Here is a 57,671-nt window from a genome sequence, read left to right on the forward strand (position 1 = left end):
AGCAAGGGTGGTATGTCATCACGAGATTTGAAATCAATTTTGACTTCAGCGATAGGAGTTTCACCTATTCTTAATTGAGGATGTTTTGTTTGTCTCATGCTATGATTCAGATTGAAGATTTTGGTACACAGCCTGCTTTTTGGCGCAGACAATCGAAATGAATTCCACACAAATTCCATATTTTCGGCATGTTAACGTAGTCCGTCGGCATTTGTCAAAATGAATATAGCTTGTAATACAAAAATCTTCGCCTACTCACATATGAGTTATTTGGCTGTATTTACTGTGTAAATTGGTTTTCGGTCAGGCACTACTTAAGAGTTCAAAAAGGCCAAGCTCAAAAGCGGCTTTAAAGGCTTGATGTGCTCTGAAGCCATTCAGGATATTTTCAAGTTGTGCTGCTTTTTTTGGCAGACTAAGGTTGTGAAGAAGTGGGTGAAGGGGCATCATAATAGGGTCTTCCTCTCTCTGTATAGAGTTAAAATATCATTGATATATCGGCTAAACGTATCAGCATCATTTTTTCACGTTGATGAATGCATTGTATTCAGTGTCACTCAATTCATAATCAAAGAATGTCTTAAAGAAATATTTGGTTTCCTTTTTCATATCAATGTCAACCATGAGCTTGGGGTAGAGTGTTTTTGTCAGCCAGAGAAAACCCAAGGGCGCTTCTGGCGACGGCCTGTTCCACCAGAAGGCCCCGATGGGAAATTCATAGACACGTTTATTTTTTACAGCTTTAATGTCAGTAAGTTGCGGGTTGTTCAGGATATCTTGCACTCTGTTCTTTTTGCCTCTGAGCCGACTGACGACAATGACATCAGGGTCCCATTGCAAGACTTTTTCCAGGGTAGTCTCACGCGCCTGGTCAAGTTCTTCCGCAACATTTACAGCCCCGGTCAGATTCAACAGGTCCTGGGTCCACCAGGTTCTTCCTTCAGTATGTAAAAAGTCAGACCCTGCATAGTAGACTCTGAGTCGTTTATCGGGATGGATTACCTGAACGCGTTTGTGTATCAGTGCAAGTTTTTCATCCCAATAGTCTACAAGAGCTTTGGCTCTGTCCTGTTTGCCGAGAATTTTTCCTGTCCGGAGAAATTCTTCTTTCATGACATCAATCCGCGCTTTGCCTATGAACATCGTGACCAGTGGGAACCTCATGTCCTCAATGTGTTTATTGCCCTTCCTGGATATGATGCCTGCAAAAACTACTTCAGGTTCAAGGGCGAAAATTTTTTCTATATTAATATTGTCGAAGGAGCCTGCATCAGGAATTGTAGCGAGTTGTGGCCGCATTTTTAAAAGTTGGGGGAATCGTTTCATGGAGGGTTGTCCGACGATTTTACCCTCAGCTCCAAGAACCACCATTTGGTGGGTAACGCCTCCGTAACAGGTGATTAGGATCTTATTTACCTTTCCTGGGACGCTTACCGACCTGTTGGCGGCATCCCGAACAGTAAGGGGACCAGATGCCAATGCAAATACAGGTACAAGAAAAAGCAATGCTGATACCAGGCATATGAAAATGTTTTGTTGGCTTGTCTTATGATACATAGGATACTCCGTGCTGCATGCGTGCATATGATGATAAGGGGACTTTAGCGGCTGGAACGCATACTTTGACTGCATTTTTGCTGTCTTTTATATATGCGGTCGCTATGTGGATTGGTATATCGTAGAGGTTGTTCAATACCGTCTCCGTAGCAGTATGTTCGGGAGTTCCTGAACCTATAATTTTTCCTTTTTTTATAAGAATAACCTTGGTGGCATATTGAAAAGCATGGTCAGGATAATGAGAGGCCATAATTACTCCGAGACCACCTTCAGCCAAGGCTTTGATCTGTTGCAGGACAAGGACCTGGTTCCCGAAGTCCAGGTTGTTGGTTGGTTCATCCATAATGAGAAATTTAGGATTCTGCGCCAGGGACCTGGCAATCAATATGAGTTGCCGTTGCCCACCACTCAGCTCCTGATACAATGCATCTTTCAAGTGAGAGATACAGAGCTTTTCCATAGCTTGTTCCGCCAGGTAAATGTCTTTTGCAGAAGGGGTTGCATATCGACGAAGATGCGCTGTCCTTCCCATGACAACCATGCTGATGGCTGTGAATTGAAAAGTAGGTATATGACTCTGCGGGATATAGCCGATGGTTTGCGCAATTTTGGTACGTGGCCACGAGGAAATATTTTGGCCGTTGCATAGAACTTGCCCTTTGGTCAGTGGGAGTAATCCAAGAATACTTTTGAATAATGTTGATTTCCCGCTACCGTTTGGGCCGAGAAGACACACAATTTCTCCACTTCCAAGGGAGAGAGACGCACCGTGTAATGCCTTTGTATTTCCATAACGGATCTGCGCCTCCTTGACTTCGAGGATCATCATCAGCCTCCTTTTTGACGGCAGAGAAGTAAAAGAAAAAATGGAGCCCCAATTATCGAGGTCAAGACTCCTAGAGGAATTTCAACAGAAGCCGCGCATCGTGCAATATCGTCGACCAATACCAGATACGATGCTCCGAGAAGAGCGGAAATAGGAAGTAGCGTGGGAAAATCCGGTCCTGCAAGCATTCTTGCGAGATGTGGAATAAGGAGCCCAACCCAGCCTACCATTCCGCTGATTGAAACCGAGGCGGATGTCACCAAGGTCGAACTCACAATGGCTACAAAACGGAGTTTCCCCGTCTCTACCCCAAGAGACTTGGCTTCGTCTTCACTGAGAGACATCACATTGATCTGCCATCTGGAAATGGACAACATGATCGTGCCAACCAGAATTGGAAACAAGACGATAAAGACATCGTGGGATGATGTCGTCGACAGGCTTCCCATAAGCCAGAAAGTAATGGTTGGCAGTTCATCATAAGGATCAGAGAGATATTTCAGTAATGAAGTGCCTGAAGAAAAAAGGGTCCCAACGATTATCCCCGTTAAAACAAGCGCTAATGCCCTGTCTTTTGGGATTTTTATACTAATTCCATAGGCGAGCATAACAGCCGCAAGCCCCAATGTGAAGGACATGACCTGAATTCCCACAATGCCAAAAGAAAGAAAAATAGCAAGAGCTGCCCCCGTGCCGGCACCTGAGGATGCGCCAAGGATATCCGGAGAGACTAGGGGGTTTTTAAACATGGCCTGGTAGGCTGTCCCTGCCATTGCTAGAGCTGATCCAACAAGTGACGCTCCGAGTATGCGAGGCATTCGGACCTTGAAAATGACGGTTTCCATAGAATTGGGCCAATCTTGTTGAATAGGGAAGATTTTTGCTGCGAATATTTTTACTACCTGGGTGATTGAAATGTCATAATTTCCAATGCAAAAGGAAGACGTAAAGATTACGAAAAAGATGCTCAAAAAAACAAAAAATACAAAATTTCCTGTAACCCCTTGAATCATCCATTGAGGGATATGGATATGTTGCATTTTTAAATCCATATCGTTCTTCCGGAAGGCCACTGTAAGATGCTGCTGAGATGATACATATAGATAACTGTAAAAAGATCGTTGTTCAAATTGCGAATAACGCTGGGCGATACCCACGTACTTCTTGGTAGATTACTTGTTGCAAAGCGTTATTCGTGAAAGGGATAACGAGAGGCAAAAAATAATCAGCGCATATACAAATTTTTTATGGCTGATTTTACTATTCAAAACTGACAATTTGATTCTCTTTATTGAAAAATATCGAAATTTGCAAGGCCAAATTTTTTAATTTGGCCAGTATGTGATGGGGGGTAAAGCCCAATGGAACAGGTATGCAAAACTTTACATAATCGTTCTATTAGACTTCCCCCCTGTTTCTGTTCAAATGTCCCCGCTACATCAATTAATTTCAGTTTAATTATTTGTCGCAATAAACGACCGTTTTTCGAGACATGTCAAATTTTATCGAAAAATGTATCAAAAACCCGTCTCGTTTATTTAATCCTAGATTTGTTCCATAAAATACGTTTAATGAGACAAGGAGGAAATTTTATGGGAACAGTCTTTGGATATGCTCGTGTGAGCACGAAAGATCAAAATTCTGATTCACAGGAAGAAGCTCTCAGACGAGCCGGTTGTGCACGGATATATAGAGACATTGCAAGTGGAGCTTTATCAGAACGGTCAGGTTTGAAACAGTGCCTCGATGATCTCTCAGAAGGTGATACTCTTATAGTGTGGAAGTTGGATCGTTTAGGACGATCCCTGCCACACCTTGTTCAAGTCGTGACTTTATTGGCAGAGAAAGGAGTTGGCTTCAAGTCCCTGACAGAGGGGGTAGTTGACACTACTAATCCTGCTTGTGAACTAATTTTTTCGATTTTTGCAGTATTGGCTCAATTTGAGCGAGGGTTGATTCTGGAAAGAACTCATGCTGGTCTTGCTGCAGCCAGAGAGAAAGGGAGAATTGGGGGCCGCCCATCTTTATCCAAATATGATCGAAAAGTTCAACTCTCTCATGAGATGACAGAAAAGGGGATGAAGATTAAAGATATTTGCCTAGCCTTGGGGATCAGCCGATCCACCTATTATCGATATTTGAAGCTGAACGAGCCAATTTAAAAAAGTTGGCACTTATCGCAGCTACCCGGTCACTGGGCCAAGCAGCATATTTTCCATAGATGCGGAGCAATCCTGAGGCCAGTAGCCATTAAATTTTTCCTTTGTTAAATCGCCGCAGACCAAAATTGCCAGCGGTGCAGTTCTCACCATGTTCACATAGGGATGTGCTGTTGCCATCTTCTCTTTTTGGCTCTCATCAGTTATGACGATAAACTGCCAAGGTTGTTGATTACCGGCACTTGGTGCCATCATTGCTGCAGCGAGTATTTTCTCAACAAGCTCATCAGGCACATCCTGGTTCTTGTATTTTCGGATACTCCTTCTTGTATGCAGTGCTTCAAAGATATCCATAACAGTCTCTATTCCCTCCAACGGAGCTAAATAGTACATGAAACCATCCAGGCTCGATGGCCTGTTTGATCATAAAAGTGATGCAATCAGCAGGTCACCCTGTGCTATCTGGTCATTTTTTGCCAACTGAAAAAGCATCTCCGGCAACGTTGCCCACACTGTAATATTTTCGATTATCAGGCGCAAATGCCAGTGGACTGAGCTTTTTCATATCCGGCTGCCCGTTTTCACCGAGGATCTGCTCCTCAGCTTTTACATCCACCACTTCACCGATAAACATGGTGTGCAGTCCGAGCTCAATGGTTTCTATCAGCTTGCATTCCACCACAAAAGGAATCTCTGCCGCATAAGGTGCGTCCACCAGATCGCTTTTAACAGCTGTCCAACCTACCTCGACAAATTTGTCTACTTTGCTTCCGGTGGCAATACCCATGTAATCTGCCTCTTTCACCTGTGAGTCAGATGGTACGCCTAAGGTAAAAGCCTTACGGGCAACGATGGCCCTGTGTGAGTAGGTTGCCGCCCGTAGTGAAACATTGACGCAGACCGGTTTAGAGCAACAGATCCCTCCCCAGGCTGCGCACATCAAATTCGCTTTATCGTGCTCATCGTAGGTGCCAACCAAAAGTACGGGGGTGGGATAAAGCAGAGTCTTTGACCCGAGTGAAATTTTCATCAATTCCTCCATTTTAAGTGATATGGGTATTTTCTGCCCTTTACAGGGTATAGCGTTCAAGCCAGTGTGCATAAGGTGCTGGCAGTACCCATGATGGCTTATTTACATCTAAAGTTTTAGCTGCATGGTAAGTCCAATGGGGATTTTCCAGATGTGCACGACCAATCATGACCAAATCGAGCTGCCCGTTGTGGATGGCTTCTTCAGCTAAATCCGGCCTTCCAAAGCCCCATGCTGAAGCGACAGGTAGTCCAGCTTCTTCGCGAACGCGTTTTGCGATGGGAGCCAAAAAGGCCGGTCCCCATGGAATGACGGCTTCAGGAGTTGTAAATCCCATGCTCACGCTCATGAAATCGAGTCCACCTTGTTTAAATTGCTTGCTTAAGTCTATGGCTTCTGCAAGGGTCTCTTCATCACGCCCATCAAATTCGAGCACCCCGAATCGCATAGTAAATGGTAATTTTTCCGGCCATACCTTTCGTACCGCAGCCATTGTTTCGAGCAAAAATCGACCACGTCTGTCTGCATCTCCACCGTAAGCGTCAGTTCGTTTATTGGAGTGAACACTGAAAAAACTTTGTGCCAGGTAACCATGGGCAAAATGTAACTCAAGCCACTCATACCCTGCGTCCAGTGCCCGTTTAGCTGCAGCAACAAAATCTCCTTTCACCCGCTCTATATCTTGGAGACTCATTTCTTTGGGGATTTTCGGCAGGTTCGTTCCAAAAGCGATTGAGGAGGGAGAAATCGTCTCCCAACCTCGCGGATCTTCCTCTGGAATATGATCATCCCCTTCCCATGGAATATTTGCACTTGCTTTACGTCCTGCATGAGCGATCTGGATTCCAGGGACAGCTCCAGCCTGTTTTATGGCTTTGGCAATACGGGCATGTTCAACAGCCTGTTTGACATTCCATAAACCAAGACAGGCAGGAGTAATTCGACCTTCAGGACTGATTGCAGTAGCCTCAACAATAACCAGTCCCGCTCCACCTCGTGCAAGCTCTGTGTAATGGGCGATATGCCAATCATTGGGCACACCGTCGTTGGCTGAATACTGGCACATGGGGGGAACCGCGATTCGATTTCGTAATTTTACACCCTTCAATGTATATGGCGTGAATAGTTGTGACATAATAGATACTCCAGATGACTGTAATTAGTCTTCGCCCGGCCCTGTTGAAAAATTCAAATATAATTTTCGACTTTAGTCCTCAGTAGACCGGTCAACTAATAATTCTAAAAAAAAGACTACACGGTTCGCAAAATAGTTACAAACAATGTGTCTACGAAGTTTCGTATCGGTTCCGGTGACTTATTAACCTTTGACCGTAAAATCGCTCCCTCCCAACCAGCAAGTATGAAATCCGCAACCACATCTGGTTCCAGAGTGACAGGAAACTCTCCGCGTTCTTGAGCTTCCTGCAGGCAGGAGCCAAAACGCTTTTTCCAGGAAGAAAAAATGGTTGCCAGTCTCTCACGAAAACGCTCGTTCTGATCGGCCAGTTCCTGGCCTAAATTGCCAATAAGGCATCCCTTTGTGAATTGTTTCTCACTCATATGAGCGAGACTATGCTCGAAATAATTACGAATACGCTCCAGTGGTGGAACTGTGTGATCATTAAAAAATGAATCCAGTTTTTCGTCATACTGTGCAGCAAAATTATCAATTACCGCCATCCCGAACTCTTCTTTGTTTCTAAAATAATGATAAAATGAGCCTTTGGGGACACCGGCCTGGCGCAGTACAGCTTCTATTCCAGTTGCATTAAAACCGTTCACAGATATAAGGTCGGTCCCTACAGCTATAATTTCAGATTTTTTATCACTTTTTTTCATGCGTATAAAATTAGACCGGTCGTCTCTTGTGTCAATGACAAATTATTGTATTTCATTTTCAAACCCACCTGATGTGGAAGGAGGCTTTCCTGCGGCTATGACTTTTTACATGTAATTTCAAGAAGTAAAACTAGTAAACCTACAATTTCAAAAAATTGCTCACTCCGTTGAGCTCCTGGAAGAAAAACAATATTGCCATATAATTTACTCACAATGACATCCCTGTTTCAGCCCACGTTCCTGCAGATATGTACGCAGTGTAACGCTAAGTTCAGCTGTTCGAATATTCCAGCGTGGAGCCACGAGAATGCGGGGATGGGCTGTGGCCCAGAGGCGGTGAATGGTAATGTGGGGGGGAATATGTGGAATGAGCGTACACAGGAGTTCCATGAAAGACTCCAGGGAATATACAGAAACTTTGCCCGCTTCATACAGGGGGTGAAGGGGGGTGTTACGGATGACCTGCAGGTGGTGCAGTTTCAGGGCAGAAACACCTGCGCCAACAGCCACATCAATACTGGCTCGCATGTGTTGTCTATCTTCCCCTGGGATTCCCAGGATAAGGTGGGCTCCAGAGGCAAGATGAGAAAATTGCCCGATCAGCTCAGTAGCCTGGAGAAAATCATCCAGGGTATGATTACGCTGGAGAAACTGTAACGACCGATCGTGGGCTGTTTGTAATCCCAGTTCCAACAGACATTGTTTCCCTTTACGGGCAACAAGATCATTCAACCGTTCAAGCAATGGTCTTCTGACATAATCAGGACGTGTGGAAATAATGAGGCCCAGGCAGTCGGGCTGCTGCAGCACCAAATCAGCATGTTGCATGAACAGGTCTGGTTTCAGAGCGGTAGGCGTTTCCTGTTGAAAATAGCCGTAAAAAAACCTGTGCCGTCCCTGCAGGTGCACGGTTCTGCCACGATGCAGCTGTTCTTCCAGGGACGTGGATTGCTCCAGGCTGGCCGGTGTGTAGCTCTCAGCTGAACAAAAAATACAGCCTCCAAGCCTGCGATTGGGGCACGGAACGCCTAAATCCAGGGGAATTTTTCCCACTGCGCAACCATGTAACTCCCGACAATGCTGGCTGAAGGTTCGAATGAGAGGAGAAGCAGAAGTCACAACCTTCTCCGACATACTTCCAGGCGGTTGTTCAACGTAGACAGAGCAACTGATTAAGGCTGATCGATAATTTCTACAATATCTTCTTCATTGGGGATAAGACAGAGAAAAACAAAAGGTTCACTGCCGTTGTTGGTATAACAATGGGGAACTCCTTTGGGGATCAACACCGCATCATCCTTACTAACCTGGAATTTTTCCTCTCCAACAACAACATCAGCGGTCCCACCGAGAATAAACTGTTCATGCTCCACGCTGTTGGTATGCATAGGCATGAAACCACCTGGAGCTATTGTGAAACAGCGCATTGCAAAATTTGGTGCTTCCTGGTCACTGAGCAGCACCTTACGGCTGACGCCCTCCCCTACCGGTACAGCATCGGTATCCACAGCCTCTAATTTTCGAACAATCATGCTCAATCCTTTAATTCCTTATAATATCTTTTCCCATCACAGGCCCGACAGATGGGTCTGCCATTGCGAATAATATCCCGGCAATCCTGGACCCAGTCACCACACTTAGAACACTGAACCCTTCGCGTTGGCCTGCCCGGCATATCGCAGGCCTCAAGATCTACAGCCACCTCCTGGAATGTAAACAACTCGTCCAAGGGCATGATACGATATGCCTCCAGCTGACGTTTGTATTTATCATCCATCTCCGGACAATAGCGTTCAGAAAGTTGCCTTGACTCCTCCCGGGCGGTAATGCGAACAGCCTTATTGGTTTCCAGGTTAACAAAAGTGGCAGCCATTATGCCAAAATCCATCCAGCGCAAAGAGCGTTTTCCCAGACTGCAACCGGTAACCGACTGAATAGCATCGGTGGCACAACGGTCTATTTCTACCAGAACATACAGCTTTTTTCTGTCTTTTCCTTTTGGGTCATCTATGCCGATACGCTCCAGCCCAGCCATGGCCATACGAACGCCAATAACCTGGCCGGCGCATATATGACCATGTATTCTGGTTGAAACTTCAAGAAGTTGCTCAAATGATTCCATGATCTCCCCTGGTTACCGAACCTCTGTGGTCTCTTTCCCTGCCCATAACTCACTCAACAGGATAAGATAGTAACCCTCAAGGGATACCCTGTCAATCCGCTGCTGCTCGCCGATCCTGAATTGCCAGAGGTAATGGTTGAGCGATGGCCTCAAAAAGCTCTTTGCAAAAACCACATTTCTCGCAATGCCCGTCACACATTGAAAGCATGTTGGCAAAATCAAATGATAACGAAGAATTATCTACAAAAAGCTTTTCTGTCAACCAGTTGGTGGAATCAAGCAGGTCTAACAAATTACCATCGTATTTGCGTTCCCGGTATGCCGTAATCACTCGTTTGAGAAACTGAGACCCCAATGTGCGACCACATAATTTGATGGTATCGATGTGGTAAAAATACAGATCAATATCTTCGGGACGAACAAAAGGTGAAAATAAAATTCGGTGTGGCTGCTCATCGAACAAACGAACACAACCAAGGTTACAATTGAGATCAAAGGTATTATCGCAGCCATGAATGTTGGCAAGTGCAATATACGAATCATGTGACAATTTAAACGGACAATAGGGAAGACACCCCTCATTAGCCAGCACTTCCACATGGATCTGCGGAAATTGGGTATGCAGATTCAGGGCTACTTTTGACAACCTGTCCAGGTCACGATTCAGAGATCTGTCCAGAATAATTTTGCTTGGACACTTAAATTTGGTTTCCCTGATGTAGGAAAGCTGAGCCTCGACTTTTTTAAACGAATCAAGCATGGTATTGACACCAGGCACAGCCTCCAGAGATGAGGCGATTTCCGGTGATTCATCTGAAAGTCGCTGCAACAGATAGTGATCACAGTATACGATGCCATCAATCTGACCGTGTTCGAGATACTCGGCAAGTGTCTCAAGTATTGGTCGCATATTCCCTGTATTGGTAAGCAGGGCCGGCATGTAAAAACGACTGTTCATCAAGGCATACTTACGCGGAGTTTTCAGTCTTTTTAACTGACTGATCATCGCTTCGGTATTTTCTTCTACGTGCAATTGGATGCGGCTATCCAGCTTCTGACTCTTCATGAGGCTGAAGTGCACACTATCAAGTTCCTCTTCACAATCTACCAGATAATCCACATAGGATTTCTCTACTAAAAATGGTACGTCGAATTGCGGTTTCATTGTTCTGCCATCTTTTTCCGAAAAATACTATTTACTTCAACGAAGTCAAGCATAGGTTCGGTTTCAATTTGTACTCCTGTCCCCGGATGCGCTAACGCAACCTCTTCCCCACCCTGTACATACATTTTTGTAACTCGCGCAGATACAGGTTCTATCCCACGACCAAGATATTCAATCTGATCACCACATTGAAGCCTGTTTCGGGTTTCAATGAATAGCGGTTCAGTGTTTCGTACGATGCCAACTGGCGCGTACTCTTGATCTACACGCATTGTAGCATAAAGCATATCAACAGATGAAGGGGGAGACGTAAAAAAATTTTCAGATCTTCCACGTGTGCCGATTTTCTCTAATTCTTTAAAGAACATATCAGGAATAATTATTTCACTGATAGGTGTTGTTAATATCTTAGCAGCGATATAATCCAATGCACATCGATATAAACGCACCACGCTGCCCACATACCCGACCGATTTCATCCTTCCTTCTATTTTCAGGGAGTCAGCCCCTATCTCCACCAGTTGAGGAAGCTTCCCTAAAAGACATAAGTCCTGGGAATTAAAAATATAAGTTCCCCTTTCGTCCTCTTCAACCGGAAAATATTCATTGGGTCGTTTTTCCTCAACCAGCTTATAGGAGTATCTACACGGATGTGCACAATCGCCCTTATTCGCATCCCGGCCGGTCATATAATTGCTCAGCATGCAGCGCCCTGAATAGGATATGCACAATGCCCCATGGATAAAAATTTCCAATTCAGCATCTGTAGCCTGCCTGATCTGCTGGATTTCTTCGTGCCCCAGTTCGCGTGCAAGGTTCAAACGCCGGACATGTTGTGATTTCCAGAAACGAGCACTGGCACTGTTGGTTACATTGGCTTGGGTGGATAAATGCAGCGGCATTTCCGGAACAACCTCACGGGCAATGCTCAAGACTCCAGGATCAGCGACAATAATGGCATCTACCCCGCAATTATGCAGTTCAAGCAGATAGTTATCCAGGCCTTCGAGATCACGATTGTGTGCAAAAATATTTACCGTTACATACACCTTCACGCCGCGTTGATGTGCATATTCAACAGCCTGGGCAATGGTTGGCATATCAAAGTTGGTTGCCCTGGCACGTAAGCTGAATTGCTTTCCTCCCAGGTAAACGGCGTCAGCTCCATAGTGGATGGCTGTTATCAGCTTGTCCATGCTTCCGGCAGGCGCAAGTAACTCTGGTTTTTTCGGTGTATTGTTCTGCATATGGTACACGTTGGAAGGGTTATATTTTATGGTATTTCAAACTGGATGGTGCAACGCATTTGGGTGAGGTGTTAGCTGCGGCGATAAATGCACGGTTAACTACTTTAAATGCTTTTTTTTCATTCTCCAATTGACCTGACCGGGAACTTATTCTACAGTTTTAATGATGTTGTTTACAGATGGTAGCAGTCTCTTCCAACCACATCATAATCAAGGAGAATGGTATGCTGAAGAAAAGCTATTCAAAAACAGGTAAAATTTGCCGGGTAACCTTTAAGTATGTTAATGAAGAAGGTGCTGAATCAGTTGCATTAGCCGGCGATTTCAATGCCTGGTCAACTGATTCAACGCCCATGAAAAAGCTCAAGGACAGCAGCTTTTCAGTCACACTTTCGCTGGATGCCGGATCTTCCTATGCGTTCCGATATGTTATTGATGGTCAAAGTTGGGTCAATGATGACATGGCTGACAGCTACAACCCCAATGAATTTGGAGAGAACAACAGCATAGTTACAGTCTAGACGCTCTACAGCAAAGACGAAACACCTCCGACGTGATTCCGGCTAAAGGTACGGGATTCAGGGTATCACCTACTGAACATCGCAGGATTGTTGCAATTAAAAACAATCTCCGACCTGTGCCTGATAGTACTCATTTTTCAAGGCAACATATCTTTTCCAGGACTCCCGTAGTCCGATTACCTGATTATCACTGATTTCACGCACAACCTTTGCCGGAGAACCAAGTATCAATGAACGGGGCGGAAACACCTTTCCACCTGTGACCACTGCTCCTGCGCCCACAATGGATTCTCGTCCGATTACGGCTCCATCCAGTATGATGGCTCCCATGCCTATCAAACATAAATCCTCCACTGTGCAGCCATGCAGGATGACGTTGTGCCCTACAGTCACCTCAGAACCGATGATGGCAGGATGCCCATCATCCAGACTTCGTTCCGGGTTTTCATGATGGGTGGTATGCACCATGCAATTATCCTGGATGTTGGTTCTTGCGCCGATTTTAATACTGTGCACATCTCCACGAACCACCGTACCAAACCAAAGTGACACATCCTCCCCAAGCTCTGCATCGCCTATCAATGTTGCAGTGGGTGCTACCCATCCCCCTTTACCCACAACTGGAAAATAGTCTCTATACTGTAATATCATACTGATTCCCCCTCGCTCTTGAATAAAAACACCTTACATGTCAGATATCCACAGACATACCGGCCATCATTTCCGGTATTTTTGCTACCTGCTCAGCATCACCGGCATCGACAATGCCTAGAATTTTTCCGGCAAACATAACCCCTATACGGTCGGAAAGTGCCAATGCCTCACCAAGATCGCCGGTGACGAGCAAAACACCAGCCTGTTCACGGGCATGCATGAGTAATCGCCAAACATCCTCGGCAGCTGCAATATCAAGCCCCTGTGTGGGTTGTTCTGCAACAATAAGGTGCGGACGGCGATAAAATTCCCTGGCCAGCACCATTTTCTGAAGGTTTCCTCCGGACAACTGCCAGGCCAGAGCGTGCGCATCAGGAGGGCGGATATCAAATTTTTCAATAAGAGATTCAACCTTGAATTTTGCCTGTTGGCGCTGAATCCACGGCCCTCTGCAAAATCCTCCCCTGGTTGTTAAAAGAAAATTATCTACCAGGTCTAATCCCCTGCAGGTTGCCAGCCCCAGGCGATCCTCCGGTATATAACTCAGACTTTGCTCCCAGTTGTTTCGGCTGTAAAATTTTCTCCAGTCCTGGCCGAGAATACGGACAGCTCCCTGCTCCGGAATTCGCAGGCCGCAGATAGTCTCCACCAGCGCCCGTTGGCCATTGCCGGCAACACCGACCAGCCCGAGGACTTCTCCCTGCTGGAGTTCAAAGGAAACATCTTCCAGCCCCATACCATTCAATTGTGCCACCTTTAACACGGTCTGACGCAACTCAACAGGCTCTTTATCCACCTCGAGCAACACTGTCCTTCCCACCATGCGCCTCGCCAGTTCAGCAGCACCGCTGACTGCAGACCGAGGCATGGAATCCACCACGCGCCCGCGTTTCAGTATGGCGATATAATCAGCAACTGCCAGCACTTCTTCAAGCTTGTGACTGATAAACACCACAGCCTTTCCCAGGCCGATCATCTGCTGCATGGTGGCAAACAGACGTTCTGCCTCTGTTGGCGTCAGGACGGCGGTGGGCTCATCAAAAATCAGTATCGAACTGTTGCGATACAACAACTTGAGAATTTCAACCTGTTGTTTTTCACCCATGGAAAGGTCGTGAACAACAGCATCTGGATCCACACTCATGCCATACTGTTCGACCAGTTCCCGGACCTCCCTGTTCATGGCTTTTTTACGAATAAAAAGCGTATCCGGTATGCCCAGAAAAACATTTTCAGCAACCGTCATTGCCTCTACCAGCTTAAAATGCTGGTAGACCATGCCAATACCGCTTTTAATCGCCCGGTCCGTACCTGTAAAAGCTACAGGATCTCCATCCAGATATATGGTGCCGCTGTCCGGTTGCAGTTGACCGGCTAAAATGGACATCAGGGTGGACTTGCCGGCACCGTTTTCGCCTAACAGTGCCAGAATCTGTCCGGAATGGATTTCCAGGTTGATATCGGCATTTGCCTGTACCTTACCAAAATTCTTTGAAATGTTTTCCAGCCGTATGCGTGGCGTCTGCGTACTCAAAGGATACCTCTACCTGGTCACCGGTGTGTGGCCATGGGTTGAACAAACTGCGACTCTGAATCCCAGGGAAAGAGAATCCAGGTATCCTGACTGACCTCAGTGATGTAGGTTTCCACCAGCGGTCTGCCAGCAGGCTTGGCATACACCGTGGCAAAATGGGCTTTTGGTATCATTTTTTTCACGATCTGCGCAGTTCGACCGGTATCAACCAGGTCGTCAATCAACAGATACCCCTCACCGTCACCAACAAAGGGCTTCAGGATATCAGGCTCACCTTTTTTATCTTTCCAGTCATAGCTCGATATACAGACAGTGTCCACAAGATGAATGTCCAGTTCCCTGGCAACGATGGCAGCCGGAACCAGTCCTCCCCTGGTGATGGCGATAATACCTTTGAAATAGTCAAGGCTCAAAAGTCTCCAGGCAAGGGCTTTGGAATCTCTATGAAGTTGTTCCCAGGATATGGGATATGTTTTTTTATACCCGCTTTTTTCTGCCATAATATAACACTCCTCTCGTACAAATCTTAACAGACGCTAACAACTCACGGGGAAGCACTTGATCATACATTCTCCCTTGTATTTTAACTGATTACAGAGAATACACCACAGGCATATTCCCTCTCTCAAACTCTATACGTATCTTCCATCAAAGGCCTTAGTCAACCGGTTCAATGTTTACCCCAAGGGCTGCAGGCGCGCCTGTCCGTTCGCGTTTCAGGGAAGACAACACCAGCACGATAATTGTCAGCCCATAGGGCAACATGAGCAGAAGAGATGAAGGCAAATGCGTACCGGTTGCCTGCATCCTGAGTTGCAGAGCCATAATTCCACCAAAGAGGTAAGCGCCGAAAACAGCCCTGCCTGGACGCCAGAAAGCAAAGATAACCAGGGCCACGGCGATCCACCCCCTGCCTCCGGTCAGGGAATTGGTCCACAGGTGTGTATAGGCTAACGAAAGATACGCCCCACCAAGACCAATGCAGAACCCACCAGCAAGTATGCCCAGCCACCGGTAGTTCTGCACATTCACCCCTGCGGCAGATGCAGCTTCAGGATATTCGCCAACAGCCCGCATTCCCAGACCAAAACGGGTGTTATGAAAAAAAATCCACAGGCAGACAGGCAGCAGATAACTGACATATACCAGAGGATCATGCTGAAAAAAAATCGGTCCAATCACAGGAATTTCAGCTAAACCGGGAATTGGTACAGCAGAAAAACCCGGTGCGGAAATGCCCACAAATGAGGTCCCCAGATAGTTGGCAAGGCCTGTCCCGAAAATAGTCAAAGCCAGGCCTGAGACGACCTGATTTCCCTGGAAAAAAAGACAGACAACGCCATGCAGTGAAGCGATGCAGAGCCCGGCCAAACCGGCTGCAACAAAACCCAATACCGGGCTCCCTGTGAATTTTGCCACCAGAAAGGCCGCCAGACTCCCCACTATCATTATACCTTCCACGCCAAGATTAAGAACCCCGGATTTCTCGGTTATCATCTCTCCAAGGGTGGCATAAAGTATGGGGGTTCCAGAGACGATTGCCGCTGCCAGCAGTGGTATAATCATTTCCTGGTTCATGCTGATTTCACCATCACAATTCTGTAGTGTATGAAAAAGCCGCCAGCAAGCACTGTCAACAGAATCAACCCTTCCATGATATTCCCGTATGCTGCTGGCACCTGCAAATCGAGCTGCATGTTTTCCACCCCGACCCTGAGTCCGGCCAGCAGAAAAGAAGTAATGCCGATCTGCAGAGGGTTGAGCCGGGCAAGCCATGCCACGACAATGGCCGTATAACCGTAGCCGACCATGATGGAAGGTTGCAGGCGATTGATGGTAGCTGAAGCTTCGAGAAAGCCTGCCCACCCTGCCAGAGCTCCACTGAGCACCATAACCAGGATAACCAGTCTGTCATAGGGTATCCCCGCGTAACGCGAAGCCCGAACACTATCGCCACAGGCCTTCAACTCAAAGCCTGTTCGGGTGAAGGTGAAAAAAATCCAGAACAATATTCCCAGCACCAGGCAGTGGACAATGCCCCAATGGATAGATGAAGTTCCCATGCGGCCAAGTATTGCCTGGTCAGAAAAAGTCTGAGTCATGGGAAACCCGAAGCTGGTAGGATCTTTCCACACCCCGTAGACCAGATAATCCAGTAACTGTATGGCAATATAATTCATCATCAGGGTTACAATAATTTCATTGGTCCCCAATTTTTGCCGCAACAGTGCGGGGATAAATCCCCAGGCTCCTCCAGCTGCGCATGCCATGGCAATCATCAACGGCAATAGTATAAAGGCTGGAAGATCGGGAAAACTTAACGCCATCCAGGTTGCGCCCACGGCACCCAGGGCAAATTGCCCCTCTGCCCCTATGTTCCATATCTGCAAACGGAATGCAATGGAGACGCCCAGGGAGCAGAGAAAAAGAGGAATAGCTTTGAGCAGGCAGTCCTCCAGTGCCCAACGGGTACCAAAGCCGCCTTTGAACAATACCAGGATACCCTCCAGGGGAGAAGTTCCCCGAAGCGCAAGAAGTAAGGCGCTCAGCAACAGTGATAATCCAATTGCCACTAAAAATACAAAACAGGAGCGCCAACCAAGACGCTCCTGCCTTTTTACAACACGGTAACGTTGCATCAAATCAACATATATAGCTGTTTTTTTATTTTGTCGTCCCTACCACACCTTGAATAAACCAGGTCATACCGAGCATTTCCTCATCTGTGGCAGTGACGCCTTCAGCCAGTTTTACGGTTCCTGCCTGATCTTTAATGGGACCGGTAAATACTTTTTCCGTTCCTGCAATAATTTCAGCTTTTTTAGCCGCAACTTTCTGTTTCACGTCTTCAGGGACCATGGGACCAAACGGTGACAGCCCAACAATATCTTCATCCATACCAGGCCAAGCGGATTCCGCTTTCCAGGTACCGTTCTTTACAGCATTAACCACCTTGGTGTAATACGGCCCCCAGTTCCATACAGCCGATGTCAGGTGCGCTTTAGGCGCAAAGGTACTCATGTCCGAATTATACCCGATGGAATACACGCCTTTTTCCTCGGCAGCTTCCTGGGGACCGGGAGAGTCCTGATGCTGGGCAATGACATCTGCTCCGGCATCGAGCAGTGATTTTGCAGCCTCTTTTTCCGTAGCCGGATCATACCAGGTTTTTGTCCATACCACCCGGACAGAGACATCGGGGTTGACCTCCTGGGCACCCAGCGTGAATGCATTGATACCACGTATTACTTCTGGAATAGGGAAAGCTGCCACGTACCCAAGAATCTTGGATTTGCTCATGGAACCGGCAACCATACCGGCAAGATATCTGGCCTGGTACATGCGGCCAAAGTAGTTGCCCATATTGTCGGATTGCTTAAAACCTGAACAATGCATGAACACTGTTTTGGGAAACTGTTTAGATACCTTGAGCATGGGATCCATATAACCGAAGCTGGTTCCAAAAATGACATCATACCCTTTACGTGCCATATTCAGGATAACCCGCTCGGAATCAGGCCCTTCCTTGACAGCCTCCACGTAAGATGTCTTTACCCCATCCATTGCATCGACAACCAGGCGGCCCTGTTCATGGGCGTATGAGTAACCGGCATCTCCTATGGGAGAAACATATATAAAACCGACATTCAGTTCTTTGTCCGCTGCGTGGGCAGTTGTCACTGCCATGGCAGCCAGAAACAGAGCAAACATCTTCATAAATCGCATGAATAACCTCCTGTTATGGAACGTCTGGGGCAATGGGTTTTCTTTATAGTAAATACTTCTTGCAGAAGATATGTACGTACCATGTTTTTTTGTCATGAGAAATGCGTATTAAACGCTCACAGCCTCAGTTTATACGTAATCGACATACTGCTGTCAAACGAAAACAGGGTGCTGCTTCTCCAGGGTTGGCTGCCGCAACCTCATCTTACAACCATTCATTTTTCTGAAAATAATACCAAACTGGAAAAAAACATTTTCGGCCACACTCCCAGGCTGCATGCGGTTTATCCGCCTTTCTCGGAGCAGTTGCCAGAGCCTTATATTTTTTTGGCGATAATTATACTGTCATCTCGATGACATACTCCATGGGGTCAGCTCACCAGCAACCCATTTTTCCAGGTGTATCAATTCCAGTTACCAACGTGCCAGTGGTCACGCCTAGACATTCTGACAATTCTATGATACGCAAATCATCGTTTTACCCAATCACGTCTATGGTATGCAGCTTTATGGGCAGAACAGACATTATTCTAGCTTGAAAGCCAATCATTTTGACAATCAAATATTTTTTGTGGCTTCAACGTCCGGAAACTGGAGAGAGGGAATAGTCAGCACGACCCTAGCCTCCGCCTGCTTGACAGCGTATTCTGCCTGCAGCAGGGAAAGGGGAAGTTGCAGGATGTCAGGTATAGAAAGTTCGGGAATGCTCTTGCACTCAAGTTCAAAGGAAATCTCAGCTCCCTGCTCCGTTACAGAGGTATGTATTACTATTGTGTCATCTGCGTTCATTAGATGTAAACAGTGCATGAAAAGGCGATATACAACATGTTGCAGAAGAGACGGGTCATTATAGACGGAACAAGGCTGCTCTGATTGACTAATAACCAATGTCACCTGACTCAGGCGGGCAAAACGTTCCAGAAAAAGCCCCACCTCTTCAATTACTGTGTGCGGGGAAAAGGATGAAAGAGGTTGATCTGAACGATGTGCGAAACCACTCAACAGGTGCAGTGTACCGGCTGCGACAACGATTCTCTGCTCTATCATTGCCACGGCCTTCTGCATGCGTGCCTGCACCTGCTCATCCAGGGAATGTCCATGCATGGCGAGTAAGTCTGCTATCAATCCACCCGATTCTCTGATTATGCCAAAGTGATTTTTCATTTCATGGGAAAAACCGGCCATCAGCCGACCCAAAGATTCCACCTGCTCTCCTCGAAGGGTATTCACTGCTTGGGCATCCATATTCAGCCTCATTCTTTTTTTCGTTGTTCGTGAGCCTGCTCAATTTTTTTCAGCAACTCCCCAAGGTCAACAGGCTTCATAATATAATCAAATGCTCCTTTTTCCATGGCCTCGATGCCGGCAGCTACCGAACCATGGCCTGTAAGCATGATTACGCCAATATCAGGTCGACTCTGTTTAATCCTTGATAAGATATCCAGCCCACTCATATCAGGCATTTTCAGATCAAGAATGACAATGTCAGGAGTAAATTCTTCTATCTGCTCCAGACCTTCCGTTCCGCTATGCGCATCCCGTACATCAATGCCTCTCAGTGCCAGTCTCTGACAGAGAGTGGACGCAAATTCGACTTCATCGTCGATAATCAAAATTTTTCCATCAATCATACTGCACACCTCACTCCAGCTTATTTCGAATGGGCAAAATAATTTCAAATGCGGTTCCTTTGCCTGGTTCAGAATCCACAGCAATACGTCCCCCAAGTTTTCTTAAAATGCCATAGGTAATGGACAAGCCCAGCCCTGTTCCCTTTCCAGTTTCCTTTGTGGTGAAAAAGGGATCAAAAATACGGCGGACAACTTCCCGGGACATTCCCGGGCCATTGTCCTCCACCTTAATCCAAATCTCCTTCTCCTGGATCATTCCGGTTTTCAAAACAATTTTCCCTCCGGAACCAATGGCGTCAATGGCATTGTTCACAATATTAAGAAATACCTGCTGTAACTGACCGCGATCACTGTGGATATGTTCTACACTCTCATCGAGCTCAAAAACAATATCAATCTGATTATATGTCGCCTCTTTGGCCAGAAAGGCGACCACCTCCTGAAGGAGAAGATTCATATCAAGTTCTTCAATGACGACATCGGTGTGACGTGCAAAACCAAGCAGCCTGTGGGTGATGGCTTTACACCGGTCAACACTTTGCTGTACACCTTTCAGTGCCTGCTGCATATCCTGTTTATGTTCAAAATCTCCTGTCAGGGAAAAATAATCCATAACCAGACCGGTCTTTTGATTAATAATTGACAACGGATTATTTATTTCATGGGCGACACCTGCTGCCAGACGCCCGATTGAAGCCAGTTTATTGGCATTTTCAGCCTCAACAAAAAAATGCTGCCGCCGCTTGTCAGATATTCTGATGTGCTCGGTAATACCATTGCTGATATTTAAAATAACAAACACCATGAGCACAACACATATCAGGATAATGCCGAACAAACGCAACTGAAAAAACAGCCAGTCATCACCATGGAGATAAAGGTCTTTCACCAGAACCAGACGCCATGGCGTTGACTGGAGATCAATAGCTGCATGCAGTAACTCCTGCCCATCCGGGGCTTTTACCACAGAGACATCTGTATTTTTCGCCAGCAGTTCCTGATAATCAACCAGGTTCTCGCTGATATTGTATCTGGTAGCTGCAGCATGCGATGCAAAGATATTTTTCTCACCAATATGACCGTACTTTCTCGGCTGGGTCTGTATAACTCCTTCTGCATCAATCAGATACACGTCACTCAGGAAACTGGCTGCACCTGTTTCCACATATCGCTGGAGGGTTTTGCCGTCAATTGTTACCCGCAAGACCCATAATCCCTTATCTCCAGGAAGATTACGGCTTACAGCAAGAACAAAATGGGGTACCTGGCGGAACCCGGAAAAAACATTGCTGATATATACGCCACGTTGCAGCACCTCCTGGTACCAGGTCTGCCCGGTGTAATCGTTGTTACTCAATTCATAGGGGCCTATATATGATTTTTGACGACCACTTGCATCAATCACCTCAATATCTGCAAAATCAGGATATTCGCGCTGCAATCTACTGAACAGGGTTTCCAGATTTTCAGGATCTAACAGTTCCTGATAGCGATCGTCCGGAGCCACAAATTTAATAACAGACTGAAGTTTGGATACAAAACGTTCTATGGTATTTTGGGACTGCTCAAGATTAAGAATAAGCTGGGTGAGTTCATTTTTCTGTAACAGATTCTGGTACTGATAATGGGACAGGACAGAGATAATGATCAACGGAATCATCGCCACCCCAAGCAAAATAATGAACAATCCCTTTGAAAAATACCTGTAGCTCGTTTCAAGATCAGCGCTATTTTCTATTTGTTCGTTTGTTGAAGGCAATAATTTGGAAATCCACCGGGATTGTTTCATGTCGTCTCCCTCCGGCTCTGTCCTTCTTCAAAAACCGTATGCGAGGACAATGTTCCATCAACAGCCTCCTGCAACACCTTATCATGGGGCCCTATTATACCGTCAATGACCAGGATTCCCTTCCAGGTCAGGAATTGGTAATGCTGCTCTTCGATCCCTCCACAAACAAGAATGGATACATTTTCCTTTAAAGCCAGGTCACAGATTACCTCGGCAGACATGTGGTCAAGGATAATCGAGCGCGGTTCATCGAGCAGTTGCCGATCATAACACGTGGCAATGATTGCTTCTGCACACAGGTCAAACCTTGGAGACACATAATCTCCACGTATGGTTATCAGAATCTTCATAGCAGACTGTATCCTGTCAGATCAGATTGTATTTTTTCATTTTTCTCCACAGGGTCGTTCTTCCCCAGCCAAGAGCACTTGCAGCTTTGCTCCGATTTCCGCTGGTTTCCTGCATAACCTCGAGAATACGATTTCGTTCCATTTCCGCCCACCCTTTATGAGCCTGAGTTTCGGTGACATCAACGGGTTGTGCAGATTGCTTAACGCCCTCAGATGCAGAACGCATCGTTTCAACAGGATGAAGTACATAGGGAGGTAGGTCCTTCACGCTGACCTTTTCTTTGCGACAGACATTCACTGCATACTCTGTAATATTGCGCAGTTCCCGCACATTTCCGGGAAAAGGATATGTCCCCAGAACATCCAGAGTTTTTTTCGTAAACCCATTAATTTGTTTGCCCAACCCGGAAGCAAACAATCTCAGGAAATAATCAAATAACAGCCCGACATCACCTTCCCTTTCTCTGAGTGGCGGGATATGCAGATGCAGCACGTTGAGTCGGTAAAAAAGGTCTTCACGAAACCTTCCAACCCGTACTTCTTCGCGCAACGATCTGTGAGTAGCAGCTATGACGCGCACATCTACCCGTACTTTCTTACCGCTCCCCACCGGATAAAACTCATGATCATCCAGCACGGAGAGCAGTTTTACCTGCAGAGGCAACGACAGATCGCCAATTTCCGTCAAAAAGATCGTCCCCCGATCGGCCAGTCGAAACATGCCAAGATTATCTTTTACTGCGCCGGTAAATGCCCCTTTCACATGTCCAAAAAGTTCTGATTCCAACAAAGCCTCTGGCAAGGCTCCGCAATTCACCTTGATAAATGCCTGCCGAGCCCGGGGAGACGACTTGTGTAACTGTTCTGCAATCTTATCCTTACCGGTTCCTGTTTCTCCGGTAATCAATACCGAAGCATCTGTTCTGGCCAGCACGGACATCATCTGGAAAACCTCATCCATCTGCGGACTATGTCCAAGGATCTCCCCCCTGTAATCATCACCATCATAGGCAGCTCTCGCCTCATGCAGGGCAGACATATCCTCTACAACAAATACAAGCCCCATGACAGATCCACTTTCATCATGAAGACGGGATATCGTGCAATGGATTGGAATTTTAGACCTGTTGTTGTTGATCAGGTTGCCATCCATGGAAACCGATTCACCGGTCTCCAGAACAGAGCGGCAAACCTGGTCATTGGCTGCAAGATTGGTCCGGAGAACGAAATCAGCTAATACCCCACGGACCTCATGGGTTGAATAGCCTGTCATGGCCTCAAGAAATCGATTCATTCCAACAATACGCAGATTTATGTCAAGCAGAGCAATACCGTGCGGAATCGCGCTAAGCAGTTCCGCTACGATAGCATGATTATGAAGCAGGGAAGCTTGTTTCATGGGAAGAATCTCCTGATGGTCTACTGGGGATGCTTTTTTAAAGTGAATAGAAACACTTCCTTATTTGTAACGACTCATAAAGGAAAAGGATAAAATTGAAACTTCCCTGTATTTATAACTGGTTACAGGGTGCCTGAAATTTTTGCAATCAGGCTGGAGCAGCGTATTGGATCATACGTAAGCCAGGCTGATCGCGGAAAGATCAGGTGCACTGTGAGCAGTTACCCTTATTTCTCCATATCCGTTCCGCAGGTTTCCGGCAAGCACTCTTTCCCCTGAGCACCTTGAAAAATCAGTATGTTGTCCATCTTCATTCATATCGAAAGTACGGATTGGATAGTTTATTTTTTCCGTGACCCTCAGTAATGATACCGGACATAGAGAACCGCTTATGCCCGGTATCATGAAGCTGCAGCTGGATATGGTCGAGACAATCCCTTACAGGGCAACGCCATCAAAAAAATGACGGTTAACCAGCAGATGCACTCCAATACTTGCAGCATACCCCAACGCAATGGCAGGCAACCAGCGAAGATGACCAAAAAAAGTATACATGCCCCTGGCCTGTCCCATAAGCGCCACACCAGCCGCGGAACCAATAGATAACAGGCTCCCGCCAACCCCCGCTGTCAGGGTAACCAGCAGCCAGTGTCCCATGGACATATCCGGATTCATGGTCAAGACAGCAAACATAACCGGTATATTGTCCACCAGGGCCGAAAGTATTCCCACCATGACATTGGCAGCCGTTGGACCCCAATCCACATACATTACCTGGGAAACTATGGCCAGGTAGCCGATGAAGCCCAAACCACCGACACAAAGAATAACACCATAAAAGAACATCAGGGTGTCCCATTCAGCCCGGGCAACTTTTTTAAATACGTCAAATGCGACTGTATCGCCGATACGCTCATCTGCTTTTTCCGGATCATAATCCGGAGCACTGGGAGAATTCTTGTGGGTTTTTTTCAGGTAAAAACCATAAAATTTAAGATAGGCAAGCCCTGTCATCATTCCCATCATTGGCGGCAAATGTAAAAAATTATGGAAACTTACAGCTGTCGCAATGGTCAGAAGAAAGAGGATCATTATCGCCACTGCACCCCGTTTCATAGCCTGCGCAGTCTCACAGGCTGCAGGCTTGAGATTCGGGATGGCAAAATGCATGATTGCAGCCGGCACAATCCAGTTTACCAAAGAAGGAATAAACAGGTGAAAAAACGTCCAGAAATCAACAACACCCTTTTGCCAGACCATCAGGGTTGTGATATCTCCGAATGGACTGAAAGCTCCACCGGCGTTAGCCGCAACAACGATATTGATACAAGAGAGGCTGACGAACCGGGCATTATCACGACCTATGGCCATCACGACCGCACACATGAGCAGAGCGGTTGTCAGATTATCTGCTATTGGAGAAATACAAAAGGCAAGTCCGCCAGTCACCCAGAACAATTTTCGAAATGAAAATCCTGCGCACACGAGCCTGTCTCTGAGGGCAGAAAATACCTGTCGCTCTTCCATGGCATTGATATAGGTCATCGCTACAAGCAAAAAGAGAAACAACTCTGCATACTCTAAAATGTTATGCCTGACCGCCGTTTCCGCCGCATGGGAAAACCCGTTGCTTGCGTATACCCAGGCAATTATCCCCCATATCAGGCCTGCGGCGAGCAATACGGGCTTTGATTTTCGCATATGGGTATATTCTTCTGCGATAACAAAGCCATAGGCTGCTATAAAAATAAACAAACAGGTGTAACCAACCCACCCGGAAGTAAGATTAATATGGGCTTCCGTTGATGCGGCCCAGAGATTTGAACATCCGAAAATCAGCACGTTAACTAACAACAAGGGCATTGCCCTAAAAACAGCAGTCACAGGAAAACCTCCTTTTATCATCAGGTTATATCTTAAATTCAGGCCATTGCAGTAGATATGAGGCACCGGACATGCTACTTGTTCCAGGTAATCTCAAAAAACAGGTTCCACACTCCAGTGCATTCAACAAGAGGACAGGTTAGCACCTGTCCTCTTGTCCACGAGCAATCACATTATTTTGGGTACATACACTTCCATGCCCATTAAAGGCCAGATGACCGTGACAGCCAGCCAGGTAATAGCAATGAGCATTATGCTTGCAGGTACACCCCACAAAAAGAACTCACCTGGAGTGAACTGTTTGGAACTGTAGGCGATGGCATTAGGTGCAGCGCCGACCAGTAAAAGGAACGGCATACCGGCTACGATGAGTGATGAAAAGAGAATTACTTCACCGGCAACCCCAAGATAAGGCGCGATGACAAGGGCTACAGGTAAGGAAATGGCTATGGCTGCCACATTCATGATGAAGTTGGTCATTATCATTACAAAGAAAGCCATACCCAGGATAAACACGATGGGGGGTGAATTCTGAAACAGAACCAGCCAATTCACAGCCAGCCATTTTGCTGCCCCGGTTTCCCAGAGACAAAAACCAATGGACATGGCACCGGCAAAAAGCAGGATAATATTCCAGGGGATTTCCTCCAAGTCATCCAGGCTGAGAATATTGAAGACAAAGAAGGCGATGGTGGACAGCAAAAGAACCCCTGTCTTGTCCAGGCCACCTAGTGCAGGGATAAAGTTTTTCAGTGCAATAACCAGAATGGTTAGCACAACAATAGTTGCCGTTAGAATTTCCTGTCTACTCCAGGCACCAAGCTCTTTGTACATCCGTTTTGATTTTTCTTTTAACCCCGGAATACTGGCTTGTTCAGGCTTGAGAAACACCATCATGAATCCCCACAGTAAAAAGGTCATCAGCCAACCAATGGGGAACATATAGGCAGTGAGTTGAAAAAAGCTTATATCCACATGCATAATGTCTTTGTAAAAGCCGAGTGCAACTGCACCACGGGCAGCACCAAGCAAGGTGATAATGGAGCCTGCACCTGCTACATAGGCCATACCTATAAACAATGCCTTGCCAAATTTGGTGGGCTGATCTTCATCACTATACAGGGCGTGGATCGCCATGAGCAGGGGAAACATGGTGGCAGCCACGGCAGTATGCGCCATGACATGTGTCAGGGCCGCGGTCATGACAAAACAGCCCAAAAGAATCATGCTGGTTTTTTCACCGACAATGGAAAGCATTTTATAGGCAATGCGTTTAGTCAGGCCGGTTTTTGTAAACACCATACCTATGACAATGGATCCAAAAATAAACAGAACAGAGGGATCCATGAAATCCTTGAATGCCACCTTGGGAGACCTGATCAGAAAAAGTGCCTGCAGGGCTCCTATGGTCAGACTGGTTATGCCGATTGGAACCACCTCAAATACCCACCAGACTGCTGCAAGGCAGAAGACTGCAAGGGCTCCCTTGGCCTCTTTACTCAGGACAAAATGTTCTCCCATGGGATCCACTGCATCGGGCCAGGGGGGACAATAATAGACAAAGAAAAAAGCTCCTATTCCAAGTAACAAAAAGAAGAGTCGCTTCCAATCAAACTTCTTTTTCGCCTCCGGGAGGCTGATGGTTTCTGATGCTGTCATTTCTCTCACCTTCCTTATTCAACACCTGGCAATTTGCAGTATGTGTTGCACATTGCCAGGAATATTTCTTCACATCGTAGGACACCGAGAACAGTGCCGTTTTCCTTTACCGGAACGATAGACTCCTTGTGCTTGGACATCAGCACCAGCGCATTAAGTAGATGTGTATCAGGAGTCAGGACAAGATCAATTGGGTGCAGCAATGGTTTGACGATTCTGTTTCTATTTTTACCGCACTCTAAAAAAGTGGATTCTTCTAGCAGGAAAGCCAGATCTGTGAAATCAGCCGTTTTCCCGTCAAATTTTTCCACCTTGGTTTCACTGAGAAGATGAGGGGCAAGGCCCTTCATAATATCCACAATGGATAATTTGCCGACCAGCTGGTCAGCATCATTGACCACCAGTAACACCTTCTGGCGCACTTTTTCGCTACCGTCAGCCTGGATCTCTTTACAAGATGCAATTGCCTCATCCAATGTTGCGTTTTCATTGATATGGGGATACTTCTCCAGGGCGATTACAAGCTCCCTTATTGTTGCGGGTTCCTGATCCATACGTTTCTCCTCCTAACCTTGTTATGCACCCTTTCATGAGCAAACAGTTCACCTGTCCGGGTTCTGGAAACAGACCCGTTTACGTATTTTCAATATGTTAGAGACAGGGAATTGTCAGTAAAAGGGTATGTTTTTTACCAGCTTTTACTTTTAAGAATGTGCTTTACCTCTTCAGCGGATTTCTCTTCCAAAGCTGTCATTCTGTCTTGCTTTGCTTTGCGAATTTTTTCCATGAGCACATTGAGATCAACAGGTTTCTCCAGATAATCACTTGCCCCATGCTTCATGGCCTCAATGCCACTGTGCACAGTGGCATGGCCGGTCAGCATAATGACCTCTATATCTGGACGGATCTTTTTCATCTGGATAAGGGTTTGTAAGCCATCTATACCGGGCATGGCCAGATCAACAACCGCAACATCGATGTTTTTATCATCAATCGATGCCAGGGCCTCTTCGCCGCTGGTCACTGCAGTAACCTTCAACCCTCTTGTTTCAAGCCTCTGGGACATGAGTTCGATAAAATCAGTTTCATCATCCACCAGCATGACCTTCGTTGCTAATTGACACTCCATTGTATGTCTTCTCCATGTAAGGGTTAGCCCGTGTTTCCCACGTCTGTTTTTACTGCAGCAGCGAGACACCGGAATACAAACAGCATGAGGCTACTGTTAAAGTCCGGCGCAAAGCTGATGGAGTAAACTCCGTCCGACATTACCATAACCAGTCACAGGGGTATGATGTATACGGTATGGTATACTTTCATACTATAATTCATCGCACTCCCTGGATACAGAGTACATCAGAACATGAGCAAACCGGATTACTCTCTTCAAAGATTTGCGACTTTCATGGCCGCTACCTTTTTATACGCTTCATCAATGACTGCTGTTAACTCAACAATATCTACAGGCTTCTGCAGATAGGCAAAGGCACCGAGTTCCATACAGGTCTTTCGATCATCCTCGGACCCATGTCCGGTTAGAATAATAACTTCAACCTCTGGTTTAATTTCCTTGGTTTTCTGCAGCACCTCAACCCCATGCATGCCTGGCATTTTTAAATCCAGTACCATCACATCCGGTGTCTCGGAATCAAGTAAATCAACAGCCTGTTCCCCATCAAAAACAGGGTAACTGCCATAATTTCTCGTGTTAAGACGCTCTGAAAGAGTCTGGACAAATTCCTGCTCATCATCCACCAGTAAAACCTTGGGGGGCAGTTTAAAATCGTGGTCGCGATATATGGAAGAGTGATAGTCTTTCCCTGCAACCACATCCACATTCGCCACACCGCTTACATTTTTTGCCGCCTGGCTCAGCTGCTTTGCTGCATGTTCAAAGCTGTGCACACTTTTATTGATTGTGATCGTCACGCGAGAATTAATGCACCGAACATCATTGGTATAGCCTTTTTCCAGTAAGTTGAGCTCTACGCGGGCAGCAAGTTGCATATCTGTTACAGCTTGCATTGACTCAGCACTTTCAAGGACTGCCGGCTTGCGATAATTTTCCACTATCAGCTGTACTGCCTCAGCGGTACTGGTGGATCCCATGGGAATAAAGATATCGTACTGTGAACGGTCATTGACCGGGTTTAGATGAAGAAAAGCTACCAGGTCACAGACACTGGCATCACTCTTTTTTATTGCTTTTACAGCTTTTTTTTCAATGAGTCCTTCTTGCATGGCTCGCTGGATGCGACCCTTATGGTCATCAAACAGGCCCACTCGAAGAATATGAGTCACGCTTTGAGGGATAAGCAGGGAAATTGCGCCTGAAAAGATAGTTCCATTCTCGGCGAGCATTTCCGCTAGGGTGAGTTTTAACCTGGAGAGATTGTTCTCCCGTTCCTGGGTAAAGCTATTGAATACCGAAGTCGGCCCATACAGGGCTCTCTCTACCTTTTCCTGCTCCAGTTGATATATTTCCGCTGTTTTCCGGATCACATCTCTATCCTGAACGATTCGGTACCCTGTTACTGCTGCGAGTTGCTCACGCACATCTTTTTCCAGGGAAAAAAGATTGTAAAACAATGCAATCGAGGACATAGCCACCTCCTGTTATTATATTATCCGTCAGGGTGTTTCTTTTGCCCTCCCATTTGCATGTCTTATGCCAATACACTTATTGCAAAAATAAAGTTCATAATTTCAAACATTTAATTAAAAAATTAAAATGAATTGATATTCATTATATTATTCACACCGCCCAACAGATGAAACACAAAGAAACCTTTAGTTTCCATATGTTTCAACATGTTTCAAAAAGTGAAACAACTTTCAAAGCAGAATTATGCTGAAATAGCAGCAAGTTGTAAGTGCTGCTGAAAAAAGGAGCGATATTCATCTTCCCGATGACTGACATAAATCACTGTGCACAACTTTTCAGCAGCAGCCTGCTCGAGAAAATTAAGAATAGCCATTCGATTGGCGTGATCCAGCCCCAAAGTGGGCTCATCGAGAACCAGCAATCGGGGGCTTTTTATCAGGGCCCGGCCTATGAGAAGCAGACGCTGTTCACCATAGCTGAGCTGACGGAAAGGAGTTCTCACATGGTCGGTCATACCAACTTTATTCAGCCAGAAATGTGCCATGGAAAGTTGCTCCCTGGTTGGATGCCTATACATACCAATGCTATCGAACAGGCCGGAAATTATAACCTGCAGGGCACTGCCTGGAATGCGGTGATTCCTGTGTAATTCTGAGCTGACGATGCCCATGTCTTTTTTAATATCCCAAATGGATTCCCCAGTACCCCGCTTTCTGCCAAATATATGCAGATTATTTTGATAACACATGGGGTGGTCACCGGTTATCAGCTGTATCAGTGTTGATTTACCGCAGCCATTGGGACCAGTGATCAGGGTATGCTCCAACCTGTGGATCGTCAGGTTAATATCTTGAAAAATGGTTTTGCCGCCATAGGAAGCAAATCCGTGACGCAGTTCCACCAGGGGAACGGCCTGTGTATGAACCGGATCTGTTTCCCTGTTGTTGAAAATATCCTTTGTGGTGGCTGTGAACAGTCTTTCGGCCTGTAGCTGTTTTGCAATATCTGGCAGAACCTGCGCTATTTTTCCCTGCAGGCGCAAGGTTGCATTTTGGATAAGACCACAGTGCGTTGCCCATGCAGGCACATCTTCTAGGGTGTTTACAGTAATAATGATGAGTTTTCCCTGGCTAAGCAGTAAAGAAAACAATTTATCAAACTCAGCCCTCGTCTGCCTATCAATGCCTTCGTAAGGATTTTGCATGACAAGGCAGTCAACCCCTTTAGAAAGTTCACTCAGCAGGCATAATTTACGAGATTGTCCTGAACTCAATTGTTTGTAACCAGTATCCATGGCTTCAGCCATGTTGCAGGCAACTATCAGCTCAGTATGCTGCTCCCAATCTTGAATAAAATCCTTTGCCAGGCGGCCGGGGTCCAGTTTATTCATGAAATCAGTATCATCATTGCGCAGTTCTTCTTCATAGAGTCTCTGCTGGCTGAAAAAAGAGATATACCCCACGGTTCCTTTTCTTTTTTTTATCGCCCAGGTCCCATCACTTTTCTGATCACCAACCAGGTCTGCAAAGGCATCTATCCCAGATCCATTGGCACCAACGATGCACCACCCCTGACCTCCCTGCGCATGAAAAGATGTCACTTCACACCCGTGTATTTTACATTTTTCTACTGTTATATTTGCTTTTTCCATTATTTTTATCTCTGCTAACTGGATTTTCCAATACGTCCTATGCCAATATATACTAAGCTGATAAGGCCATAAACAATACAGACTCAAACCACGAGCCCAATCCATGAAACAACATGCCAGAAAAATTATTATTCTGCTCCTTTGCACAGGTATCGGTACAGGCCTGTTTTTTTACTGGAACAGTGACAGCAGCATAATTGCCAAAAACATCAAAACTATGGCGGAAATCGCCAGCAAAGAAGGAGAGGAAAACGGCATTGCCATGCTAGCTGCAGCGTCAAAAATCAGCGCCTATTTTGACACCTACTGTGATATCGATGCCAGCCCATACGACCTGCCCAGAAGATATCACAAAAAGGATGTTTCAGATCAGATTTTTATAATTCGTCAGTCAACGCCTGTCATGTTGGTGCGTGTGGACAATCTTGCCATCAGTGTACAGGACAAACAAGCCGTAGCCACAGGAACACTGCGAGTGGAGGATTTGCAGGGAGAAGCACAACTGGTGAATGAGCAGGCACTACAGCTTGGTATGAAAAAACGTGATGGTGACTGGCTCATTGATGAGGTCACTTTTTTGGAGGGTAGTGTCCAGTAACAAGTGCAGGCTGAAACAAGGGCCTTTTGGGCTCCTTAAAAGCCCTTGTCAACATGCCGATTCATAACATTACTTCCATATCGAGTTACTTTTCATCCCAAAGATTTTCCATGGTATAAGGTGATCCCGGTGGCTGCCAGAACGAACCGGTTACATAACGAAAATGGCGATCAAGCGAAGCTATCTGCTCCATATCTTCCTGGTCAAGATCTATGGAAAGGGATTCGATATTTTCTTTGATGCGCTTGGGATTGACCGATTTGGGGATAACCACGGTTCCCCTGGTGACGGCCCATTTAATGAGGATCTGCCCAGGTGTGGCTCCATGTTTTGCTGCAACATCTGCAATTACCGGATGCTTGAGCAGAGACGGTTCATCCGCCCCTTTCATTCTGTCCGGCCTGTCTCCGGAGCCCAAAGGAGCGTAGGCTGTCAGCCGCACATTTTTGTCTGCACAATAGGCAAGCATATCCTTTTGCTGCAGAAAAGGATGGAGTTCAATCTGATTCACCGCCGGAGCAATTACGGCTGTTCTCAGTAACTGATCAAGCTTCTTGATGCTGAAGTTGGAAACTCCGATCGCTCTGACCAGGCCTTTCTTCACACACTCTTCCATGGCCTTCCAGGTTTCACTGATCGGCAGAGCCTCCAGCGGGAGAAACTCATCTCCACTCTGCGGATAGCCTACTCCAGGTGCAAAAACTACCGGCCAATGGATAAGGAAAAGGTCAAGATATTCGAGGTGCAGATCAGACAACGTCTTTTGCAAAGCCGGCAGAACATTTTCAGGGGCATGGGCATCGTTCCAGAGCTTGGAGGTAACCCAGAGGTCTTTACGTGCTATCTGGCCACTACGCAATACTTCAGACAGGGCTTCACCAACCTCTGGCTCATTTCCATAGATAGGTGCGCAATCGACATGATTGTACCCCTGTTGTACAGATTCACATACGGCCCGATACACTTCGCCTTTTTCAGACTTCCAGGTACCAAGCCCGAATACAGGCATTTCCTGCCCGCCGGAAAGTTTGAAGTATTGCATGATATCTCCTTATGTTAGGGACTATGAGCATGGCCAGAAAAACTTCCACTGACCCTGAAGGGAAAAGCTGAATTGGCAGGGTTTGTCAAAACCTTATTACCTAGGAGAAATAGGGATATATTTCTTACATGTCAATGGCTGGAAAAGGGGTTTAACCTAAATCAAACACAAGACATATTCAGCTCAGGCAAAGTTTTTTGTCATAACCGTCATAGACGAAGCTTTTACGTTTGGCAACGCCTCTTTTATTGATACGGGTTACTACAACCACTTGAAATTTTTTTGATAATTATTAATTTCCGCGCCCCTTACTTGAACACTGCATCAACGCTCTGCTGCTGAAGAACTGTGTTTATCTCTTTAATTCGATAAATAGTGGCCTGCAGATCATTCTGATCCCCGGGCAGGGTCGGCAACAAAGCCTGAAGGTACTCTTGCTCGAGGCGGGAGAGTTGACGCAGGGTCAGTTGGAAATTGGACCTGGTGCGGTAGTGATTTCGAATAAGATCCTCAATGGTTTCTCCCTCTGCGTCGAGAAGTTGGGAAAAGTGTTCGACCAATCCTTCCACCCATTGCCGATAAAGGGGGAGAACTTCCTGTTTGAGTTCCTTCGCCTCTGAAAGTAATGCATCAATCTGAGGTGCCCCCCCTCCATCCACAGCATCATAAGCAGCATCCAGCGCCAGATCACGGGTGATCATCCAGTTTCTGGCAAAATTTTTTACCCCTGTCTTATACTCCTTCATCTTCATGGCAAAAAAGACGAAAAAGACCGGAACCAGAATCATCCACAAAGGAGGTTTAGGCTTATCGATAACCTGACGGGCCAGCTGATTCGCCAGCATCTGCTCATGGGTAAACAGCAGGTCACGTTTTTCAGCAATGGTGGGTGCAACCACCTCTTTCCCTGTACGTTTGCTCATCTGTCCAGGGCAATCTCAAGATAGTGCTCACCCTCTGCCACCTGCTCAACATCGGTGTAATAGTAACGGGATGGATCAATGCCGTTTTGGTCGAGATAGCTGTGCATTTGAGCAAGAATAGGTACCTGGCTGGTAACCACAGGCAGCAATCCGTATACAAACAGTAACACCCCGCTCAGTATCACTATCATGCGTATAATTCTGTTGGGCAATGAAGCTTGATTAATGGATTCCATAATATTTGAGTAGAAAAAATGTCTGCTGAATATAACCAGTGAGCGCAATCCCCCTTGAAGAATAAAATTTTTCGTTCAAGATCAAGGATGCGAAAAAAAGTACCCAAGGCATATGAATTCGAGGGTAATTTTTTTCGCATAACAAAGAGATGAGACGCTAAAACAAGTATTCAAAAAGTTCTTTACAGCGTAACCCGGTCAGATATTTGCAGTTATCTCCGGGAAGACCAGGTAGAACATGATATAGGCCATGGTCAGAGTCAGCACCAGGTTAAGGCTCTGGCCGCAAGCATACAGGATGAGTGGCTTGCCGCCTTTGAAATACTTGGATAACTCACGAAAATTGGTAGAGAGTCCGATTGCCGCAAAAGAAAGGGTAAAAAACCATCCGCGCAACAGCCGGGTGCCGCCACGAATTGCCCCCTGATCAAGCAGCGCGTGGCTCATTTTGTGGCCAAGTTGTGAATCAATATATGAAAAGAGTATGGATACAGCCAGGAAGCCGAGAACGAATTTCGGAAAACGGTTCCAGATTTCGATGGCACCAACGGTACGTCTATTCTCGCCCACACACTCTACAACTGTGCACCAGTAGAGAGCCACACAAAAAGCGGTGACACCGATCATGACGTTCTGAATCATTTTTATGGTGGCAGCAACGTGCAGGGCTTTGTCACCCAGGAAGGCTCCGGCAGCAGCAACCGCACCGGTGGAGTCGATGGTACCGCCCATCCAGGCGCCGCCGAGAATCTCGGGCATGCCGACCCCTTTGATAATAGCTGGCATTACGATCATCATGATGGAGGTGAAGACAAGAGAAAGGCCTATGGAGAGGGTCAGTTCTTCTTTCTTGGCGCGACAGGCGGCTGCAGTAGCGATGGCTGCCGAGGTCCCACACACGGACATATCAGCGGAGATGGTTATGTTCAGTGTCTTGGACGGCATCTTGATCACCTTCTGACCAAAGATGTATGTCGAAACGAGGACGACCGGGGTAACCACCCAGGCCACAAAGATACCAGGAATACCAATGGCCATAATTTTACTGAAAAGTACTTCAGCCCCGAGTAGCACAAGTCCGGTTTTGATAAAAAATTCTACCTGGCAGGCAGGCAACACCCATCTCGGGGTGCCGACGGTATTGGCCAGAATCATACCCAGAACAATTGCCCAGGCCTCTGCACCCACACCATACTGTTTGGCTGTTGCCTGTCCACCAAGCATATAGGCAAGCACTGAAAACAAAAAGACGACTATAAAGCCAACGGCAAACCCGCCCACACTGGCTCCCATCATTCTCATGCCGAAACCAAAAAAGATGATCAGGAAGATACAAAGACCAACCAAGGTTATAATGTAATTATACGGTTTATTGGTAGTTTTGGCCTTTGCCTTGCTAGCTTTGTTCTTGGCACTGCGCCAGGCTGCAATCGTATCTTTGGCTGTATCATTCAGGGTCTGATTTTTAAAAGCTGCTGCTGCTGCTGCACTCTCTGCCACAGTTGCAGCCTCCAGAGCAGCGGCGGCTTTTGCTTTGGCTTCTTCATAGGCAGGCATGGCTTTCTCGTTCTTTGCCTTAGCCTGCTCTTCAGTCTGGATAAAAGAATCCATTGGGCTGGATTTCCAGCTGCCTGGTTTTTTGGTCCAATGGGAGAGAAATTTGCCAAAACCTGAACTTTTCGAAGCCTTAAACGTGGATGCATCCTCAGCGTTATACCAAGCTATGGTCTTGAAGGGTGCCTTTGCCTCTTCCGTTGCCTGTATCTGTTTAGCCTCTTCAATCTTTTGAGCAAACTCTGCCTTTGGTCCCAAGACCAGATAGGCAAAAAGGCATAACGCAACCACAAGGAAACCAAGCCATATTGCCAGGTAGTCTTCCTTTGTCCATAAATCCGACCACCGACTTTTGGCCTGATCTACAACAACATTTCCATTGTTTTCTTCCATCCCAACACCTCCAAGTTGTAAAAACTATTTTACAGATTCCTTGTACATACGACACACCGTTAACACGTTTGCGGCACGTCCTTGAAACCTGTCCCTTTGTCTCTACTTTCCCTGTCACATCCTTAAAAAGTGAACTTCCGGTTACACACAGAATTCTAGTATTAAAGGCATATCAGGCCTCCGGTATCGGCTCTATGCCTGCATTATGCCCCTCGAATGTGAACAAATACATCACATTTTCAAGGCTCTTTTATCTGACAAGATGGTGTGGCAGTTTTGGTAGTTGTTCACGTTATTATAGTATATAAGATCAGGTATATATAGATTTCATATAACAGCAAAAAGAATCCCCCCTCAATAAAAAACACGAGATTTTTACCCTTCGTTTACTTTTTACCCGGATTATTGATGACAACTGCTACCCCAGGGTAAAATACAATACCAAAACTTTCCAACTCAAACTAAGCCTTCGCACCTTAAAAAACGAGAAACTCTTGGGATGGACAGTATATCCCATTTAAGTTATGTTGATATTGATCAGCAAAAACAATTTACCCTTTATATAAGCTCAGGATCTAGGTGATAATGTTATACAAGGTGCATTGTTACTGATCACAGACACTCCACGCATAGAAGAAAAATGAAACGATGAACCTGATATCGCCATATCTGCCACTGCTGCTTCTGACTTTCGCGCTGGGTTTTTGTCTTTGGGGCCTCCATTGGTTTTTGATCAGACGTCACAAAGATTTGAAAAATGAACGTAAATTCCCACGACAGCTGCTCATTCTAGCACTGAGCCTTATCGCGGTTTTAGCTCTTATACTTGTTTTGCCTATCCAGGAAAGTTCCCGAAATCGACTCTTCGGGCTCATCAGCCTTGTTGTATCGGGAACAATCGCATTTTCTTCAACCAATCTCCTTGCAAATCTTATGGGTGGAATTTTATTAAGAGCCACCAAGCCATTCAGTATCGGAGATTTCATCCGAGTAGAGCAGCATTTCGGACGAGTCACTGAACGCGGCCTGTTTGATACCGAAATACAGACGGAAAGCAGGGAGCTTATATCACTCCCCAATGCATACCTTATTAAATATCCCATATCAACGACTCGAAACTCCGGTGCTATTGTCTCTGCCAAGCTCTCACTTGGCTATGATATACATCATTCACAGGTTGACGCCCTTCTTCTGAATGCTGCCGAATCGAGCGGACTGAAAGAACCTTGGGTTCACGTCCTTGAGTTGGGAAACTTTGCAGTCACATACCGTGTGTCTGGTCTCCTTGAGGATTCCGAGCGGCTTATAACAGCTCATTCCAATCTGTGTCGCACAGTCCTGGATACACTTCATGGCCATGGCGTTGAAATTATGTCACCTACGTATATGAATCAACGCCGTTTGAATGAAAATCAGACAACGATTCCAAAATCAATTGTTGCATCCTCTCTTACAGAAACCAATGGAGGGGAACACGTGGTTTTTGACAAGGCCGAGGAGGCAGCCAAAAAAGAAAAGAACAAGCAACAACTTACAAACCAAATTCAAAAGCTGGAAACAGCTCTGAAAGAACAAGAAAATCAAGAAGAAAAGACGATAATAAAAAGACGTCTTGAATCAGCTCGCAAACGTCTGGAAGCACTTGAGGAGTCCGAAAATCAATCTGATTCGGATAATGATAAGGAACTCAATGAGTCCAACAAATAACACCTTAATAAATACAGTGAAGTATTATTTAAAAAAAATACTCCCCACTCTATGTTCAAGCTTCAGGCTGTTTGCAGCCTGTTTATTTCCTTTCTGCAACGAGGGTATATGGCCTTGGCTGATCATCGGTGCGGGATTGAGCGATCTGGTGGATGGATGGCTTGCACGGAGGTGGCAGGTCGTCAGTTGGCAGGGTGGCTTGGTAGATGCCATAGCTGATAAATGTTTCGTCCTGACTGTTCTTATCGTATTTATCGTGAGGGGCAAATTTTCACCAGTCTGGTTTCCACTTGTTATTGCCCGTGATATTGTCGTTCTTGTCACGGCCCTGTACATTACGGCGCTACGGCTCTGGAGTGCGTTCAAGAAGATGGACCCCAGGGTTACGGGCAAAATAGCCACAGGTGGACAATTTACACTCTATCTCCTTGTCGCCCTTTACCAAGAAGCAACGTTGCCGGCACTTTTATTTGCCTCCGCCTGCAGCCTTATCGCTGCAGTAGACTATGCTCGTGTCTTTTACCTCGCCTTGGAAGAGCGAGCACGTGAGGGTAATGCCCGGTAATTTTTTCAAACGATTCAAAATGAAGGATCCCAAAAACGAGAATGACCGATATCCTTTTCATTGTTCTGTTCCTCCTCTGGGTTAACGGCCTGCCGCCACTGATGGCGGTACTCTGCAAAAACCGGTGGTCCTGGCCTGTTGATGGAGGATGGTTGTGGTTCGATGGACAACGGATTTTCGGCAGGAACAAAACCGTCCGTGGTGTGCTGGCCAGTATCCTATTCGGCTCTCTTGCCTACCCGCTTCTCGGGCTTTCTCCTTGGCATGCCGCACTCACCGCTGCGCTTGCCATGCTTGGTGACCTGCTCACCAGTTTTACCAAGAGGCGGTTTCCGTTACAAAGCGGTGCCGAAGCTGTTGTCCTTGATCAATTTCTTGAAGCGCTGCTACCGGTCATATTTCTTTATTATCAAAAAAGTTTTCCCACGCTGTACATTCCTGTAATTATGCTGCTTTTTATTTCCATTGCCTATTGTAGCTCACAGCTCTGGCAGCATATAACAATGCGACCGCCTCCTCCCAAATATCCTCGCGTTGTCAAATCCAGTGTCAGGTATCGCGAATGGAAAGCCTGCCACACCCCGCTCGCCAAATGGCATGTCTGGTTCAACCTGACAACTTTTCTCTCAGACCAGATTCTACTTACCCTGCTGTTCAAGGTCACCGGGCTGTACAAAATAGGTATGCGTAACGCCCTGCAAATCAATGTTGAAGAAAAAACCTGGTACTTTTCCACCCTTCCAAAAGAATTCGACGGATTCAGAATACTGTTACTGACCGATCTCCACATGGATGGCCAGGAGGAAATCACCGAAAAAATCATTGAAATAGTGGGAAATATCGAAGCGGACCTTTGCCTCGTCGGAGGCGATATACGGATGAAGACCTATGGTGACAGCAGTCTGTGCATTCAGTATGCAGAAAAGCTTATGCAGAATGTAAACACCGTTCATGGTACGTTTGGCGTACTGGGAAACCATGACTGTATCGAAATGCTTCCCGAACTGGAAGATGCAGGAATAATCATGTTGGTAAACGATTCTGTTCCGATCACCATCAATGATACCCATATCTGGATTATGGGGGTTGACGACCCCCATTATTACCAACTTGCTGATGCCCAAAAAGCAGCTGAGCATGTGCCGGAAAACGCGTTCTCTATTTTTCTTGCCCATTCTCCGGAAGCATTTAAAAGCGCGGCAGACATCAATACAAACCTGTACCTCTGCGGGCACACCCATGGAGGCCAAATATGTCTGAATGACGGCACCCCGATCATCACCAACAGCAGAGCCCCAAGATACACGGCCTCCGGATGCTGGAACTATAAAACCATGCAGGGCTACACCAGCAGGGGAGTTGCTCCTTCATCAATTCCAGTACGATTCAATTGTCCAGGCGAGATCACTCTAATTACTCTGAAATATGCGGATATAATCAACACAGGAACGTGATGCTTCTTTCGTGTTATCACCGTCAATCATAACGGCCAGGCTGGCTGTCCGAGGCGGATCACTGCCAAACGCTTTTCTGTAGTCTGCAACCATATTGACCTGATATTCCCGCCACTGGTTCAGGTTTTCTGTACCCTTGTCCACGGGAATCATTTTGGCCCTGTCTACATAGGCATTGGTTATAATTTCAGGTGAATCAGGGCGATTGGCCCATATATAATTGAGGGAACTATCCGGTGGATATTCTCCATAGAATAATTTTGCTGTTCCATATTGCAGCTGTTTTGTCCAACTGGCTGAATCCGGATCATAGGCAAACATTACATAGAGCCGTGCGGGGTAATCATCCCCTTTCTTTGTGCTGTAATCACCTTTACTGAAAATGCGTTCCACCTTCCAGCGCCATTGCAAGAGCGGATACTCGTACACATCAAACTGTTGCTTGAGAAGCATGGCGGAAGCGCCGCCAGTGGTGGTCATTTCCAGGCAGGTTCCCTCCCCTTCCCGGACAATATTGTACAAAGAATGCTGCTCAATCTTTGGAAAAAGAAATGGTTGCCATCTGTCCAGGGTCTGAAAATCTTCAAAAATGAAATCCCCTTGCTCTGAAGATGCCGGCAAAGTGAAAAAAAACAGCAGAAGAAGCGTATACAGTGAACAAGAGAACACAAATCCGCACAGATCACGTATCATAAATTCCACCCATGAAAGCTCAGAAACATGGCAAAATCATTCATATCAGAAGATGATCTGTACCACGGCTGCAGGCTGGTATAAAAAGGATTACCGGTTTCTTCTGTACTCCCGAAATCTTTATCCATTCCCACAAAAAGATCCAGGCTGGGGAGGGATAATAAAAGCATTTCCCACCATTTAACCGCCCCTTTTACATGCCCTGTCAATGGCCAATCCTGATAGTAGAAACTTGTCTCGTTTCCCTGTTCGGTTTGTAAATGGCGAAGGCTCTTATGGCCGTACACCGATGCGGTCACAAGACTGCGTCCGTTAAGCTGCTGCTGCTCAATAACATGTATTCCCATGATTCTATGCACTCCTGGTCGAATGATTATCTCAATAATCTGTCCAGGTATCAAGGCAGGCAAACGAGCCGGCAAGGTCTCTCCATACACCTGAATTTCCTTTTCAGGCCAGTCCGGAGGATAACTGTCCGCTGGAAGCCAGCCTGTGGGAATACTTACAGCGTAGCATCCGCAGGTATGGACAGTTGTTACCAGGACCACATGTCCCTGTCTGTCCCTTGTCATAACAATAAGCAGGCCAGGATGTTTTCCGGCTGTGAGATAAAACGGAATCAGACTGAAAGGTGTTTTTTCAAAATGAACTCTATAGACGGTATTGGTATAGACACCTTTGTCGGTCTGAAAGCTTGAAGAAGCCACATAGATGGCCGGCTGTGCTGAATTGACCTGGACAACGATGTCTCCATCATCTTCCAAAGCTTCCACAACACCTATTCGGTTATATGCATGTTCACTCTGCAGGGTTGTAAAAACAGGTACCACCTTGCCCTGAAAAGACATTTCGTCCGATTCCAATTGCACGGTCTCATTCAGTACACCTCTTCCGGAAAATGGCGCACAACCGAACATGGACACGGTCAACAACAGGATAAAAACCTGCATGAGATCTGTAAGCTTTCCCACAGTTCTTCTCCCAAGAAAAAGGTGACTGTTCAGTGACAGGGCTGCGTCAAAGGCTCCATATTGTCTGTATTGAGCCATCGGCGCAACGCTGTCACTGAGCTGAGAGACAAGCAAAAGATTGGCTAATTTATTTTTTCCGCGCCCTTAAGCAAGCAGCATAGAGTCCAAAGCCAGTTCCTCTTTCTGTAAAAGATAAAAGCGATCCAGTAAATCTTCTACTGTCAGGCGCTGTTTTTCTTTCCCGGAAACGTCAAATAGTATTTTTCCCTGGTGGAGCATGATTAGCCGATTACCAAAATGCAGGGCATGTTTCATGTTATGGGTTATCATCAGGGTAGTCAAATTCTGTTCCCGGATAATAGTATCAGTGAGGTGAAGTATTTGATTTGCTGTTTTTGGATCAAGTGCAGCTATATGTTCATCAAGAAGCAGTACCGAAGGCTTGAGCATGGTGGCCATGAGCATAGTCAGCGCCTGACGCTGTCCACCCGACAGGAGACCGACTTTGTCCAACAGGCGATTTTCAAGACCTAGATCCAGGTGGAGCAGTTGTTCTCTGAAGAAATCCCTGTCCCGCTTTTTTACTCCTTTCCCAAGTCCTCTGAATTTGCCTCTTCTCAAAGCAAGTGCCATGTTCTGTTCAATGGTTGCAGAAGGACAGGTTCCCAGCAACGGATCCTGAAAAACCCGGGCAATGTATTTTGCCCGCTTATATTCTGGCCATCTGGTTACCTCCTGTCCCTGAATGCTGACAGTTCCCTGGTCAGGAAAAAAACAGCCGGCCATACAGTTAAGTAAGGTAGATTTGCCTGCACCATTGGACCCAATCACGGTAGTAAAATCGCCCTCTTCCAGGTGCAGGTTAATATCATTGAGGGCATGTACCTGGTTCACAGAGTTTTTATGAAAATACAGGTGACAATGCGTGAGACGAATCATCGCTGAATCAACCCCCTTTTAAGATTGGGCGCGATCAGTGCCGAAACCACAAGAAGTGACGTTATCAGATTGAGATCACTTGGATTAAACGAAAAACCACCGATATTGGCAGAAAGGGCAAAAGCTATGGCCAGCCGATATACAACGGAACCAAGAATGGCAGCAAAAAATGCCCGGAAAATGGTCGCTGCCCCGAAAAGAGTCTCACCTATGATGACAGATGCCAGGCCAGCTACAATGGTACCAATCCCCATACCAACATCTGCCGCCCCCTGATTCTGCGCAACCAGTGCACCACACAGGGCAACCAATCCATTGGACAGCCCAACACCCAGAAGAATGATCGAATGGGTATTGACGCCAAGACTTATTATCATTTGCGGATTGTCGCCAGTTGCCAGCATGGCTTGCCCAAGTTCAGTTGACAGAAACCAGATAATGCAGATTGCAATCACACATGCAAACAAACCGAAAGTTACCAGTCCGGAAAGGTGAGCTGGAACCCCGACTTTTGTCAGGCTGTCAAAAACAGTTGGCGTACCCAAAAGAGCTATATTTGGCCCCCCCATGATCCGAATATTCACCGAATACAGGGCAATCATTGTCAAGATGGAGGCGAGAAGATGAAGTATTTTACATTTCGTATTCAGTAACGCCGTCACCATTCCAGCAAGAAATCCTGCGCCTGTTGCCAGAAGAACTGATACAAATGGATTAATTCCATGAGTTATTGCCACGGCAGAAACTGCTGCCCCCAGGGGCAGACTTCCATCCACTGTCAAATCTGGAAAGTCCAGAATACGGAAAGTCAGGTACACGCCCATGACCATGATTCCAAAAACCAGGCCCTGCTCAACGGCACCAATTGCAGCGTATAGAGTCATATCTGTTTATTCATATACCTTTGCAGCTTTTTGGATCAATACTTCAGGCGGAGTTATTCCCATTTTGATCGCATATTGTTTGTTGATATGCAACTGCAAATCCTTTTGAAATTCCACGGGGGTAGTTGCGGGATCAGCTCCCTGTAAAATGCGCAGGGCAAGAGCCCCTGTCTGGTACCCGTGCTTATAATAATCAAATCCCATGGCAGCCACCGCGCCCCGCTCGACGGAATCAACATCTGCAGCAAAAATAGGCAACGTATTTTCAATGCCAATCTTAAGCACAGATTCCAGGGCTGAAATAATGGTATTGTCAGTTGGGATAAAAACTGCATCCACTTTTCCCACCAGACTCTGTGCAGCCTGATACACATCGGCTGTTTTTGATGCCGTGGCCTTAACAAGAGTAAATCCCATGCTTGAACTGAGTTCCTGAATGGAAGCGACTGTGGATTTGGAATTTGCCTCTCCTGCGTTATAGAGTATACCTAATTTCTTTATACCCGGTTTAAATTCCATGATCATGGCTATATGTTCCCTGATGGGCAAGAGATCAGATACCCCTGTTATTTTTCCTCCTGGTTTCTGCAGATCCCTGACCAATCCTGCGGCAATGGGATCTGTTACCGCTGTGAATAAAAAAGGCCGCTGCATATTGCGAGGCGCCCTGGACAGCGCCTGAGCACATGCCTGAGCTGAGGGCGTAGCTATGGCCACCAGCAAATCTGATTCTTCTCCTATCATCTGCTGAGCGATCTGCAGGGCTGTACCCATATTTGCCTGGGCATTGTGCAACTTAAAATCTACCTTGATATCATTATCCCTAAAATAGTCCTCCAACCCTTTCTCCACGGCATCCAATGCAGGATGTTGCACGAACTGATTCACGGAAATGGTGTACGATTCCGCATAAACAGTCTGAACAACTGTGAACAGGCATGTAATAATTAAATACACTATATAGCGCATATATCCTCCATTTTATAAGTAACGGCATATTTTACCCCCAGGTAACTACTCACAGAGGAGACGAATAAGCTTGAAAGTCTCCCATATATATAACGTGTTACAGGGTGCCTGAAATTTTCGCAAGCAGACTGGTGCAGCGTATTGGGTCATACGTAATCCAGGCTGATCACCGAGAGATCGGGGGCACTGTGAGCAGTAACGAAAAAGCAATTTTTCAAGGTGGTCTGAAAGTAAAAAGATTCTTACCAGTATCTATACCAATTTCTTTCATTTTTTCACAGCAGAGAGGGACAAGATGGATTTCCGCACAGAAAAGGATACCATGGGTAAGGTTATGGTACAGGCCGATAAACTCTGGGGAGCCCAGACCCAAAGAAGCCTGGAAAATTTCAGAATCGGTTCAGAAACTATGCCCTCACTTTTTATACACAGTTATGCCCAGCTTAAAAAAGCATGTGCTGTTGTCAATCATTCCATGGGATTACTGGACAAGACAATTACAGCGTATATTGTCCAGGCATGTGATGAAATTATCGAGGGACTCCATGATGATCAGTTTCCTCTTTCTATCTGGCAGACAGGAAGCGGTACCCAGACAAACATGAACCTGAATGAGGTGATTGCCAACAGGGCTTCGCTTCTGGCTGGTGGCCAACTGGATGGAGACAAGCCTGTCCATCCCAATGACCACGTCAACAGGTCACAAAGCTCAAACGATACCTTTCCCACAGTCATGCATATGGCGGCTGTATCAGCCATAGAGCAACAACTCATACCTGTACTGGAAAAGATCCGCTCAACCCTGAAAGAACAGTCTGTACGCTATCAGGATCTGGTTAAAATAGGAAGAACTCATCTCCAGGACGCGACACCGCTCACACTGGGCCAGGAGATCAGTGGTTGGGAGGCCATGATCAAGAGTAGCAGACAGCAGTTGCGGGAGGCTCTGAACCACTTGCAGAATCTAACCATAGGCGGGACAGCCGTGGGCACGGGACTCAATGCTCCTGATGGATTTGGCCTGGCTGTTGTTACCGAACTCAACAGGCAAATGGAAACTTCCTTTTCTACTACTGAAAACACCTTTCATGGCTTGACCAGTCATGACCAGATGGTTTTTGCCCACGGCGCACTGAAAGGGCTGGCTGCAAACATGATGAAAATAGCCAATGATATTCGCTGGCTTGCCAGCGGCCCGCGATGCGGCATAGGCGAGCTTGCCATCCCGGCCAATGAACCAGGAAGCTCCATCATGCCTGGCAAGGTTAACCCGACACAGGCAGAAGCCATGACCATGGTTGCCTGCCAGGTCATGGGTAACGATGCTGCCATAGGTTTTGCCGCCAGCCAGGGAAACTTTCAACTTAATGTGTTCAAGCCGGTTATTCTGTACAACTTCCTGCAGAGCGTTGGGCTGCTGGCTGATGCCATCTCTTCATTTCACGACCATTGCCTGTGGGAAATGGAACCTGTTCCTGAAAAAATAGCGCTAAACCTGAATAATTCACTCATGTTGGTCACAGCCCTCAACCCTTATATCGGCTATGAAAATTCTGCAAAAATTGCCAAACTGGCCTTTGCGAAAAATATATCACTGAAACAGGCAGCCATTGAGCTGGACCTTCTGACAGAAGAACAATTTGAACAATATGTGGATCCACAGAAAATGATGGGCAAAATACGGGATAATACTTAGGATCGCGGAAAATAATAAATATCCAAAAATTGCGCAGGATATGGTTTTGCTAACGTCGTCGCGTCAATGGTTCCATAACGGATAAACTTAAAACTCACCTGTATTTGTAACTGGTTGCAGGGTGCCTGAAATTTTCGAAATCAGGCTGGCACAGCGTATTGGATCATACGTAAGCCAGACTGATCGCGGAAAAAACAGTTACACTGTGAGCAGTTACGATAAAATAATGGTTTTCGATGCTGCGTGGTAAACTCATGTTAGAAACTCTTATTTTGATAAAAGACCGTCTATATACAGACACAAATGAAAGGACCTCTGCCCCTTTCCTTGACTCTATTCATTCTGCCAGTGAGATCTTCAACCTGTTCCAAATCAGTAACAGTTAATCTGTGAGTGCCAATTTGGCTCCTATTCCTGCAAAAAGGACAGCAAAAGCACGTTGGCATCGTTTTATAATTTTAGGCGAATTAACGACATAATACCGAACACTGTTGGCAGAAAAACCGTATAGGATAAAAACGCCTAGTGTCATTCCCATAAATACCAGGCTGAGATATGCCAGTTGTAGCGTAGGGGAACTTGCTGCGGGTGAAACAAAAAGTGGTAAGAATGCAAGAAAAAATATCGATAGCTTGGGGTTTAGGATGTTTATAAGAAAGCCTCTGCAGACGATTTGTCGATATTTTCTTTTAGCGCAGGAGGTATCGAGTTGTAGTACTCCTTTATCCTTCCACATACCCCAGGCAAGATATAAGAGATATAATGCACCTGCAAACTTGATCGCTTGATATGCCAGAGCACTCATATGTAGTATTGTGGATAGTCCAAGTATACTTGCTGATAAGTGCGGGATAATACCCAACGTACATCCTATGGCTGCAGCAATACTCGCTCGCCATCCAAGAAAAAGACCGTTCGATACAGTATAAATCACACCGGTTCCCGGCACCAGAACGACAACCAGTGAAGTTAAGAGGAATTCAGTTGTAATCATTTTGCTTACCTGATGAATGTGTTACTATTATTGAATAATACAGATGTATACTTATACTATTCTGATGCAATCAAACCGAAAGAGTAATTTTGCAACGTTATTATTTTACTTCAAGCCTTATTTTGTGAATTTTGCTGGTCGTTTTTCCAGAAAAGCTGTCATCCCTTCCACCTGGTCTGCACTGGCAAAACACTGACCAAATTGGACCGCTTCATACTGGTTTGCCCTGGCAATATCCATCTGACAACCATTATGTATTGTAGATTTACATATTTTTATTGCCCTGGGGCTTTTACTGTTGATCTTTTGGGCTATGCTTTTGCACGTTAGCATCAATTCATCCAGCGGCACAACACGGTTAACAAGTCCAATACGAAAAGCCTCGGTCGAATCAATGATATCACCTGTATATAATAGTTCACTAGCTATTCCTTTCCCCACCAATCGTGGCAGGCGCTGGGTTCCGCCGAAACCAGGGATTATCCCAAGATTGACCTCGGGTTGCCCGAATTTTGCGTTGGTGGATGCTATTCGGATATCGCAAGCTAATGCGAGCTCACATCCACCGCCTAAAGCAAAACCATTTACCCCTGCAATAACAGGTTGGGATGCGTTTTCTATGGACATCATTACGCTATGCCCTAGATGAGCGAACTCAGCCCCTTCAACAGCATTCATATCTCGCATATATGAAATATCAGCCCCGGCAACAAAAGCTTTTTCTCCGGCCCCTGTTAAAACGACAACCCCTAAGGTATGGTCATAACTAATTTGTTCAAAACATACTTTCAATTCTTGCAAAGTTTCATAATTTAGAGCATTCAGAGATTCTGGGCGATCTATAGTAACCACAGCAATGGCATCGTCTCTCTCAAATCGAATATTTTCATACTCTGTCATGTTTGCACCATCTTTTATTTTTAGAACACAGTTGCTTTGAATCTTTTCAAGTTGTTAACAGGCATAAACGTGATACTGGACAGCGCCACAGGGTATGGTTTCTCCTCATAGCTGTAAACTCAGTTACTCTTGTGATGACAGGAACATAAATGCCAAATAAGATCAAGAAAGATTCTTCGCGCCCCCGGAAGCGCTACTATGGATGCAGCCATAAGCCGGTCGGAGAATTGCCATTTTTTCTCAGGTTACGGCATTATCAGGAAATCAAACATAACCATATAGTTGATATTGTGAGCATTGATTTCCTGAAAATAATACAAATATGGGGAAAAAAAGAGCTTTCCCCGAGAGATTCCCAGGGGGAGATCATCTTAGGACTGCGGAATAAATACATTATTCAGCCAGTATAAAAGCATTGAAACCGTGGATACATGCTGATTAAGTACAATGAGTCAGGAGGGTGAATAACATCATAATCGCCCCTGATACAGTGGAGGTATCCAATAGTTATAGATTTGCTTACATCATGCTACAGGCGATACGTAACTGGTCACAGACTTCATCTTCGTGCGATCGCGATTTCCCGCATAGATAGCCTACCGGAGTCTTCGCTTACCTGCGAAAAAACCGCGTTTGCCCCAATCTAAAGCACCTGCGACCAGCTACAACCCGGAAATAACTGAAATATCATTATTGTTAACCAGGTGATCAGTTACGGCGATACATGCAAAAAATGTCACATCATATGGTCACACCTATCGCTTTTTTCATAATCGTCGGATCCCCCCTTTCCAACCTGCTATTTCCAGTTTTCTTTGATCCACTGAATTGCCTGATCCTGACGGACAAGATCTTCTGGCAAATGGTCATGAATCAACAGCTCGATTTTTTTACCAAAGCTCCTTACGTCCCAAGCTAAGTGAGCTGCTAACCAGTTAATAATAAACAAAACCTCCCAGCCTTCTTTTCTGTTGAAAACAGTAGAATCAGGCTCTCCAGAAACTCGAGGATCATCAGGCTGGTATTCAGACCATTGGTAATGGTAGACAAGATCAGATTGAGTAAAAGTTTCCATATAAACCTCCTGTTGAGATGCATAATAGAAAATCTACTTCTCTTGTATAGGATAAGTACAAAATGAGCATTGTCCTTACAGAGTCAATTTCAATTCAGATAAATACAAAGACGAACCTCGATCTTTCACATGAAAAATTTGGATTAGCTGTTGCGACTTGCTCTTTTATCACTCTTGAGTAACAACATCAGGATAAGACTCGCCCCAATGGAAAGCGAACAGGCAACAACAGTTCCGTGCCATCCATACACAGTCCAAACAGGCCCCAAAATCATGGATGATAGACTGCCGCCTCCGATACAGAAGAAAATATAAAAAGAAGAGGCACTTCCCACAAACTCAGCGGAAACGCTCCTACCTACCAGAAGGAAGATGAGAGGCTGGCAGGTATAAACCGATAAAAACAAAAGAAACAGACCGAGAATAATGAATGGAACATTACTCGCCCAGCCGAGAAGCAGACTGGAAGCAAGGGCAAAACACAAACCAGCAAAAATTATTTTTTCAGAAGGATATTTATGGGATAGATGTCCGGAAAAAGGGGCTACCAATGCGGTGATTCCTGCAAAGCTAATGCAGCCGATTTCGCCAGAGCTGAAAAAAAATGGAGAAAGATTGAGTCGGTAGCTTAAAAAGGTAACCATCCCCAGAAAACCGAAAAAAAGCGTACTGCCAACCAGCATTAATCCCATCGACCTTTTTTGAAAAACCAGCCGGTAGGCCTTTGTATATGCCGTAATGAGAGAGGTTTCTGTTGTGGCTTTCCTGGATCCACTGGGCAAATATACTGCTGCTAGCACCGTGCATATCAGCACAACAATGGCAATAACCTGGTAAGCCCCACTCCAGCCGATCAACGATGTCAACACTCCGCACAGCACTCTCCCCCAGATGACGCCAAGGGTTGCAGCAGCCACAACCGAACCTACGTAAAACCCTTTATTCTTTTCAGGAGCTATCAGTGCCATGCAAGGAAACATAGATGCCGGGATCAGCGCGGCACATATCCCCAGGGGAAACATGCACAGTAAAAAACCGGGATAAGTTCCTACATACGGGGTCATGAAAAGTGTCCCGGCAAGAAGAAGTGCACTATAAAGCGCAATGTACCTTAGATTTCCTTGATCCATAATTGGACCTGCAAGTAAAAACGTTATGGAATAACTCAAGGAAACATAACTAAAAGACAAACGGGCCTCAGGCAGGCTGACGCTAAAAAACTGTGACAGCTCCAAAAGAATTGCCTGGTTCATAAACACTGTTGACACCGCCATCATGACCAATGAACAAATAACGAAAGCTGTCTTTTGTTGTGAAGATTGCATTTTTTCAGGTGTTGGACGTTCGACCGGCATAAAAAAAGGTCAGCCTCTGTGTTGTTTGCCACATAAACAAACAAGTGACGTGGATTGAGAAGGAGTCAGAAGACTTAGGGCCACGGAAAAAATACATTATCCAATCTTGCTAGCCTCTCAACTCGGTAACGTCGTCTCGTCAATGACTCAATACGGCCAGTATGGAATCATTGACGCGACAACGTTACCAGACCGATATCCTACGCAATTTTTGGATATTTATTATTTTCCGCGACCCTTAATTTCTTTTTACAAGCAAAAGATAAAGAAAAATAAAGAGAAAGTATTTTGTCGGATGCACGTTTTTTTGTTAATCCGGCATAATTCCTTTACGGCGAAAGGCTAATGGTGTCTTGCCAAACTGTCGACGAAAGGCTGTTGTGAAATTCGCCTGATCACTGTAACCAACTGTGAGCGCGATATCAGCAAGGCTTTTTTCTGAGAAGACCAGAAGATCACATGCCTGGTGAAGACGGAGTTTACGCAACACGTTGAAAACGGTATTCCCATAGAGTCGCTTAAACCCATCATTGAGTTTGTTGCGGTTTATCCCAACTTTTCGACTCAATTCACAAAGAGAGGGCGGTTCTTCCAAATTATTACGCAATAGGTGGTATGCTTCTCTTACCCGTTCTTCTTCCCGGTGGCTCAGGGAGGACGAAAACGTCTTCTTTTCAAAATCGGAAAGAGCGACTGCTGCAAGTTCCAATGCTTTTGCTTCAAGAAAAACCTGGCGAATCGCACCGTCGTAAGGACAGGCAAGAATCTGCTGCAATATGCCAGAGGTGGTACTGTTAATGTGTGCTTTCCTGTAAAAGCTACTACTGTCTTTTGGCCCGGAATAAAAAGATTGGAAGGACCGAGGAAGCTCCTGGAAGATTTCTCTAAAGACCTTGACTGAAAAATGAACAGATACACCAAGTACCCGCTCTTTTTGGAGCGTTTCAACGATGCAGCGACTCTTTGGAAGGTAGCAGAAGGCATAATCTCCTGGAGACCGTTCGAAGACTTCCGCCCGTTTTCCCGCAGAATATACCGTACTTTTGACGTGATGATTCAGATTAAAACCAAGACTGATTGCCGCATTCTCAGTTTCATGGACCGTTTGTGCATTAATAGAGGGGGGCCTGTCAGAAAAGGACAGTACGAACCCGGGGCGTAATTTGATATCCTTAAATATAAGAGGCTGTTTCGTATCATGGTAGGTGACCGATAAATCCCTTCCAAAGACATTCCGCATTGTTCCGAGACCTGTTTGTGCTAGATCACCAGGTTTCTCCTGCTGGCTGATTTTTCTGATCATGTGGAACCCCTTGTAATAGAATCTCGTTCCTCGATTACATTCGAGGATAAAATTTTGAGCATAACCAAAAAATTGGGCAGCTAAGCGAGGAACGAGACTCCGAAGAGTCCGTTTATGGGCATGCACCAGGAGCCTGTCGGAGAATTGCTATTTTTTCTCAGATTAAGGCATGTTCAAAAAATCAAACACAGCCATATAGTTGATATTGCGAGCATTGATTTTCTAAAAACAACATAAATATGGGGAAAAAGAGCTTTCTCCGACAAACTCCTAGCTGGCTTCCTTTGTGCAAGTTATACCAGACAAAATAAACAAGAAGCAACTCCTCAGGCAATGACCGCCAATCTATGCGTTCCCATAAGCGTGTCGAGTCCAGTATGGAAAGTGTTACCTCCTGCGGGATTGTTCGGCATTACCGAATAGGAGATAACCTAGCACTGCCGATAGCAAGGTCATGAATATCAGGTTCATTATAAGTGACCGGGACGGAATCAAATGGAATGCGGTATTCCGGGTGTTTGCGAGCTTTTGTGCTCCTGTGGATATACGCTTAAGAGATCCGTTAGACGTAGATGATGCCAATCCGTTTGAACTTACTGTAATATTAGCATATCCCTTAATAGGTGTATTTCTGAATGATTTTTTTGTTATTGTCGCACCGTTAGCTCCATAGTCATCTTCTACCTGTAAAGTTACGGTATATGTTGCTGCAGTTGTATAGGTATGGTTGACCGTTCTTCCAGTACCTGTACTGCCATCTCCAAAGTCCCAATAATAGTGCTTTAGGGGTCTTTCAGAATCCGCTGGTTCTTTTACATTAAAGATTACGGTATGAGGTGAAGCTCCCTGATTTGGAGACGCGGTGAAGGAAGCTGTGGGAATTTTTTCTTTAGTTGCTGATGCAGCTACAAGAACATCTGACGACACAATTACTGTTTTTGACATGGTCTTACTATTGGCGCTCAGGTCTCCTTTTACCTGTAAAGTTGCAGTGTATGTTGCCGCAGTTGTATAGGTATGTTTGACCGTTCTTCCAGTACCAGTACTGCCGTCTCCAAAGTTCCAGTAATAGTGTTTTGAAGATTCATCACTCTCAGAGGATGTTGTTACCCTGAAAATTACTGTGGGAGATCCTTGAGTTGTAATGGCTGTAAAAGAGATATCATCCTCTGAGCTGCTTCCTGTAGCTGCAAAAGTAGAAAAAGGTAGTAGGCAAACTATCAGTAATAAAATGTACGTATATCTACAATAGACCATGGTGATCTCCAGTATGGGTTACAGCCTCTATTGATGTGTCGTTCTCGGCCGGCTGTTTACCTGTCTAGTTAGTGCCTGTCCATACATGGTGTTTGCGTCGTCTCGTTCCTCGCTTACCTGCCGACTTTTACGTTATGCTCAAAATGCTATCTTCGAAGGTAAGCGTAACCTCCGATATCAACTATATATTCGGTAAAATTTATCGCATGCTTCGGAGACTACGCGTACCTAAACTTGAGCAAAAATCATCATTTCTGGACAGACACCAGGAGCCAGTCGGAGAATTGCTATTTTTTCTCAGATTAAGGCATGTTCAAGAAATCAAGCGCGGATATACATTTGATATTACTAGTATTATTTTTCTAAAAATAACACAGCATGGGAAAAAGAGATTTCTCCGACAGACTCCTAGTTATTGAATTTTTGTACCTGCTTACACCCTTAAAGCAAATTGTTTGCCTGTTAAGAAAAAAAGCCCTTGAAGCACAAGGGATTCACGATAATTTTCTTTTATTATAAATTGATAGCCTGCCAAAAAAGTGTGCACCGCTTCGCCCGCCACGTATTCGACATTCACCATTACTCCACAATCTGTTGAATCTACCGTAGCAATTTCAAAAGTGATGTCGTCTTTGAGTAACAATGGTACAATCGACACTTTGGCTAAATAGTCAGGCTGCACCAAAGTCTGACGGAGCGCTGCCGGCAGGTACCACTGAAAGTGGTGTTTGAGAGAGACATACCAATGGGAATGATAGAATTGTTTATTGCCGTTCTTTTTCACCGACCTTTTAAATAACCGGGTTCTCAATTTCCTTTCCAAAATATTTTGGAGTATACTACCAAATAATTACCCAGACTTTCTTGTAACTACTCATAAGAGAAGTGACTGAAAATAACAACTTCAATGTATTTACAACTACTTACAAAGATCCAGAGGTTTCCGCAAGCAGACTGGCGTAGCCTATTGGGCCATACGTAAATCAGACTGATCGCGGAAAGGTCAGGTCCGTTGTGAGCAGTTACACTTTCTTGAACATTGACCCGGTTAAATATGGGAACGAATTCTTCACAAAATCAGATTGTCAGGCTGCTCATTGAACAGGGAACCATCACAGAAAAACAATATGAGCATGCACAGCGCGTGCAGAAAAAACTCAGTGTATATCAACCATTACTCAAAGTACTGAAAGAACTGAAATTTATTTCTGATGCTGAAATAAAAGCTACCATCCAGAGTTCATCCAACTCCATCCGTATCGGTGACCTTCTTACAGAACTTGGCTATATATCGGAAGATGACTTGCAAGCCGCTTGTCGAATTCAGGCGGAAAGCAAAGAAAAGCAAAGGCTTGGAACAATTCTGGTAAAGCAGAATTATATAGATGAGCAACTGCTCATAGAAATTCTTTCCATTCAAATGGGCTTTCCCCTTCTGGACCCATCATTGACGGAAATCGACCGGGAACTTTGCCAAAAAATACCAAGCAAAATTTTACGGAGTCACTGCTTCCTGCCGTTAAAAAAGGAAGACAAACATGTTCTTGTTGCTCTTGCCGACCCCCTTGATCAGGACGCCAAAGATGTTGCGAGTCGTTTTCTCGGAGCACCAATAAAACCTGCCTTGAGCCCGAGAATTACCCTGGAAAACCTGATCAACCAGATATGCAAACATCCATCCAGCAGAACAAGGTATTCCGGCATAAAAGCCGGACCTCAATCTGCCGTTGGTATTGTGAACGAAATTATCCTTCAGGCGGTTGCAAACGATGCCAGCGATATCCACATAGAACCCTTACCAGACCGCCTCCAGGTACGTTTCAGGGAGGATGGTGTTCTCGCCCATTACAAAGATTTTCCGCATAATCTAATCCCGCAGATTTCAAGCAGAATCAAAATTATGTGCCAGGCGGATATAGCTGAAAAAAGACGCCATCAGGGAGGCAGAATACTTTTTGAACATGAAGAAGGACAACTGGATCTGCGTGTATCCATATACATAACTGTTCATGGAGAAAAAATTGTTCTTCGTCTCCTGAACAGAAAACAACAGCTTTTTGATATTCAATCCATAGGGCTCTCTCCGAAAATGCTCTCCAGATTCCTTGAAAATGCCGTGTACCAACCCAGTGGTGTTCTTTTGGTGACCGGCCCAACCGGATCTGGTAAGACCTCCACCATCTACAGCTGCATCAATACCCTTAAAAGTCCCAAAGTGAGTATTATTACCGCTGAAGAGCCAGTTGAGTATGTTATTGACGGTATTGCTCAATGCTCCATCGATCCTAAAATTGATCTCACTTTTGAAGAAACCCTACGCCATATCGTCAGACAAGACCCTGATATTATTGTTATTGGTGAAATACGGGATACATACTCAGCTGAAGTGGCTGTCCAGGCTGCTCTCACCGGTCACAAGGTTCTATCCACCTTTCACACGGAAGACAGCATCGGCGGGTTAATCCGGCTGTTGAATATGAACATCGCCCCTTTCCTTGTCTCTTCAACAGTTGTCAGTGTACTGGCCCAGCGCCTTCTGAGAAGAGTCTGCCCGTTTTGTGCAACAGACACCAAGCCCACTCCAGTCCAGTTGCAACGGCTTCGCTGTACACCCGCAGACTTGGAGGGTGCGCATTTTAAAAAAGGAAGAGGCTGTTCAAAATGTAAGCAGACCGGTTACAAAGGAAGAATTGGTGTTTTTGAACTCTTAGTCTTGGACGAACTTGTTCGAAATGCTATCCTTGAACAGAAAACCAGTTACGATATCCGTAACATCAGTATCAAACATTCAGGGTTAATAACATTACTTGAAGACGGCCTCCTCAAAGCAGCTCAGGGAACAACCACCATTGATGAAGTACTGCGCTGTTTACCCAACTTAAGTAATCCCCGATCACTGGGGGAAATTCGTCGTCTATCCGGGTTGTAAAATATGGCAGAAAACTCTTCTTTTATAGACATTCTTAACAAATGTATTGAATCAGATTCGGTGCAACTCCCTGTATTCAATCCAACAGCACTGCGCATACGTGAAGAACTGGCAAAAAAAGAACCTGAAATAAAGGTCATAGAAAAGGTTATAAATTCCGATCAGTCCTTATCCAGTCAGGTTCTTAAGATAGCCAACTCATCTTTTTATAGAGGTCTGGCAGAAATATCCTCCATACGAGGCGCCATCATGCGTCTTGGTATGAGGGAAATTGGCAAAATCGTTCTCATAGCTTCCATCCAGAATACCTTCAAAAGCAAAGATAAATCGTTACACATTATCATGAAGCGGCTGTGGCAGCACTCTGTGGGTTGCGCCTATGGTGCCATGTGGATTACCAGACGCCATGAATACAATATCGCATCTGACCAGGTGTTTTTTGCAGCCCTCTTTCATGATGTTGGAAAGCTATTTATTCTGATGGTTATTGAACACATCAAAAAGAAAAACCCAAAAATACAAATAACTCCTTCACTGCTTAAGGAGTCCATGAAAAGACTGCATAGCTCTGAAGGATTCAAGCTTCTCACGCACTGGAATGTTCCTGAGCAGTTTGCCGTCGTAGCCAGGGATCATCATGATCTCGATGTTCAACAAGACAATGTTCTCTTGCTTATTGTTCGTATGGCCAACATGGTGTGCAACAATCTTGGTATCAGTGTCGACCAGAATGAGTCAATCATGTTGCCTGCAACTCTGGAAGCAAACATACTGAACCTTAGCGAAATTGACATTGCAGAATTGGAGATTTACCTTGAGGATTCCAAAGTCCTTACAGCCTGATGTTTCTTATAGCCGCACAACAATTAACCAACCGTAATAATAAAGCTTTTCAGAAAAAATCCCAAAAAACTCTCTACGGAACCCAGCATATTTTACAGGATGTACTTTGTTGCCGGACAGTTGCAGTTGAACGTAGAGCCTGAGAGACAATGTATAGATGAGTTGGTCAAGTATACCAATGGACACTTTATCTAGCCGAACCATTAGATTTTTCATATATTTTCCATAATAAACAGGGTGTAGACATGGTAATCTACAGTTCCAAAACTGAACAATCCTGGCAAGACGTCATGGCGCGTTCGCCGGAGAAATAAAGAAATGCCCTACAGCATGATCTCCTCCACCCCACCCCCCAACCAACTCTGTTCGCTTCCCTTTGCGCGATTTCAAGCTTTCCTGTATAGTGCGTGTTGCTGAACATATTTAATCCATAGAAAAATACTTTTGGGGGAAACTATGACCATAGATTGGGCCTATCTCAGAAAAGGTTGAGCATCCTGCAAAAAAGCACAGGCTGTGTTTGAGGAGAACAATATTTCCATTACTACCTCGGTAGAAGCACGTAAAGAAAAGATAGAGAGTGAAGCTGCCTGGAAAATACTCAGTGCAGCCAATGAAATAATCATTGGTCGGGGAAAAAAATTCTCATTCTTTCATCCCTCTTCCGATAGCCAGGAAGAAATACTCAAGCAATCCCTGGGCAGGAGCGGCACGCTGCGTGCGCCAACTCTGGTCATTGGCAATATGGTTATAGTCGGGTTTAACGATGAAATGTACAGACAATATGTCAAATAAACAGGAAGAGGAGCGCTCTCCTCTTCAGGAAAATCTTATTACCAGACTGCATGCAATAAAAGAACAGGGACAGTTCCGACAGGTTATACCTCTCAGCCATACAGACAAAGGTTGTATAACCATTGACGATAAACAGTTCCTTAACCTTGCTGGCAACGATTACCTGGGACTTGCCACCAACCGGAATCTGCATCATGAATTTTTTACCGGTTTAAACGAGGATACCATTCTTTCTTCATATGGTATGG

57 protein-coding genes and 1 pseudogene (1 of these 58 running past the window's edge) are annotated in these 57,671 nt (G+C 45.6%); 12 read left to right on the forward strand and 46 right to left on the reverse strand.

Annotated features, from left to right (window positions below; genetic code table 11):
• Positions 1–303 precede the first annotated feature (303 nt).
• The 4 genes from G493_RS33470 to G493_RS0115685 form a co-directional block, all read right to left on the reverse strand.
• A complete protein-coding gene (locus G493_RS33470; RefSeq protein WP_153306545.1) occupies positions 304–450 on the reverse strand; it encodes a hypothetical protein in 147 nt (48 codons plus the stop codon).
• A 66-nt stretch (positions 451–516) separates the two neighbouring features.
• Positions 517–1,557 (reverse strand): ABC transporter substrate-binding protein, encoded by a 1,041-nt coding sequence (locus tag G493_RS29595; protein ID WP_035274757.1) that lies wholly within the window; start codon positions 1,555–1,557, stop codon positions 517–519.
• Positions 1,547–2,386, reverse strand: coding sequence for an ABC transporter ATP-binding protein (locus G493_RS29600; RefSeq protein ID WP_205623698.1), 840 nt, complete (start codon positions 2,384–2,386; stop codon positions 1,547–1,549). The genes G493_RS29595 and G493_RS29600 overlap by 11 nt, the downstream gene beginning before the upstream one ends.
• The gene (locus G493_RS0115685) at positions 2,386–3,435 is read right to left on the reverse strand and encodes a FecCD family ABC transporter permease (protein WP_028581155.1); all 1,050 of its coding nucleotides are present in this window, start codon (positions 3,433–3,435) and stop codon (positions 2,386–2,388) included. The genes G493_RS29600 and G493_RS0115685 overlap by 1 nt, the downstream gene beginning before the upstream one ends.
• Positions 3,436–3,975: 540 nt before the next feature.
• Between G493_RS0115685 and G493_RS0115690 the strand changes: the two genes are divergently transcribed.
• On the forward strand, positions 3,976–4,545 hold the full coding sequence (locus G493_RS0115690; protein ID WP_028581156.1) for a recombinase family protein: 570 nt from the start codon (positions 3,976–3,978) through the stop codon (positions 4,543–4,545).
• A 21-nt stretch (positions 4,546–4,566) separates the two neighbouring features.
• On the opposite strand, the gene G493_RS29605 is transcribed toward G493_RS0115690, so the two are convergent.
• The 9 genes from G493_RS29605 to G493_RS0115735 form a co-directional block, all read right to left on the reverse strand.
• The gene (locus G493_RS29605) at positions 4,567–4,896 is read right to left on the reverse strand and encodes a nitroreductase family protein (protein WP_051309357.1); all 330 of its coding nucleotides are present in this window, start codon (positions 4,894–4,896) and stop codon (positions 4,567–4,569) included.
• Positions 4,897–5,008: 112 nt separating this feature from the next.
• Positions 5,009–5,572 (reverse strand): flavin reductase family protein, encoded by a 564-nt coding sequence (locus tag G493_RS0115700; RefSeq protein WP_028581157.1) that lies wholly within the window; start codon positions 5,570–5,572, stop codon positions 5,009–5,011.
• A gap of 40 nt (positions 5,573–5,612) precedes the next feature.
• The gene (locus tag G493_RS0115705; protein ID WP_028581158.1) at positions 5,613–6,707 is read right to left on the reverse strand and encodes an NADH:flavin oxidoreductase/NADH oxidase; all 1,095 of its coding nucleotides are present in this window, start codon (positions 6,705–6,707) and stop codon (positions 5,613–5,615) included.
• A 116-nt stretch (positions 6,708–6,823) separates the two neighbouring features.
• The gene (locus G493_RS0115710) at positions 6,824–7,411 is read right to left on the reverse strand and encodes a TetR/AcrR family transcriptional regulator (protein WP_028581159.1); all 588 of its coding nucleotides are present in this window, start codon (positions 7,409–7,411) and stop codon (positions 6,824–6,826) included.
• A 204-nt stretch (positions 7,412–7,615) separates the two neighbouring features.
• Positions 7,616–8,530, reverse strand: a complete 915-nt coding sequence (locus G493_RS0115715) for a TIGR01212 family radical SAM protein (RefSeq protein WP_161629835.1) — start codon at positions 8,528–8,530, stop codon at positions 7,616–7,618.
• A gap of 53 nt (positions 8,531–8,583) precedes the next feature.
• A complete protein-coding gene (locus G493_RS0115720; protein WP_028581161.1) occupies positions 8,584–8,943 on the reverse strand; it encodes a cupin domain-containing protein in 360 nt (119 codons plus the stop codon).
• Positions 8,944–8,945: 2 nt separating this feature from the next.
• Positions 8,946–9,533 (reverse strand): FmdE family protein, encoded by a 588-nt coding sequence (locus G493_RS0115725; protein ID WP_035274760.1) that lies wholly within the window; start codon positions 9,531–9,533, stop codon positions 8,946–8,948.
• A 91-nt stretch (positions 9,534–9,624) separates the two neighbouring features.
• Positions 9,625–10,698 (reverse strand): hypothetical protein, encoded by a 1,074-nt coding sequence (locus tag G493_RS29610; protein ID WP_051309358.1) that lies wholly within the window; start codon positions 10,696–10,698, stop codon positions 9,625–9,627.
• Positions 10,695–11,945 carry a peptidase U32 family protein gene (locus G493_RS0115735; protein WP_035274763.1) on the reverse strand — a complete coding sequence of 417 codons (1,251 nt, stop codon included), beginning with the start codon at positions 11,943–11,945 and terminating at the stop codon, positions 10,695–10,697. The genes G493_RS29610 and G493_RS0115735 overlap by 4 nt, the downstream gene beginning before the upstream one ends.
• A 224-nt stretch (positions 11,946–12,169) precedes the next feature.
• Here G493_RS0115735 and G493_RS0115740 point away from each other — a divergent pair, with 224 nt between their 5' ends.
• On the forward strand, positions 12,170–12,466 hold the full coding sequence (locus G493_RS0115740; protein ID WP_028581164.1) for an isoamylase early set domain-containing protein: 297 nt from the start codon (positions 12,170–12,172) through the stop codon (positions 12,464–12,466).
• A gap of 96 nt (positions 12,467–12,562) precedes the next feature.
• On the opposite strand, the gene G493_RS0115745 is transcribed toward G493_RS0115740, so the two are convergent.
• From G493_RS0115745 to G493_RS0115835, 17 genes are all read right to left on the reverse strand, one after another.
• Positions 12,563–13,117, reverse strand: coding sequence for a gamma carbonic anhydrase family protein (locus tag G493_RS0115745; RefSeq protein ID WP_028581165.1), 555 nt, complete (start codon positions 13,115–13,117; stop codon positions 12,563–12,565).
• Positions 13,118–13,157: 40 nt separating this feature from the next.
• Positions 13,158–14,654 (reverse strand): ABC transporter ATP-binding protein, encoded by a 1,497-nt coding sequence (locus G493_RS29615; protein ID WP_035274767.1) that lies wholly within the window; start codon positions 14,652–14,654, stop codon positions 13,158–13,160.
• 17 nt (positions 14,655–14,671) lie between these two features.
• On the reverse strand, positions 14,672–15,154 hold the full coding sequence (gene gpt, locus G493_RS0115755; protein WP_028581166.1) for a xanthine phosphoribosyltransferase: 483 nt from the start codon (positions 15,152–15,154) through the stop codon (positions 14,672–14,674).
• Positions 15,155–15,311: 157 nt separating this feature from the next.
• A complete protein-coding gene (locus tag G493_RS0115760; RefSeq protein WP_028581167.1) occupies positions 15,312–16,232 on the reverse strand; it encodes an ABC transporter permease in 921 nt (306 codons plus the stop codon).
• Positions 16,229–17,293 (reverse strand): ABC transporter permease, encoded by a 1,065-nt coding sequence (locus G493_RS0115765; RefSeq protein ID WP_028581168.1) that lies wholly within the window; start codon positions 17,291–17,293, stop codon positions 16,229–16,231. The genes G493_RS0115760 and G493_RS0115765 overlap by 4 nt, the downstream gene beginning before the upstream one ends.
• Before the next feature lie 25 nt (positions 17,294–17,318).
• Positions 17,319–18,371 (reverse strand): BMP family ABC transporter substrate-binding protein, encoded by a 1,053-nt coding sequence (locus tag G493_RS0115770; protein ID WP_084813617.1) that lies wholly within the window; start codon positions 18,369–18,371, stop codon positions 17,319–17,321.
• Between the two features lie 567 nt (positions 18,372–18,938).
• A complete protein-coding gene (locus G493_RS0115780; protein WP_153306546.1) occupies positions 18,939–19,625 on the reverse strand; it encodes a sensor histidine kinase in 687 nt (228 codons plus the stop codon).
• A gap of 8 nt (positions 19,626–19,633) precedes the next feature.
• Complete coding sequence (locus tag G493_RS0115785; RefSeq protein ID WP_035274770.1) at positions 19,634–20,011, reverse strand: response regulator; 378 nt, start codon at positions 20,009–20,011, stop codon at positions 19,634–19,636.
• Between the two features lie 10 nt (positions 20,012–20,021).
• Positions 20,022–21,800, reverse strand: a complete 1,779-nt coding sequence (locus G493_RS32345) for a sensor histidine kinase (protein WP_028581173.1) — start codon at positions 21,798–21,800, stop codon at positions 20,022–20,024.
• Complete coding sequence (locus G493_RS29625; RefSeq protein WP_051309359.1) at positions 21,797–22,150, reverse strand: NifB/NifX family molybdenum-iron cluster-binding protein; 354 nt, start codon at positions 22,148–22,150, stop codon at positions 21,797–21,799. Before G493_RS29625 ends, G493_RS32345 begins: the two co-directional genes overlap by 4 nt.
• Before the next feature lie 16 nt (positions 22,151–22,166).
• Entirely contained in the window at positions 22,167–23,549 is a 1,383-nt protein-coding gene (locus G493_RS0115800; RefSeq protein WP_028581174.1) for a sigma-54 interaction domain-containing protein, read from the reverse strand.
• A 438-nt stretch (positions 23,550–23,987) separates the two neighbouring features.
• Positions 23,988–25,412 (reverse strand): sodium:proton antiporter NhaD, encoded by a 1,425-nt coding sequence (gene nhaD, locus G493_RS0115810; RefSeq protein ID WP_028581175.1) that lies wholly within the window; start codon positions 25,410–25,412, stop codon positions 23,988–23,990.
• 189 nt (positions 25,413–25,601) lie between these two features.
• Entirely contained in the window at positions 25,602–27,092 is a 1,491-nt protein-coding gene (locus G493_RS0115815; RefSeq protein ID WP_028581176.1) for an SLC13 family permease, read from the reverse strand.
• Between the two features lie 14 nt (positions 27,093–27,106).
• Positions 27,107–27,646 carry a CBS domain-containing protein gene (locus G493_RS0115820; RefSeq protein WP_028581177.1) on the reverse strand — a complete coding sequence of 180 codons (540 nt, stop codon included), beginning with the start codon at positions 27,644–27,646 and terminating at the stop codon, positions 27,107–27,109.
• Between the two features lie 134 nt (positions 27,647–27,780).
• Positions 27,781–28,221, reverse strand: a complete 441-nt coding sequence (locus tag G493_RS0115825; protein WP_028581178.1) for a response regulator — start codon at positions 28,219–28,221, stop codon at positions 27,781–27,783.
• Between the two features lie 257 nt (positions 28,222–28,478).
• Positions 28,479–29,696 (reverse strand): response regulator, encoded by a 1,218-nt coding sequence (locus G493_RS0115830; RefSeq protein WP_028581179.1) that lies wholly within the window; start codon positions 29,694–29,696, stop codon positions 28,479–28,481.
• 242 nt (positions 29,697–29,938) lie between these two features.
• Positions 29,939–31,348 (reverse strand): ATP-binding cassette domain-containing protein, encoded by a 1,410-nt coding sequence (locus G493_RS0115835; protein WP_051309363.1) that lies wholly within the window; start codon positions 31,346–31,348, stop codon positions 29,939–29,941.
• Positions 31,349–31,451: 103 nt separating this feature from the next.
• Here G493_RS0115835 and G493_RS0115840 point away from each other — a divergent pair, with 103 nt between their 5' ends.
• Positions 31,452–31,946, forward strand: coding sequence for a hypothetical protein (locus G493_RS0115840; RefSeq protein ID WP_028581181.1), 495 nt, complete (start codon positions 31,452–31,454; stop codon positions 31,944–31,946).
• Between the two features lie 85 nt (positions 31,947–32,031).
• Here G493_RS0115840 and G493_RS0115845 read toward each other — a convergent pair whose 3' ends face one another.
• The 4 genes from G493_RS0115845 to G493_RS0115860 form a co-directional block, all read right to left on the reverse strand.
• Positions 32,032–32,988 (reverse strand): aldo/keto reductase, encoded by a 957-nt coding sequence (locus G493_RS0115845; protein WP_028581182.1) that lies wholly within the window; start codon positions 32,986–32,988, stop codon positions 32,032–32,034.
• Between the two features lie 308 nt (positions 32,989–33,296).
• Entirely contained in the window at positions 33,297–33,911 is a 615-nt protein-coding gene (locus tag G493_RS0115850; RefSeq protein WP_028581183.1) for an NF038143 family protein, read from the reverse strand.
• The gene (locus tag G493_RS0115855) at positions 33,908–34,102 is read right to left on the reverse strand and encodes a hypothetical protein (protein WP_153306547.1); all 195 of its coding nucleotides are present in this window, start codon (positions 34,100–34,102) and stop codon (positions 33,908–33,910) included. Before G493_RS0115855 ends, G493_RS0115850 begins: the two co-directional genes overlap by 4 nt.
• 243 nt (positions 34,103–34,345) lie before the next feature.
• Positions 34,346–36,094: a YeiH family protein gene (locus G493_RS0115860; RefSeq protein WP_028581185.1), complete on the reverse strand. Its 1,749-nt coding sequence runs from the start codon at positions 36,092–36,094 to the stop codon at positions 34,346–34,348.
• 648 nt (positions 36,095–36,742) lie between these two features.
• On the opposite strand from G493_RS0115860, the gene G493_RS29630 reads away from it, so the two are divergent.
• From G493_RS29630 to G493_RS0115875, 3 genes are read left to right on the forward strand one after another with little or no spacing between them, the layout of a single operon-like run.
• Entirely contained in the window at positions 36,743–37,801 is a 1,059-nt protein-coding gene (locus G493_RS29630) for a mechanosensitive ion channel domain-containing protein (protein ID WP_051309365.1), read from the forward strand.
• Positions 37,785–38,366, forward strand: coding sequence for a CDP-alcohol phosphatidyltransferase family protein (locus G493_RS32350; protein WP_028581186.1), 582 nt, complete (start codon positions 37,785–37,787; stop codon positions 38,364–38,366). The genes G493_RS29630 and G493_RS32350 overlap by 17 nt, the downstream gene beginning before the upstream one ends.
• 41 nt (positions 38,367–38,407) lie before the next feature.
• The gene (locus G493_RS0115875; protein WP_028581187.1) at positions 38,408–39,820 is read left to right on the forward strand and encodes a CDP-archaeol synthase; all 1,413 of its coding nucleotides are present in this window, start codon (positions 38,408–38,410) and stop codon (positions 39,818–39,820) included.
• Here G493_RS0115875 and G493_RS29640 read toward each other — a convergent pair.
• The 5 genes from G493_RS29640 to G493_RS0115900 all read right to left on the reverse strand — a co-directional run bounded on the left by G493_RS29640 (position 39,776) and on the right by G493_RS0115900 (position 44,276).
• Positions 39,776–40,513 (reverse strand): DUF3047 domain-containing protein, encoded by a 738-nt coding sequence (locus tag G493_RS29640; protein WP_051309367.1) that lies wholly within the window; start codon positions 40,511–40,513, stop codon positions 39,776–39,778. The genes G493_RS0115875 and G493_RS29640 overlap by 45 nt on opposite strands.
• The gene (locus G493_RS0115885; RefSeq protein WP_153306548.1) at positions 40,510–41,562 is read right to left on the reverse strand and encodes a hypothetical protein; all 1,053 of its coding nucleotides are present in this window, start codon (positions 41,560–41,562) and stop codon (positions 40,510–40,512) included. The genes G493_RS29640 and G493_RS0115885 overlap by 4 nt, the downstream gene beginning before the upstream one ends.
• Positions 41,563–41,628: 66 nt before the next feature.
• Positions 41,629–42,423, reverse strand: a complete 795-nt coding sequence (locus G493_RS0115890; protein WP_028581189.1) for an ABC transporter ATP-binding protein — start codon at positions 42,421–42,423, stop codon at positions 41,629–41,631.
• Entirely contained in the window at positions 42,420–43,307 is an 888-nt protein-coding gene (locus G493_RS0115895; RefSeq protein ID WP_028581190.1) for an ABC transporter permease, read from the reverse strand. Before G493_RS0115895 ends, G493_RS0115890 begins: the two co-directional genes overlap by 4 nt.
• Positions 43,308–43,313: 6 nt before the next feature.
• Positions 43,314–44,276 carry an ABC transporter substrate-binding protein gene (locus tag G493_RS0115900; protein WP_028581191.1) on the reverse strand — a complete coding sequence of 321 codons (963 nt, stop codon included), beginning with the start codon at positions 44,274–44,276 and terminating at the stop codon, positions 43,314–43,316.
• A 295-nt stretch (positions 44,277–44,571) separates the two neighbouring features.
• On the opposite strand from G493_RS0115900, the gene fumC reads away from it, so the two are divergent.
• Complete coding sequence (gene fumC, locus G493_RS0115905) at positions 44,572–45,972, forward strand: class II fumarate hydratase (RefSeq protein ID WP_028581192.1); 1,401 nt, start codon at positions 44,572–44,574, stop codon at positions 45,970–45,972.
• A gap of 382 nt (positions 45,973–46,354) precedes the next feature.
• On the opposite strand, the gene G493_RS0115915 is transcribed toward fumC, so the two are convergent.
• Both G493_RS0115915 and G493_RS0115920 read right to left on the reverse strand, forming a co-directional pair.
• The gene (locus G493_RS0115915; protein ID WP_028581193.1) at positions 46,355–46,966 is read right to left on the reverse strand and encodes a LysE family translocator; all 612 of its coding nucleotides are present in this window, start codon (positions 46,964–46,966) and stop codon (positions 46,355–46,357) included.
• Between the two features lie 117 nt (positions 46,967–47,083).
• Entirely contained in the window at positions 47,084–47,866 is a 783-nt protein-coding gene (locus tag G493_RS0115920; RefSeq protein ID WP_028581194.1) for an enoyl-CoA hydratase-related protein, read from the reverse strand.
• Positions 47,867–48,015: 149 nt separating this feature from the next.
• On the opposite strand from G493_RS0115920, the gene G493_RS0115925 reads away from it, so the two are divergent.
• Positions 48,016–48,276, forward strand: a complete 261-nt coding sequence (locus G493_RS0115925; RefSeq protein WP_028581195.1) for a hypothetical protein — start codon at positions 48,016–48,018, stop codon at positions 48,274–48,276.
• A gap of 389 nt (positions 48,277–48,665) precedes the next feature.
• On the opposite strand, the gene G493_RS0115930 is transcribed toward G493_RS0115925, so the two are convergent.
• The 5 genes from G493_RS0115930 to G493_RS0115955 all read right to left on the reverse strand — a co-directional run bounded on the left by G493_RS0115930 (position 48,666) and on the right by G493_RS0115955 (position 53,667).
• Positions 48,666–48,941, reverse strand: coding sequence for a hypothetical protein (locus G493_RS0115930; protein WP_028581196.1), 276 nt, complete (start codon positions 48,939–48,941; stop codon positions 48,666–48,668).
• Between the two features lie 143 nt (positions 48,942–49,084).
• On the reverse strand, positions 49,085–50,296 hold the full coding sequence (locus G493_RS0115935) for an MFS transporter (RefSeq protein ID WP_028581197.1): 1,212 nt from the start codon (positions 50,294–50,296) through the stop codon (positions 49,085–49,087).
• Positions 50,297–50,606: 310 nt separating this feature from the next.
• Positions 50,607–51,599: a helix-turn-helix domain-containing protein gene (locus tag G493_RS32355; protein ID WP_051309369.1), complete on the reverse strand. Its 993-nt coding sequence runs from the start codon at positions 51,597–51,599 to the stop codon at positions 50,607–50,609.
• Between the two features lie 387 nt (positions 51,600–51,986).
• Positions 51,987–52,856: a PKD domain-containing protein gene (locus tag G493_RS0115950; protein WP_028581198.1), complete on the reverse strand. Its 870-nt coding sequence runs from the start codon at positions 52,854–52,856 to the stop codon at positions 51,987–51,989.
• Positions 52,857–53,289: 433 nt separating this feature from the next.
• Positions 53,290–53,667: a hypothetical protein gene (locus tag G493_RS0115955; RefSeq protein ID WP_161629837.1), complete on the reverse strand. Its 378-nt coding sequence runs from the start codon at positions 53,665–53,667 to the stop codon at positions 53,290–53,292.
• A gap of 243 nt (positions 53,668–53,910) precedes the next feature.
• Here G493_RS0115955 and G493_RS0115960 point away from each other — a divergent pair, with 243 nt between their 5' ends.
• The 4 genes and pseudogenes from G493_RS0115960 to G493_RS0115980 all read left to right on the forward strand — a co-directional run.
• Positions 53,911–55,785: a GspE/PulE family protein gene (locus G493_RS0115960; protein ID WP_051309371.1), complete on the forward strand. Its 1,875-nt coding sequence runs from the start codon at positions 53,911–53,913 to the stop codon at positions 55,783–55,785.
• A 3-nt stretch (positions 55,786–55,788) separates the two neighbouring features.
• Positions 55,789–56,628: an HDOD domain-containing protein gene (locus G493_RS0115965; RefSeq protein ID WP_028581201.1), complete on the forward strand. Its 840-nt coding sequence runs from the start codon at positions 55,789–55,791 to the stop codon at positions 56,626–56,628.
• A 507-nt stretch (positions 56,629–57,135) separates the two neighbouring features.
• Positions 57,136–57,423, forward strand: a pseudogene (locus G493_RS0115975) (ArsC family (seleno)protein); the annotation flags it as partial.
• On the forward strand, positions 57,413–57,671 hold the 5' end (the start) of the coding sequence (locus tag G493_RS0115980; RefSeq protein ID WP_051309374.1) for an aminotransferase class I/II-fold pyridoxal phosphate-dependent enzyme. It continues 956 nt past the right edge of the window; only the first 259 of its 1,215 coding nucleotides appear in the window; the start codon lies at positions 57,413–57,415; its stop codon lies off the right edge, out of view. The pseudogene G493_RS0115975 and the gene G493_RS0115980, both read left to right, overlap by 11 nt.

Source organism: Desulfogranum japonicum DSM 18378 (genome assembly GCF_000429945.1).
GTDB lineage: Bacteria > Desulfobacterota > Desulfobulbia > Desulfobulbales > Desulfobulbaceae > Desulfogranum > Desulfogranum japonicum.

Excerpts from the sequence above, each read along its gene's own strand:
- G493_RS33470 (WP_153306545.1), bottom strand. The coding sequence starts at position 450 with ATGATGCCCCTTCACCCACTTCTTCACAACCTTAGTCTGCCAAAAAAA.
- G493_RS29595 (WP_035274757.1), bottom strand. The coding sequence starts at position 1,557 with ATGTATCATAAGACAAGCCAACAAAACATTTTCATATGCCTGGTATCA.
- G493_RS29600 (WP_205623698.1), bottom strand. The coding sequence starts at position 2,386 with ATGATGATCCTCGAAGTCAAGGAGGCGCAGATCCGTTATGGAAATACA.
- G493_RS0115685 (WP_028581155.1), bottom strand. The coding sequence starts at position 3,435 with ATGGATTTAAAAATGCAACATATCCATATCCCTCAATGGATGATTCAA.
- G493_RS0115690 (WP_028581156.1), top strand. The coding sequence starts at position 3,976 with ATGGGAACAGTCTTTGGATATGCTCGTGTGAGCACGAAAGATCAAAAT.
- G493_RS29605 (WP_051309357.1), bottom strand. The coding sequence starts at position 4,896 with ATGGATATCTTTGAAGCACTGCATACAAGAAGGAGTATCCGAAAATAC.
- G493_RS0115700 (WP_028581157.1), bottom strand. The coding sequence starts at position 5,572 with ATGAAAATTTCACTCGGGTCAAAGACTCTGCTTTATCCCACCCCCGTA.
- G493_RS0115705 (WP_028581158.1), bottom strand. The coding sequence starts at position 6,707 with ATGTCACAACTATTCACGCCATATACATTGAAGGGTGTAAAATTACGA.
- G493_RS0115710 (WP_028581159.1), bottom strand. The coding sequence starts at position 7,411 with ATGAAAAAAAGTGATAAAAAATCTGAAATTATAGCTGTAGGGACCGAC.
- G493_RS0115720 (WP_028581161.1), bottom strand. The coding sequence starts at position 8,943 with ATGATTGTTCGAAAATTAGAGGCTGTGGATACCGATGCTGTACCGGTA.
- G493_RS0115725 (WP_035274760.1), bottom strand. The coding sequence starts at position 9,533 with ATGGAATCATTTGAGCAACTTCTTGAAGTTTCAACCAGAATACATGGT.
- G493_RS29610 (WP_051309358.1), bottom strand. The coding sequence starts at position 10,698 with ATGAAACCGCAATTCGACGTACCATTTTTAGTAGAGAAATCCTATGTG.
- G493_RS0115735 (WP_035274763.1), bottom strand. The coding sequence starts at position 11,945 with ATGCAGAACAATACACCGAAAAAACCAGAGTTACTTGCGCCTGCCGGA.
- G493_RS0115740 (WP_028581164.1), top strand. The coding sequence starts at position 12,170 with ATGCTGAAGAAAAGCTATTCAAAAACAGGTAAAATTTGCCGGGTAACC.
- G493_RS0115745 (WP_028581165.1), bottom strand. The coding sequence starts at position 13,117 with ATGATATTACAGTATAGAGACTATTTTCCAGTTGTGGGTAAAGGGGGA.
- gpt (WP_028581166.1), bottom strand. The coding sequence starts at position 15,154 with ATGGCAGAAAAAAGCGGGTATAAAAAAACATATCCCATATCCTGGGAA.
- G493_RS0115760 (WP_028581167.1), bottom strand. The coding sequence starts at position 16,232 with ATGAACCAGGAAATGATTATACCACTGCTGGCAGCGGCAATCGTCTCT.
- G493_RS0115765 (WP_028581168.1), bottom strand. The coding sequence starts at position 17,293 with ATGCAACGTTACCGTGTTGTAAAAAGGCAGGAGCGTCTTGGTTGGCGC.
- G493_RS0115770 (WP_084813617.1), bottom strand. The coding sequence starts at position 18,371 with ATGAAGATGTTTGCTCTGTTTCTGGCTGCCATGGCAGTGACAACTGCC.
- G493_RS0115780 (WP_153306546.1), bottom strand. The coding sequence starts at position 19,625 with ATGGATGCCCAAGCAGTGAATACCCTTCGAGGAGAGCAGGTGGAATCT.
- G493_RS0115785 (WP_035274770.1), bottom strand. The coding sequence starts at position 20,011 with ATGATTGATGGAAAAATTTTGATTATCGACGATGAAGTCGAATTTGCG.
- G493_RS32345 (WP_028581173.1), bottom strand. The coding sequence starts at position 21,800 with ATGAAACAATCCCGGTGGATTTCCAAATTATTGCCTTCAACAAACGAA.
- G493_RS29625 (WP_051309359.1), bottom strand. The coding sequence starts at position 22,150 with ATGAAGATTCTGATAACCATACGTGGAGATTATGTGTCTCCAAGGTTT.
- G493_RS0115800 (WP_028581174.1), bottom strand. The coding sequence starts at position 23,549 with ATGAAACAAGCTTCCCTGCTTCATAATCATGCTATCGTAGCGGAACTG.
- nhaD (WP_028581175.1), bottom strand. The coding sequence starts at position 25,412 with ATGCCCTTGTTGTTAGTTAACGTGCTGATTTTCGGATGTTCAAATCTC.
- G493_RS0115815 (WP_028581176.1), bottom strand. The coding sequence starts at position 27,092 with ATGACAGCATCAGAAACCATCAGCCTCCCGGAGGCGAAAAAGAAGTTT.
- G493_RS0115820 (WP_028581177.1), bottom strand. The coding sequence starts at position 27,646 with ATGGATCAGGAACCCGCAACAATAAGGGAGCTTGTAATCGCCCTGGAG.
- G493_RS0115825 (WP_028581178.1), bottom strand. The coding sequence starts at position 28,221 with ATGGAGTGTCAATTAGCAACGAAGGTCATGCTGGTGGATGATGAAACT.
- G493_RS0115830 (WP_028581179.1), bottom strand. The coding sequence starts at position 29,696 with ATGTCCTCGATTGCATTGTTTTACAATCTTTTTTCCCTGGAAAAAGAT.
- G493_RS0115835 (WP_051309363.1), bottom strand. The coding sequence starts at position 31,348 with ATGGAAAAAGCAAATATAACAGTAGAAAAATGTAAAATACACGGGTGT.
- G493_RS0115840 (WP_028581181.1), top strand. The coding sequence starts at position 31,452 with ATGAAACAACATGCCAGAAAAATTATTATTCTGCTCCTTTGCACAGGT.
- G493_RS0115845 (WP_028581182.1), bottom strand. The coding sequence starts at position 32,988 with ATGCAATACTTCAAACTTTCCGGCGGGCAGGAAATGCCTGTATTCGGG.
- G493_RS0115850 (WP_028581183.1), bottom strand. The coding sequence starts at position 33,911 with ATGAGCAAACGTACAGGGAAAGAGGTGGTTGCACCCACCATTGCTGAA.
- G493_RS0115855 (WP_153306547.1), bottom strand. The coding sequence starts at position 34,102 with ATGATAGTGATACTGAGCGGGGTGTTACTGTTTGTATACGGATTGCTG.
- G493_RS0115860 (WP_028581185.1), bottom strand. The coding sequence starts at position 36,094 with ATGGAAGAAAACAATGGAAATGTTGTTGTAGATCAGGCCAAAAGTCGG.
- G493_RS29630 (WP_051309365.1), top strand. The coding sequence starts at position 36,743 with ATGAACCTGATATCGCCATATCTGCCACTGCTGCTTCTGACTTTCGCG.
- G493_RS32350 (WP_028581186.1), top strand. The coding sequence starts at position 37,785 with ATGAGTCCAACAAATAACACCTTAATAAATACAGTGAAGTATTATTTA.
- G493_RS0115875 (WP_028581187.1), top strand. The coding sequence starts at position 38,408 with ATGACCGATATCCTTTTCATTGTTCTGTTCCTCCTCTGGGTTAACGGC.
- G493_RS29640 (WP_051309367.1), bottom strand. The coding sequence starts at position 40,513 with ATGATACGTGATCTGTGCGGATTTGTGTTCTCTTGTTCACTGTATACG.
- G493_RS0115885 (WP_153306548.1), bottom strand. The coding sequence starts at position 41,562 with ATGGCTCAATACAGACAATATGGAGCCTTTGACGCAGCCCTGTCACTG.
- G493_RS0115890 (WP_028581189.1), bottom strand. The coding sequence starts at position 42,423 with ATGATTCGTCTCACGCATTGTCACCTGTATTTTCATAAAAACTCTGTG.
- G493_RS0115895 (WP_028581190.1), bottom strand. The coding sequence starts at position 43,307 with ATGACTCTATACGCTGCAATTGGTGCCGTTGAGCAGGGCCTGGTTTTT.
- G493_RS0115900 (WP_028581191.1), bottom strand. The coding sequence starts at position 44,276 with ATGCGCTATATAGTGTATTTAATTATTACATGCCTGTTCACAGTTGTT.
- fumC (WP_028581192.1), top strand. The coding sequence starts at position 44,572 with ATGGATTTCCGCACAGAAAAGGATACCATGGGTAAGGTTATGGTACAG.
- G493_RS0115915 (WP_028581193.1), bottom strand. The coding sequence starts at position 46,966 with ATGATTACAACTGAATTCCTCTTAACTTCACTGGTTGTCGTTCTGGTG.
- G493_RS0115920 (WP_028581194.1), bottom strand. The coding sequence starts at position 47,866 with ATGACAGAGTATGAAAATATTCGATTTGAGAGAGACGATGCCATTGCT.
- G493_RS0115925 (WP_028581195.1), top strand. The coding sequence starts at position 48,016 with ATGCCAAATAAGATCAAGAAAGATTCTTCGCGCCCCCGGAAGCGCTAC.
- G493_RS0115930 (WP_028581196.1), bottom strand. The coding sequence starts at position 48,941 with ATGGAAACTTTTACTCAATCTGATCTTGTCTACCATTACCAATGGTCT.
- G493_RS0115935 (WP_028581197.1), bottom strand. The coding sequence starts at position 50,296 with ATGCCGGTCGAACGTCCAACACCTGAAAAAATGCAATCTTCACAACAA.
- G493_RS32355 (WP_051309369.1), bottom strand. The coding sequence starts at position 51,599 with ATGATCAGAAAAATCAGCCAGCAGGAGAAACCTGGTGATCTAGCACAA.
- G493_RS0115950 (WP_028581198.1), bottom strand. The coding sequence starts at position 52,856 with ATGGTCTATTGTAGATATACGTACATTTTATTACTGATAGTTTGCCTA.
- G493_RS0115960 (WP_051309371.1), top strand. The coding sequence starts at position 53,911 with ATGGGAACGAATTCTTCACAAAATCAGATTGTCAGGCTGCTCATTGAA.
- G493_RS0115965 (WP_028581201.1), top strand. The coding sequence starts at position 55,789 with ATGGCAGAAAACTCTTCTTTTATAGACATTCTTAACAAATGTATTGAA.